The sequence below is a fragment of the Maricaulis sp. genome (genome assembly GCF_034670125.1).
In the GTDB taxonomy this organism is placed as follows: domain Bacteria; phylum Pseudomonadota; class Alphaproteobacteria; order Caulobacterales; family Maricaulaceae; genus Maricaulis.
The window spans coordinates 622,265-677,928 of the sequence record NZ_JAXMOC010000001.1; the positions used below are offsets into that span (position 1 = coordinate 622,265).

Annotated in this window: 58 protein-coding genes (2 of these 58 running past the window's edge); 34 read left to right on the plus strand and 24 right to left on the minus strand. The window is 62.8% G+C overall.

Going from position 1 to position 55,664, the window contains the following annotated elements; genetic code table 11:
- Positions 1-706 carry the 5' portion of an aspartate-semialdehyde dehydrogenase gene (locus VOI18_RS02745; RefSeq protein ID WP_323760875.1) on the minus strand. 320 nt of this gene lie to the left of the window's left edge, so 706 of the gene's 1,026 nt are visible here — the first part of the coding sequence; the start codon lies at positions 704-706; its stop codon lies beyond the left edge, outside the window.
- Between the two features lie 258 nt (positions 707-964).
- Complete coding sequence (locus VOI18_RS02750) at positions 965-1,258, minus strand: hypothetical protein (protein WP_323760876.1); 294 nt, start codon at positions 1,256-1,258, stop codon at positions 965-967.
- A gap of 368 nt (positions 1,259-1,626) precedes the next feature.
- On the opposite strand from VOI18_RS02750, the gene VOI18_RS02755 reads away from it, so the two are divergent.
- Positions 1,627-1,839, plus strand: a complete 213-nt coding sequence (locus tag VOI18_RS02755; RefSeq protein ID WP_011644798.1) for a cold-shock protein — start codon at positions 1,627-1,629, stop codon at positions 1,837-1,839.
- Between the two features lie 101 nt (positions 1,840-1,940).
- Here VOI18_RS02755 and VOI18_RS02760 read toward each other — a convergent pair whose 3' ends face one another.
- Entirely contained in the window at positions 1,941-2,936 is a 996-nt protein-coding gene (locus tag VOI18_RS02760; RefSeq protein WP_323760877.1) for a glycerophosphodiester phosphodiesterase family protein, read from the minus strand.
- A gap of 62 nt (positions 2,937-2,998) precedes the next feature.
- On the opposite strand from VOI18_RS02760, the gene VOI18_RS02765 reads away from it, so the two are divergent.
- Positions 2,999-3,523, plus strand: coding sequence for a hypothetical protein (locus tag VOI18_RS02765; RefSeq protein ID WP_323760878.1), 525 nt, complete (start codon positions 2,999-3,001; stop codon positions 3,521-3,523).
- 7 nt (positions 3,524-3,530) lie between these two features.
- Here the strand turns inward: VOI18_RS02765 and VOI18_RS02770 are convergent, their stop codons facing one another.
- Positions 3,531-4,094 (minus strand): PilZ domain-containing protein, encoded by a 564-nt coding sequence (locus VOI18_RS02770; RefSeq protein ID WP_323760879.1) that lies wholly within the window; start codon positions 4,092-4,094, stop codon positions 3,531-3,533.
- A 121-nt stretch (positions 4,095-4,215) separates the two neighbouring features.
- A complete protein-coding gene (locus tag VOI18_RS02775; protein ID WP_323760880.1) occupies positions 4,216-4,473 on the minus strand; it encodes a hypothetical protein in 258 nt (85 codons plus the stop codon).
- A 65-nt stretch (positions 4,474-4,538) separates the two neighbouring features.
- On the opposite strand from VOI18_RS02775, the gene VOI18_RS02780 reads away from it, so the two are divergent.
- The 3 genes from VOI18_RS02780 (at position 4,539) to VOI18_RS02790 (ending at position 10,394) form a co-directional block, all read left to right on the plus strand.
- Positions 4,539-6,410 (plus strand): sodium:proton antiporter, encoded by a 1,872-nt coding sequence (locus VOI18_RS02780; protein ID WP_323760881.1) that lies wholly within the window; start codon positions 4,539-4,541, stop codon positions 6,408-6,410.
- A 298-nt stretch (positions 6,411-6,708) separates the two neighbouring features.
- Positions 6,709-8,718, plus strand: coding sequence for a PBP1A family penicillin-binding protein (locus tag VOI18_RS02785; protein WP_323760882.1), 2,010 nt, complete (start codon positions 6,709-6,711; stop codon positions 8,716-8,718).
- A gap of 107 nt (positions 8,719-8,825) precedes the next feature.
- Positions 8,826-10,394 carry a hypothetical protein gene (locus VOI18_RS02790; protein WP_323760883.1) on the plus strand — a complete coding sequence of 523 codons (1,569 nt, stop codon included), beginning with the start codon at positions 8,826-8,828 and terminating at the stop codon, positions 10,392-10,394.
- Between the two features lie 73 nt (positions 10,395-10,467).
- Here the strand turns inward: VOI18_RS02790 and VOI18_RS02795 are convergent, their stop codons facing one another.
- Together VOI18_RS02795 and VOI18_RS02800 are read right to left on the minus strand one after the other, a co-directional pair.
- Entirely contained in the window at positions 10,468-11,730 is a 1,263-nt protein-coding gene (locus VOI18_RS02795) for a polyhydroxyalkanoate depolymerase (RefSeq protein WP_323760884.1), read from the minus strand.
- Between the two features lie 46 nt (positions 11,731-11,776).
- A complete protein-coding gene (locus VOI18_RS02800) occupies positions 11,777-12,409 on the minus strand; it encodes an SCO family protein (RefSeq protein ID WP_323760885.1) in 633 nt (210 codons plus the stop codon).
- Positions 12,410-12,557: 148 nt separating this feature from the next.
- Here VOI18_RS02800 and VOI18_RS02805 point away from each other — a divergent pair, with 148 nt between their 5' ends.
- Both VOI18_RS02805 and VOI18_RS02810 read left to right on the plus strand, forming a co-directional pair.
- A complete protein-coding gene (locus VOI18_RS02805) occupies positions 12,558-13,883 on the plus strand; it encodes an ActS/PrrB/RegB family redox-sensitive histidine kinase (protein ID WP_323760886.1) in 1,326 nt (441 codons plus the stop codon).
- Between the two features lie 37 nt (positions 13,884-13,920).
- Positions 13,921-14,472: an ActR/PrrA/RegA family redox response regulator transcription factor gene (locus tag VOI18_RS02810; RefSeq protein WP_323760887.1), complete on the plus strand. Its 552-nt coding sequence runs from the start codon at positions 13,921-13,923 to the stop codon at positions 14,470-14,472.
- On the opposite strand, the gene VOI18_RS02815 is transcribed toward VOI18_RS02810, so the two are convergent.
- Together VOI18_RS02815 and acnA are read right to left on the minus strand one after the other, a co-directional pair.
- Positions 14,469-15,215 carry a DUF1223 domain-containing protein gene (locus VOI18_RS02815; protein WP_323760888.1) on the minus strand — a complete coding sequence of 249 codons (747 nt, stop codon included), beginning with the start codon at positions 15,213-15,215 and terminating at the stop codon, positions 14,469-14,471. The genes VOI18_RS02810 and VOI18_RS02815 overlap by 4 nt on opposite strands.
- Positions 15,216-15,292: 77 nt before the next feature.
- Entirely contained in the window at positions 15,293-17,968 is a 2,676-nt protein-coding gene (gene acnA / locus VOI18_RS02820) for an aconitate hydratase AcnA (protein ID WP_323760889.1), read from the minus strand.
- Positions 17,969-18,129: 161 nt separating this feature from the next.
- On the opposite strand from acnA, the gene ccmA reads away from it, so the two are divergent.
- From ccmA to VOI18_RS02845, 5 genes are read left to right on the plus strand one after another with little or no spacing between them, the layout of a single operon-like run.
- The gene (gene ccmA, locus VOI18_RS02825; RefSeq protein WP_323760890.1) at positions 18,130-18,783 is read left to right on the plus strand and encodes a heme ABC exporter ATP-binding protein CcmA; all 654 of its coding nucleotides are present in this window, start codon (positions 18,130-18,132) and stop codon (positions 18,781-18,783) included.
- Positions 18,780-19,448, plus strand: a complete 669-nt coding sequence (locus VOI18_RS02830; protein ID WP_323760891.1) for a heme exporter protein CcmB — start codon at positions 18,780-18,782, stop codon at positions 19,446-19,448. The genes ccmA and VOI18_RS02830 overlap by 4 nt, the downstream gene beginning before the upstream one ends.
- Positions 19,449-19,501: 53 nt before the next feature.
- Positions 19,502-20,251 carry a heme ABC transporter permease CcmC gene (gene ccmC, locus VOI18_RS02835; RefSeq protein ID WP_323760892.1) on the plus strand — a complete coding sequence of 250 codons (750 nt, stop codon included), beginning with the start codon at positions 19,502-19,504 and terminating at the stop codon, positions 20,249-20,251.
- Positions 20,248-20,403 (plus strand): heme exporter protein CcmD, encoded by a 156-nt coding sequence (gene ccmD, locus VOI18_RS02840; RefSeq protein ID WP_323760893.1) that lies wholly within the window; start codon positions 20,248-20,250, stop codon positions 20,401-20,403. The genes ccmC and ccmD overlap by 4 nt, the downstream gene beginning before the upstream one ends.
- Entirely contained in the window at positions 20,403-20,909 is a 507-nt protein-coding gene (locus VOI18_RS02845) for a redoxin family protein (protein ID WP_323760996.1), read from the plus strand. The genes ccmD and VOI18_RS02845 overlap by 1 nt, the downstream gene beginning before the upstream one ends.
- Here the strand turns inward: VOI18_RS02845 and VOI18_RS02850 are convergent.
- The 8 genes from VOI18_RS02850 to VOI18_RS02885 all read right to left on the minus strand — a co-directional run bounded on the left by VOI18_RS02850 (position 20,906) and on the right by VOI18_RS02885 (position 28,840).
- Positions 20,906-21,523 (minus strand): MarR family winged helix-turn-helix transcriptional regulator, encoded by a 618-nt coding sequence (locus VOI18_RS02850; protein ID WP_323760894.1) that lies wholly within the window; start codon positions 21,521-21,523, stop codon positions 20,906-20,908. The genes VOI18_RS02845 and VOI18_RS02850 overlap by 4 nt on opposite strands.
- Positions 21,524-21,607: 84 nt before the next feature.
- Positions 21,608-22,255 (minus strand): inner membrane-spanning protein YciB, encoded by a 648-nt coding sequence (locus tag VOI18_RS02855; RefSeq protein ID WP_323760895.1) that lies wholly within the window; start codon positions 22,253-22,255, stop codon positions 21,608-21,610.
- Positions 22,256-22,276: 21 nt separating this feature from the next.
- The gene (locus tag VOI18_RS02860) at positions 22,277-23,125 is read right to left on the minus strand and encodes an EamA family transporter (RefSeq protein WP_323760896.1); all 849 of its coding nucleotides are present in this window, start codon (positions 23,123-23,125) and stop codon (positions 22,277-22,279) included.
- 3 nt (positions 23,126-23,128) lie between these two features.
- Positions 23,129-24,058, minus strand: coding sequence for a signal recognition particle-docking protein FtsY (gene ftsY, locus VOI18_RS02865; protein ID WP_323760897.1), 930 nt, complete (start codon positions 24,056-24,058; stop codon positions 23,129-23,131).
- Positions 24,055-25,389: a tRNA (N(6)-L-threonylcarbamoyladenosine(37)-C(2))-methylthiotransferase MtaB gene (mtaB, locus tag VOI18_RS02870; RefSeq protein WP_323760898.1), complete on the minus strand. Its 1,335-nt coding sequence runs from the start codon at positions 25,387-25,389 to the stop codon at positions 24,055-24,057. The genes ftsY and mtaB overlap by 4 nt, the downstream gene beginning before the upstream one ends.
- 52 nt (positions 25,390-25,441) lie before the next feature.
- Positions 25,442-26,053: a hypothetical protein gene (locus tag VOI18_RS02875; protein ID WP_323760899.1), complete on the minus strand. Its 612-nt coding sequence runs from the start codon at positions 26,051-26,053 to the stop codon at positions 25,442-25,444.
- Entirely contained in the window at positions 26,050-27,891 is a 1,842-nt protein-coding gene (locus tag VOI18_RS02880; RefSeq protein ID WP_323760900.1) for a DUF885 domain-containing protein, read from the minus strand. The genes VOI18_RS02875 and VOI18_RS02880 overlap by 4 nt, the downstream gene beginning before the upstream one ends.
- A gap of 79 nt (positions 27,892-27,970) precedes the next feature.
- Positions 27,971-28,840: an SDR family oxidoreductase gene (locus VOI18_RS02885; RefSeq protein ID WP_323760901.1), complete on the minus strand. Its 870-nt coding sequence runs from the start codon at positions 28,838-28,840 to the stop codon at positions 27,971-27,973.
- A 222-nt stretch (positions 28,841-29,062) separates the two neighbouring features.
- Here VOI18_RS02885 and sdhC point away from each other — a divergent pair, with 222 nt between their 5' ends.
- Genes sdhC through VOI18_RS02915 form a run of 6 tightly spaced genes read left to right on the plus strand, consistent with a single transcriptional unit; the run spans position 29,063 to position 33,240 of the window.
- Positions 29,063-29,455, plus strand: coding sequence for a succinate dehydrogenase, cytochrome b556 subunit (gene sdhC / locus VOI18_RS02890; RefSeq protein WP_323760902.1), 393 nt, complete (start codon positions 29,063-29,065; stop codon positions 29,453-29,455).
- A gap of 1 nt (position 29,456) precedes the next feature.
- A complete protein-coding gene (gene sdhD / locus VOI18_RS02895) occupies positions 29,457-29,828 on the plus strand; it encodes a succinate dehydrogenase, hydrophobic membrane anchor protein (protein ID WP_323760903.1) in 372 nt (123 codons plus the stop codon).
- Positions 29,829-29,840: 12 nt separating this feature from the next.
- Positions 29,841-31,628, plus strand: coding sequence for a succinate dehydrogenase flavoprotein subunit (gene sdhA / locus VOI18_RS02900; RefSeq protein WP_323760904.1), 1,788 nt, complete (start codon positions 29,841-29,843; stop codon positions 31,626-31,628).
- Positions 31,629-31,630: 2 nt separating this feature from the next.
- Positions 31,631-32,056, plus strand: coding sequence for a DUF3052 domain-containing protein (locus VOI18_RS02905; protein ID WP_323760905.1), 426 nt, complete (start codon positions 31,631-31,633; stop codon positions 32,054-32,056).
- Positions 32,056-32,433 carry a hypothetical protein gene (locus VOI18_RS02910; RefSeq protein ID WP_323760906.1) on the plus strand — a complete coding sequence of 126 codons (378 nt, stop codon included), beginning with the start codon at positions 32,056-32,058 and terminating at the stop codon, positions 32,431-32,433. The genes VOI18_RS02905 and VOI18_RS02910 overlap by 1 nt, the downstream gene beginning before the upstream one ends.
- A gap of 27 nt (positions 32,434-32,460) precedes the next feature.
- Entirely contained in the window at positions 32,461-33,240 is a 780-nt protein-coding gene (locus VOI18_RS02915) for a succinate dehydrogenase iron-sulfur subunit (protein WP_323760907.1), read from the plus strand.
- 79 nt (positions 33,241-33,319) lie between these two features.
- Here VOI18_RS02915 and VOI18_RS02920 read toward each other — a convergent pair whose 3' ends face one another.
- Positions 33,320-34,165: a 1-acyl-sn-glycerol-3-phosphate acyltransferase gene (locus VOI18_RS02920; RefSeq protein WP_323760908.1), complete on the minus strand. Its 846-nt coding sequence runs from the start codon at positions 34,163-34,165 to the stop codon at positions 33,320-33,322.
- Between the two features lie 145 nt (positions 34,166-34,310).
- On the opposite strand from VOI18_RS02920, the gene VOI18_RS02925 reads away from it, so the two are divergent.
- Positions 34,311-34,961: a hypothetical protein gene (locus VOI18_RS02925; protein ID WP_323760909.1), complete on the plus strand. Its 651-nt coding sequence runs from the start codon at positions 34,311-34,313 to the stop codon at positions 34,959-34,961.
- 47 nt (positions 34,962-35,008) lie between these two features.
- Here the strand turns inward: VOI18_RS02925 and VOI18_RS02930 are convergent, their stop codons facing one another.
- Together VOI18_RS02930 and VOI18_RS02935 are read right to left on the minus strand one after the other, a co-directional pair.
- On the minus strand, positions 35,009-35,713 hold the full coding sequence (locus tag VOI18_RS02930) for a hypothetical protein (protein WP_323760910.1): 705 nt from the start codon (positions 35,711-35,713) through the stop codon (positions 35,009-35,011).
- A gap of 127 nt (positions 35,714-35,840) precedes the next feature.
- Positions 35,841-39,164, minus strand: a complete 3,324-nt coding sequence (locus VOI18_RS02935; RefSeq protein ID WP_323760911.1) for an autotransporter domain-containing protein — start codon at positions 39,162-39,164, stop codon at positions 35,841-35,843.
- 272 nt (positions 39,165-39,436) lie between these two features.
- On the opposite strand from VOI18_RS02935, the gene VOI18_RS02940 reads away from it, so the two are divergent.
- Complete coding sequence (locus VOI18_RS02940; protein WP_323760912.1) at positions 39,437-40,936, plus strand: CoA-acylating methylmalonate-semialdehyde dehydrogenase; 1,500 nt, start codon at positions 39,437-39,439, stop codon at positions 40,934-40,936.
- An 80-nt stretch (positions 40,937-41,016) separates the two neighbouring features.
- On the opposite strand, the gene VOI18_RS02945 is transcribed toward VOI18_RS02940, so the two are convergent.
- Positions 41,017-41,382, minus strand: a complete 366-nt coding sequence (locus VOI18_RS02945; protein ID WP_323760913.1) for a hypothetical protein — start codon at positions 41,380-41,382, stop codon at positions 41,017-41,019.
- A 274-nt stretch (positions 41,383-41,656) separates the two neighbouring features.
- Between VOI18_RS02945 and VOI18_RS02950 the strand changes: the two genes are divergently transcribed.
- Positions 41,657-42,799 carry an iron-containing alcohol dehydrogenase gene (locus VOI18_RS02950; protein ID WP_323760914.1) on the plus strand — a complete coding sequence of 381 codons (1,143 nt, stop codon included), beginning with the start codon at positions 41,657-41,659 and terminating at the stop codon, positions 42,797-42,799.
- Entirely contained in the window at positions 42,796-43,221 is a 426-nt protein-coding gene (locus VOI18_RS02955) for a thioesterase family protein (RefSeq protein WP_323760915.1), read from the plus strand. Before VOI18_RS02950 ends, VOI18_RS02955 begins: the two co-directional genes overlap by 4 nt.
- A 13-nt stretch (positions 43,222-43,234) precedes the next feature.
- Here the strand turns inward: VOI18_RS02955 and VOI18_RS02960 are convergent, their stop codons facing one another.
- The gene (locus tag VOI18_RS02960) at positions 43,235-43,879 is read right to left on the minus strand and encodes a hypothetical protein (protein WP_323760916.1); all 645 of its coding nucleotides are present in this window, start codon (positions 43,877-43,879) and stop codon (positions 43,235-43,237) included.
- A 152-nt stretch (positions 43,880-44,031) separates the two neighbouring features.
- On the opposite strand from VOI18_RS02960, the gene zapE reads away from it, so the two are divergent.
- From zapE to mdh, 3 genes are all read left to right on the plus strand, one after another.
- Complete coding sequence (gene zapE, locus VOI18_RS02965) at positions 44,032-45,168, plus strand: cell division protein ZapE (protein WP_323760917.1); 1,137 nt, start codon at positions 44,032-44,034, stop codon at positions 45,166-45,168.
- 39 nt (positions 45,169-45,207) lie between these two features.
- A complete protein-coding gene (locus VOI18_RS02970) occupies positions 45,208-45,885 on the plus strand; it encodes an O-methyltransferase (protein WP_323760918.1) in 678 nt (225 codons plus the stop codon).
- 254 nt (positions 45,886-46,139) lie between these two features.
- Positions 46,140-47,102 (plus strand): malate dehydrogenase, encoded by a 963-nt coding sequence (gene mdh / locus VOI18_RS02975; protein ID WP_323760919.1) that lies wholly within the window; start codon positions 46,140-46,142, stop codon positions 47,100-47,102.
- A 134-nt stretch (positions 47,103-47,236) separates the two neighbouring features.
- Here the strand turns inward: mdh and VOI18_RS02980 are convergent, their stop codons facing one another.
- Positions 47,237-47,752, minus strand: a complete 516-nt coding sequence (locus VOI18_RS02980; protein ID WP_323760920.1) for a TspO/MBR family protein — start codon at positions 47,750-47,752, stop codon at positions 47,237-47,239.
- A gap of 203 nt (positions 47,753-47,955) precedes the next feature.
- Between VOI18_RS02980 and VOI18_RS02985 the strand changes: the two genes are divergently transcribed.
- Positions 47,956-48,498, plus strand: a complete 543-nt coding sequence (locus VOI18_RS02985; RefSeq protein WP_323760921.1) for a GNAT family N-acetyltransferase — start codon at positions 47,956-47,958, stop codon at positions 48,496-48,498.
- Here VOI18_RS02985 and VOI18_RS02990 read toward each other — a convergent pair.
- Positions 48,495-49,232 (minus strand): LytTR family transcriptional regulator DNA-binding domain-containing protein, encoded by a 738-nt coding sequence (locus VOI18_RS02990; RefSeq protein ID WP_323760922.1) that lies wholly within the window; start codon positions 49,230-49,232, stop codon positions 48,495-48,497. The genes VOI18_RS02985 and VOI18_RS02990 overlap by 4 nt on opposite strands.
- Positions 49,233-49,393: 161 nt before the next feature.
- On the opposite strand from VOI18_RS02990, the gene VOI18_RS02995 reads away from it, so the two are divergent.
- From VOI18_RS02995 to VOI18_RS03030, 8 genes are all read left to right on the plus strand, one after another.
- Positions 49,394-49,822 (plus strand): DUF2141 domain-containing protein, encoded by a 429-nt coding sequence (locus tag VOI18_RS02995; RefSeq protein ID WP_323760923.1) that lies wholly within the window; start codon positions 49,394-49,396, stop codon positions 49,820-49,822.
- 9 nt (positions 49,823-49,831) lie between these two features.
- Positions 49,832-51,346, plus strand: a complete 1,515-nt coding sequence (locus VOI18_RS03000) for a carotenoid oxygenase family protein (RefSeq protein ID WP_323760924.1) — start codon at positions 49,832-49,834, stop codon at positions 51,344-51,346.
- A 99-nt stretch (positions 51,347-51,445) separates the two neighbouring features.
- The gene (locus VOI18_RS03005; RefSeq protein WP_323760925.1) at positions 51,446-52,168 is read left to right on the plus strand and encodes a hypothetical protein; all 723 of its coding nucleotides are present in this window, start codon (positions 51,446-51,448) and stop codon (positions 52,166-52,168) included.
- A gap of 735 nt (positions 52,169-52,903) precedes the next feature.
- The gene (locus VOI18_RS03010; protein WP_323760926.1) at positions 52,904-53,194 is read left to right on the plus strand and encodes a DUF2282 domain-containing protein; all 291 of its coding nucleotides are present in this window, start codon (positions 52,904-52,906) and stop codon (positions 53,192-53,194) included.
- 72 nt (positions 53,195-53,266) lie between these two features.
- Positions 53,267-54,106: a DUF692 domain-containing protein gene (locus tag VOI18_RS03015; RefSeq protein ID WP_416374852.1), complete on the plus strand. Its 840-nt coding sequence runs from the start codon at positions 53,267-53,269 to the stop codon at positions 54,104-54,106.
- Positions 54,099-54,848, plus strand: coding sequence for a DNA-binding domain-containing protein (locus VOI18_RS03020; protein WP_323760928.1), 750 nt, complete (start codon positions 54,099-54,101; stop codon positions 54,846-54,848). Before VOI18_RS03015 ends, VOI18_RS03020 begins: the two co-directional genes overlap by 8 nt.
- Positions 54,845-55,381 (plus strand): DoxX family protein, encoded by a 537-nt coding sequence (locus VOI18_RS03025; protein WP_323760929.1) that lies wholly within the window; start codon positions 54,845-54,847, stop codon positions 55,379-55,381. The genes VOI18_RS03020 and VOI18_RS03025 overlap by 4 nt, the downstream gene beginning before the upstream one ends.
- 85 nt (positions 55,382-55,466) lie before the next feature.
- Positions 55,467-55,664, plus strand: the 5' portion of a protein-coding gene (locus VOI18_RS03030) for a TQO small subunit DoxD (protein WP_323760930.1). The gene runs 231 nt beyond the window's last position; the window shows 198 of its 429 coding nt (coding positions 1-198); its start codon is at positions 55,467-55,469; its stop codon lies beyond the right edge, outside the window.

Below are 55,664 nucleotides of genomic sequence, written 5' to 3' on the forward strand. Positions count from 1 at the left end.
CGCGGGCGCAGGTTGCGAACAGTTTGATCCTGGTGTCGAGAATCTTCTTTGTCTCCACCATCATCTTCCACTCTTCCTTGGTGGAACCGTCTTCCATGAAGTCGTCGATGTGGGGGATCACGTTGAACGCGATCTGCTTGGTGAAGGTCTGAGGCTCAATCGGGTCGTTGACGTAGATACCCTTGGTCTGCGTCCACAGTTCATCCATCGCCGCCTGCCCGCCGCCGGACACCGACTGGTAAGTTGCACAATTGACGCGCTTGATCCCGACGCGGTCATGGATCGGTTTGAGGGCGACCACGAGCTGGATCGTCGAACAATTCGGATTGGCAATGATCCGTTTCTTGCCGACGCCATCTAGCGCATCGAGATTGACCTCGGGAACGACCAGCGGAACGTCCGGGTCCATCCGCCAGGCCGACGAATTGTCGACTACGATGGCGCCCGCCTTGGTGATTTTCGGCGCCCACTCGCGGGACACATCGCCGCCTGCCGACATCAACACCAGATCGACGCTGGAAAAATCGAATGTTTCGGCGTTCTTGCAGCGGAGCGTCCTGTCGCCGTAGGACAGCTCGACGCCCATCGATTTCCGGCTCGCCAGCGCATGCACTTCATCGGCGGGGAACAGGCGCTCCGCCAAAATCGTGAGCATCTCTTTGCCCACCGCACCCGTTGCACCGAAGACTGCGATCTTAACGCCCATTACTCTCGACCTTTCAGTTTGCCCATTGATGGATCCGTGCCGACGAAAGAGGCATTAAACCCGGGGCCGCGCCGTGGCTAGGGAGGATGTCATGGATAGGCGCGCTGATTGGCATTGAATTGTCCCGGAACAGGTATCTGTGCCAATTTTTGGCTCAAGGGTCGTACAGGGACCGCCTCGTTGGAGAAATTGTGCGGCTTGAACGATTTGCCCTGTCTGTCAGCAATCATGCGATCCGGAATGGTCCCAACGGTCCGGTCAAAGCCGCCGCCAGATCCGCCATGCCACAAGCCCAACCAATAGCAAGACGATGATCTCGAGCGCATTCACGCCCAGGAAAACGGGCGTGATCAATCTCTGCATCAAGCCCCACGGTCCGTCATAGATCGTTTCGCCCTGGCGCCAGAAGCCGACATAGACCGCAGCGGCGACCAGCAGGGCGACGCCAAAGAAGGCCAGCCGGATCATGGCCGCCGGGTCGAAGGACCGGCCCGATTCGGCTTGTTTTCGACGATTGCGTCGCGAGCGTTCAAGAAAGCCGCGCCTTGTCATGTTTGATCTCCGGTCAGAGCGTGTGTGACAGGCCGGGCAAGACTGCCGCCAAGGCCTTGGTTGTCTGTGCTCATGGCAACTGCTTCATCCCCCGATTATGGCGCCTCACGCACGCGGTGCCATAGGAGTTTCATTTGCCTTGCACGCGATTTCGTGCGCATAACGGCTTGGACGGGCGGCCGAACTGGCCGGACGGAATACTGATCGCCTACCCGGTGCCCAAGCCATGATTATCATGGCGGAAAGTGACCGGGCCCATAGACTTCAGCCTTCCCCGACTTTCTACGTCCGTAATATCGGTGTCAGGACGCTGGCACTGCACTTATTTTATGCCCGGACGCGGGGCATGCATACCGGGAAGGTTCCCAATGTCTACAGGTGTCGTTAAATTCTTCAACCAGAGCAAGGGCTTTGGCTTTATCACTCCAGATGAGGGCGGCGATGACGTCTTCGTCCACATCTCCGCCGTCCAGGCTTCCGGCCTGCCGGGTCTGAGCGATGGCCAGAAAGTCTCCTTCGAAACCGAGCCGGATCGTCGCGGCAAGGGCCCGAAGGCGGTTGATCTGCAGCTCGCCGACTAAGGCAGACCGGGATCGCAAGATCTGGAGAACGGCGCAGGGCATTCGCTCCGCGCCGTTTTTCTTTGTCCGGATTGGCGTGCCCCGGGGGTCTGTCGTCGGGTCTAGCCGTCCTCAAGTTCTGACCGGACACGGGCGGCGGTCGCAGGAAAGTCGGTAAACACGCCGTCGACGCCCAGGGCGAAAATGCGGCGCAACTCGGTCTCGATATCCACGCTGTCGGTCAGCGGTACATCATCGCGAAATGTCCACGGGTGGACGACCAGGCCGAGCGCGTGAGCGGCGGCGACAAAGCCGGTGTCCAGTCCGTCCTCGGTGATGACAAGGGATTTGGCCGGCCCGACTCCGTCCGCAAACGCGGCGGCATCACGCAGTGAAACCGTCGGCGTCAGTGGATCGGCCTCCGGATCAAGTTCCATCATCGGGAATACCAGCATCAAGAGGGGTGTTTCGACCTCGTTGTTGAGACGGGCCAGGAAGTCTGGCTCGAAACACTGGATCGCGGTGGTGGCGTCGGCCGTGTCGAGGCCACGCTCCCGCAGGACCCGGACCAGCTCAGGCAACGGGTCCAGCCCGATCGCGGCGAAATGCCCGGGAGCCTTTATTTCCGCTTCCGTCCGGGCGCCGTGCTCAGCTGCCAGGTCGAGCACGTCTTCAAAGGTCGGCACCCGATAGCGGTCATTGTGTGATTGATCACGCTGGGGCCAGGGTTGCCGGGCCCGGAGCGTGCGGATTTCGGCGAGCGTGAAGTCTTCGACCCACCAATCGGTTCGTTCGCCCTGAGTCCGACGCCGGTCAGCGAATTCCGGATGGTCGGCAATATCGGTTGTGGTCGACAGGTAATGGTCGTGCCGCACAACCAGGACGCCATCCGCGGTCATGACAAGATCGGGCTCGATGACATCGGCCCCTTGCTCAAGGGCAAGGGTGTAGCCCTCGATGGTGTGCTCGGGGCGGTCCCCACTGGCGCCGCGGTGGGCGATCACGAGTGGCGCGTCACCGTCAAGCGTGTTCCAGACATGGGGCGGGGCTGACTCGTCGACCGCGGAACAGGCCGCCAGCGCGACCAGAATGCCAACACTCATAAAGATTTGTCGCAAGACCCTCTCCCGTTTCCAGCGCAAGCACACTAGCCTGAGCCGCTAGCACGCGGGAGTGACAAATGAGCGACAGGACCCGATTTGACGACCTGGCTGACGCCGCCGAGCGATATGGCGGTTGTTCGCTGGACAATTATGCGGTGATCCGGTCGGTCGCCGAGAATATATCGACTGGGTTCTGTCGCTTTCTCGGTGCCAAGGGCGAGGTGTGTGTCCATCTCGTGCCGCCGCAAGGCGCCTGGACGCCCCGACCTTACCGGTCAGGCGCATTCTCGGTGTCCGGCAAGGGTTTCCTGCCTTTGGGAGCGATCGCGTTCGGGTTGGCCGTGAAGGTCTCTCGTACAGGCGACTGGACACGGCTGGTGCTGACCTGTGCGAAAAAGGGCCAGCATGTCGAAATGGCGATCGCCAACGGACCAGTTTTTGATCTGGACCTGCCACTCGGAGACGCGCCATTGCGGGGCGTCTATGAGCGCCTTCACACCCACTTGATCGCCTGGTTCAGTGATCAGGCCGACCTGTACGAGAATGGTGATTATGGCGGTCGGTCGATCGGTTTCGAGTTGATTCACGCCGAGCAGGAGTAGGCCGTGCCTACATGTGATCCTGCAACAGGAAGCGGACCGCAAACTGGCCACCCCTTGATTTGATGACGGTGCACGGCATGTCGCCGATTTCGACGGATTCACCATCGAGCGGTGCACGGTCGGCCTCGAAGCAGGCGCCGTCCACCGACATGCGAACCAGCCTGGCCGCCAGTGTCGAGCCGTCCCCGCACCGGACCACCGCCTCTGGTTCAGTCGAGGGCGTGCCGTCCACGATTGCCAGCCGGGCCCGGCCGCTCCGCAACGCCAGCGTCTTGGCCAGTTCGCGGGGCTGGCTGCGACCGATAAACTGGATCGCGAACTGACCATCGCGTGACCAAACGGTATTGCCCTGGAATGTGCCGAGCGCCGGGACATTGAGTGAAACCTGGGTTCCGGTCTCGGGGGGGTGCGAGGCGGCGGCCCGGATCCCGCCCGGTGCGATATCAAGGATGAAACAGGCCGTCGCCGAGGCTGATCGGGCTCCGAATGTTCCGGGTAGCCGCATCGCGACCCGGTTGGTTGAACGTCGCTCTTGGGTGGAGGCGTTTTGGTCAAGCGCGCTTTCCGCCATTGGGGTATCCGATCCTGCTGACAGTGTTGTGCCCGTATCAACTGTCCGCCGGAATGGTTACCCGAAGCTGACGAGGTCGGATGTGGCCGTGAATAAAATATGAGCGCACGTTCTGGTTGACCTAGGGGGTCGGTATCGCGGGAAAGCCGAGCCCGGTCGAGGCAAGCTGACCGAGTGCACCGACGCCCAGGGCGCTACCGCCTCCAACCAAGCCGCCGACTGCAAGCGTGGCCAACTTCCGGCGTACGATGAATGCAACCACCCACCGCGAAGCCGCCAAGAATTTGGGCGGACCGAGGAGTGCGAGCGGGCCGGCGATACCGACCGCCGTCAGAAAGGATATGATGGCCAATTGGGCCTCGTGCGGATATGCGTCCATTGGAGCCTCCCAGGGCATGTCGCCTGCGGGGCGACGAGCGGAACGAAACGCGCTAACACCACGCCATGATAGAGACCGGACCTGACCTCACCCTGACCATTGCACTCATTGCCGGTTCAGGTGTCGCTGCCCAATGGCTCGCCTGGCGCCTGCGTTGGCCGTCCATCGTTCTCATGATGGGCGCAGGCTTGATCCTCGGTCCGATTTGGGCCGTCGTGGCGGGGGCACCCCTTGTTCACCCGACGGCGGCATTCGGGGATTATCTTCGGCCGATGATCGCCCTGGCAGTGGCCGTGATCCTGTTTGAGGGTGGCATCACCCTGAATTTCCGCGAACTCCGTGACGCTTCCGGACCGGTCCGACGCATGGTCCTGCTCGGCTTTCCGCTTGGCTGGGCCGGCGCGGTACTCGCCCTGCATTATGTGGCCGGCCTGGCGTGGGATCTGTCCGCCATGATCGGCGCCTTGCTGACGACCACCGGGCCCACCGTCGTCCTGCCGCTGCTGCGGCAGGCAAAACTGCCATCCCGCATCGCCTCGGTCCTCAAGTGGGAAGGCATCGTCAACGACCCGATCGGGGCGCTCTCGGCGGTTCTGGTCTTCGAGGCGATCCGGCAGACCGCGCTTGGCCAGGACTGGGTCCAGGCCGGTATGGCCCTGGCGCTCGGGGCCTTGATTGGTGGCGTGCTCGGCTTCGCATTCGGTGCCGGCCTGTCACGGGCCTTCCGGCGTGGCTGGGTTCCCGAACCCATGAAGGCGCCACTGGTGCTGGCAGCGGTTCTGGTCTGTTTTTCGGTTGCCGATGCCCTCGCAAATGAAACGGGTCTGGTTGCCGTTACCCTGTTCGGCCTCGTGGTCGCCAATTCACGCTTGGCTTCAATCGAGGAAATGCGCCGGTTCAAGGAGGGGATTGCATCGATCCTGGTGGCCAGCGTCTTTGTCGTCCTCGCAGCAGACCTGGCACCGTCTGACCTGCTCGCCCTCAATGGCTGGCATCTGGCCTTTGTCGCGGTCTTTATCCTGCTGGTCAGGCCCGTCACAGTGGCCTTGGCGACCTGGGGCTCCGGGCTGGATCTGAAGGAAACCGTCTTTGTCGGGATTGTCGGTCCGCGCGGCGTTGTGGCGGCAGCCGCCGCCGGGCACCTGGCGGCCAGCCTGATCGAGGTTGGCCGGGATGATGCCGCGATCCTCGCGCCGCTCGTGTTCGCCACCATCTTCATCAGCGTGTTTGGCTGCGGTTTTGCGGTTGCGCCGCTGGCCCGACTGCTGGGGCTGTCACAGACCGGGCCGGAGCGGTTGCTCATTGTTGGCGCAAATCCGTGGAGCCTCGGTTTCGCCGATGCCCTCAAGAAGGCAGAGATACCCGTCACAATTGCCGATACCAGTTGGCGGCGACTTCGCGCGGCACGTCTGGCAGGCCATGAAATCCACTACGGTGAAGTGTTGTCCGAGGCCGCCGACTGGCAACTCGAGATCGCTCGATTTTCGGCATTGCTCGCGGCCTCGCCGAACGATGCCTACAACGCGCTGGTCTGTATCGGATATGGCCCGGAGCTCGGGCGCAGCCGGGTATTCCAGCTGTCAGGTTTTGACGGTCCCGCCGATGCTGAAAAGGTCGAGGATGATCCGCGCGCGATTGCCTACACGGCGCGTGGCCGAACCCTGATCCGGCGTGGCCGCGGTTATGATGGTCTGGCCCGGGATTGGTGGCAGGGCTGGCGATTCCGGAATACCAAGCTCTCTGACACTTATGATCTCGTGACCTATCTTGAAGAAGCCGGGGACGCTCCGGATCTTGTCATGGCCCGCCTGCCCAATGGCACATTCCACCTGTTGGGTGCCGGCCGTGAACCGCCCGCTCAGCCCGGGACAGTCCTGATCCGCTTTGCGCCGCCGGGAACGGCCCGCTTGAATCCGGATATTGATCAGTCGTCGTAAGGCTGGGCGCCGCCCGGAGGGGCCGCTCCGCAATAGGGCCAGTTGTCAGCATTGGGGTCGCCATGCGGACAAACGGAGTCGGTGCCTTCATAGATCGCGATACAGCCTGAAAGACTGGCCGCGCCCAGAAGCACAGCAAGGACTAGAAGTGAACGCTTGACTGACATGATGGTGCCCCTCTTCGGTCATATCGTGCAGCCAGGCTGGCCCGAGCGCAAGCGTTTAGGGACGCGCTTTCATGGGGAATTAACCCTGCCGGGCGCAGATGGACCTCCCGGTTTTGCGACGAGGATCGAGCATGGCCCGCCGGCCCGAAAAATCACAGGCGGCACAGCGCGCCCGGTCGGCGGCTCCGTCGCGCCGCAGCAAGACCCCGATACGGCGCAAGCGGGCGGCCCGCGGCTTCCCATGGTTCCGCACGGCGGTGAGCCTGTTCATCATTGGCTCGCTGGTTGTGGCTGGGTGGCTGGTGTCGATCGCGCGCGATCTGCCGGACACGAGTGGCCTGCAGGCGATCGAACGCACGGCAACGATCACCTTTCTGGATCAGGATGGCGCGCTGATCGCCCGTCGTGGTTCGGCGCATGGTCATGAAGTGACTATCGACAACCTCCCGCCCTATCTGGTCGACGCCGTGCTGGCAGTGGAAGACCGGCGGTTCTACAGCCACCCGGGAATCGACATCATCGGGCTGGGTCGTGCGATGGTCGCCAATCTTCGGGCCGGCCGCGTGGTCCAGGGCGGGTCCACACTGACCCAGCAGCTCGCCAAGAACCTGTTCCTGTCGCCGGAGCGCACCCTGCGCCGAAAGGTGCAGGAAATGATGCTGGCCTTCTGGCTGGAAAGCCGTTTCAGCAAGGACGAAATTCTCGAGCTCTATCTCAACCGGGTCTATTTTGGCGGCGGGGCCTACGGGGTCGAAGCGGCCTCGTTGCGCTATTTTTCGCGGTCGGCGAGTGATCTGGGGCTGGGAGAGGCAGCGTTGCTGGCTGGCCTGTTGAAGGCGCCGTCGCGCTACAGCCCGGTCAATGACGCCCAGCGCGCCGCGGCCCGTGCCACGGTCGTGCTGGACCTGATGACCCAGACGGGCCGGATCACCGAGGCCGAGCGGATCGAGGCCGCCCGTACGCCGATCCGGGTGTCACGCGGCGCGTCCAGTCAGGGCGCGCAGTACTTCATCGACTGGGCCGCCGAGCAGGTTCGCGGGATTGCTGGGCTGGATCATGGCGACCTGGTCGTCCACACAACCCTTGATGTCGACGCCCAACGCGCTGCCGAGGCGGCGGTCAGCGCCGTTCTTGATGATACCGGTCAGGCGTCTGGAGCAGGCGAGGGGGCGCTGGTTTCGCTGGCCTATGACGGCGCTGTGCGGGCCATGGTCGGGGGACGGTCCTATGCGCGTTCCCAGTTCAATCGGGCGATCCTGGCCCGGCGGCAACCGGGCTCGGCTTTCAAACCTTTCGTCTATGCCTCGGCATTTGAAGCCGGGCTGTCGCCGGAAGACAGGCGCAATGATGCCCCCGTACGGATCGGTGACTGGGCACCTCAGAACTATAATGACGAGTATCGCGGCGAAATGAGCCTGCGAGAAGGATTCATCCGGTCATCGAATTCCATTGCGGTCCAGATCGCCGAAGAGACCGGACGGGGATATGTGGCTCGCCTGGCCCGACGGATGGGCATTGAAAGCCCGATGCGGGTCGACCGGTCGCTGGCCTTGGGCGTGTTTGAAGTCACGCCGATCGAGCTGGCTTCGGCGTATGCACCGTTCGCCAATGGCGGCGTGCGGGCCCACGCCTACGGAATCGACCGGATCGAGACCTCGACCGGAGACCTGGTATTCGCGGTTCCGGCGAGCGAGTCAGAACTGGTACTGGACGCGCGAACCGGGGCGCGGATGCGCGACCTCTTCGTCAGCAATGTCCGGCAGGGCACGGGGCGTCGCGCGGCGGTCTCCGGCCTGACTGTCGGCGGCAAGACCGGCACCACCAATGATTTTCGCGACGCCTGGTTCGCCGGGTTTGACGGCCAGCTGGTGACGGTCGTCTGGACCGGAAATGATGACAACTCGCCGACTGACCGGGCGACAGGCGGTGGGCCACCTGCCCGGATATTCCAGGCCTATCTGGCGGCTGCGCCCCGGGACGGGCTAGCGGCGCGGATCGATCCGGTCGCGGCACGCATTGCCCAGCTTCCGCAGGTGGCCTCCGACAGTGCCATTATGCCCGACCCGGTTGCCCCGGAACCGGAACCGACGGCGGAAGATCCGATCGGTGCCTTCCTGTCAGGTCTGGGGGGACGCGACTGACACGGAATCCCCCCAAAAATAGCGGCAGGAATCAGCGACGTGTCGCTTTTGCGGTGTTAAACTCCTCGTTGAGGGAATTGAAAACACCGATCCAAAAGGGGGTCATAATGAGATACAATCTGCTTACTGCTGCGGCTGCCGCCAGCGTTGTCGTTTACATGTTGCCGGCGGGCAGTGTGGAAGCCCAGAGCCGCGCTGCGGCCGAGGCCGCCCTGATCCGGATGGGCCTTGATGGCTCCCATGAGTCGATCAGCTTCGAGAGCGCCGACTACCGCAGCGGCCGCTACACGCTGAATGATGTGACATTCTCGGACGTCAGTGACGGAGATGCCGACTCGGCGGACGAAATGCGTGCGGACCGGATGGTCTTTGAAGCGCTTCGTCTCGATTCCGATGGTGAGGTCCTGTTTGATGGCCTGGCGCTGGAAGGCATTTCCGGGACGGACAGTGAAGACGGAACCTTGTTCCGGCTGGACCGGATCAGTCTCGATGGTCCGAATGCCGCGTTGACCATCGATTTTGGTCGCTCCGTTGCCGGCGAAACTGATGATGATTACGAGCCGGCCTGGAACACCTACGAGTTCGAAGGTTTCAGCATTGACGGGTTGACCGGCAGCGGAGACGCCGAGTCCGGCGCATTCGAATTCAGCCTCGCGCGTCTGGTGATCGAGAACTATACCCGCGTCGAGCTGGGCCGCATGGCCATGCTGGGCTTCGCCTTCTCCGGCTTCGACGACAGTGGCGATGCCATCACGATGAATATGGGTGAAGTGTCCCTGGTCGGATTCCAGACGCAAGCCTATGCCGACATGATGGACGCAGCGGCGGCTGGTGCGGACGATGATGCTGTCGCACAGGCCTACTATCAGAGCGCATTCCTGTCGCCGCTCGACGTTTATGACAGCTTCGCCATCCGCGATATTCTGGTCGAAGCATCGGGTGTCCATTTCTCGATGGACCACTTTACCGCTGCGATGGAACGGTCTGGATCGCGCATCACCAGTACGGCGGAGCTTGGCTCGGCCATGCTGATTCCGGATCCCTCCAAACCGGGCGGCGCGCAGCTCGCGATGGGACTTGGCATGCTCGGCTATGAGCAGCTTGAGCTCCGCATGGCGGCGAACTCGATCTACGACGAGGATACCGGACGCGCCTATTCGACCGGAGAGAACTTTGTCGAGCTGACTGATGGCCTGCGCATTGAAATGGGTCAGGATGTCTCAGGCTATGATGTCTACCTCGAGAGCCTGCCTGATACGATGGCCATGCTGGGTGCAGTGGACGAGTCTGACAGTGAGGCTCAGATGGACGCGATGGTCCGGATGATGGCGCCGCTGATGATCAACAACGTGTCAATGCGTCTGGTTGACTTGTCGATCCTTGACCGGGCTCTCGAGGCCGGCGCGGCGACACAGGGTGTCAGCAAGGAAGAGTTGCGCGTCCAGGCTGGCGCGATGCTCGGAATGGGCCTGATGGCCGCGCCGCCGGAAATTCCGCGCCCGGTCCTGGCTCAATTGTCGACCGCACTGACCAATTTCATCAATCAGGGTGGCAGCCTGACCATTGACATGACCCCGCCCGCTCCCCTGAGCATAGGGGACATGTTGGTCGATATCGAGGCCGGTGCCTTTGACTACAACGCACTCGGTCTGACCATTACATCGGAAGCGCCCTGATCCAGGGCAACGACCAAAAGAATGGCGCCGCCCGGCTCGGGCGGCGCCTTTTTTCTGCGAGATGCCTGCGGGACTAGCGGGTCGCGAGTGCGGCCGTCCCTGTTTCGTCCATGAAGGCCTTCATCCGAGGCGCAATCTCTTCGCGAAAGCGGCGCCCGTTGAACACGCCATAATGGCCAACCGAAGGCTGTACCCAGTCTTGCTGGAGCGCATCGGGAAGGTTGCCACACAAGGTGTGGGCCGCCTGAGTCTGCCCGATCCCGGATATGTCGTCATTCTCACCTTCGACCGTCAGGAGAGCGATGTCGGTGATGGCCGACGGGTCGACAATGCGGTCGCCATGCGTCTGTGTGCCGCGTGCCAGCTTGTGTTCCTGGAAGACGTCCGTGATCGTCTGCAGGTAGAACTCTTCAGACAGGTCCATTACGGCGAGATACTCGTCGTAGAAGGTCCGGTGTTTTTCGGCGCTGTCCCCGTCGCCGTCGACCAGATGGGTATAGAAGTTCCAGTGCGCGTCGACATGACGGTCCAGATTCATGTTCATGAAGCCGGCCAATTGAAGAAATCCCGGATAAACGCGGCGGAAGGCGCCCGGATTGGGGGCCGGCACCGTATGGATCAAATTGCTGGCAAACCAGTCGAACGGTTTCTCTTCGGCCAGCTTGTTCGGAACCGTCGGCGACAGGCGGGTATCGATCGGCGATCCCATGAATGTCATTGAAGCCGGTCTGTTCGGATCGGCATCCTCCGCCATCATCGCGATGGCCGCCAGGGTGGGCGGACCCGGCTGACAGACCGCAACAACGTGCAGGTCAGGCCCGAGAAGGCTGATCATCTCGCGGATATAGCTGGTAAAATCATCAAGGTTGAAGCGGCCGTCCGTGACCGGCACCGAGCGGGCATCCTGCCAGTCCGTGATGTAGACCTCGCTGTCCGGCAAAAAGGCCTCGACCGTCCCGCGCAGCAGGGTGGCATAGTGGCCCGACATCGGCGCGACAAACAGCACCTTCCGGTCGGGCGCATCGCCGCGAGCCGCAATCAGTGCGTCCTGGTCGCGCTCAAAATGGAGCAGCGAGCACCAGGGCTTGGTCCAGATGACTTTTTCGCTGACGCCGACCTGGGCGCCATTGATTTCGATCCGGTCGATCATCCACTCCGGCTTGGCGTAGCGCCGGGTGACAGCCTCGAACAGCTCCGCGGCGGCGGCCATCGTGCGACCGGCCATGGTGTCGGCAACGGGGTTCATCGGCGAGCGCATCATCTGACGCGTGGCGTTGGCCGCGGCCCGCCACGGGGTCATCGCCATGCGGTTGAACTCATAGACGCTGTAAAGCATGTGCTCTCCTCGTGCTGGCGCCAGACGCCAACACTGTTCCGGACAACTATCCGGGGTTTTCCTCAAGGAAGTCTTGCAGGCGGGTCGCGACCTCGACCGGGTCCGCGCCCGGCCGGAAAACATCCACGAACACGCCGTCCCCATCCATCAGGTAGATGAAGGACGAATGATCCATCAGGTAATCGCCGCTGCCGGCGTCTTCAGCGCGCTGGTAGACGACGCGATAGGCACGGGCTGCCGCCGCGATCTGCTCTTCGGTTCCGGTCAGGCCGACCAGGCCGTCCGGAAAGGCGGGTGAGGAGACATAGCGCGCCATTTGCTCGACCGTGTCCCGCTCGGGGTCGAAACTGATCAGGATAGGCTGGATGCGGGCCCGTTCGTCAGCGCTCAGCTGGTCCATTGCGGCGGCCATGATCTGCAGCGAAAACGGGCAGGCGTCCGGGCAATAGGTATAGCCGAAATAGATCAGCATGAGCTTTCCGGAATAGGTCTCGTGGGTGACCGGTGTGCCGGTTTGGTCAATCAGCTCGAACGGTCCGCCAATTTGCGCTTCCCCGCTTGTGCGGACAGCACCACGCCGCACCTGCTGCGAGTCGTCTTCCATCAGGAATTGCGTGAAGAAAGCGATCAACAGAACGGTCGGTGCGGCGATGAGAAGCCAAAGCAGTGGGCGCGGCATTGTCACTCCTGGGAGGTCCGGCGCGATCTATCCGCGCGCGGACGAAGCATGTTAGTCCAAACACATCGGTTTGCTGCGTGTGCGAAGGTAGGGCCAAGACCGCCGCCTGTCCATCGCGGCACGCGGTCACGCTTGCGGGAGGTTCGGCATGGCGATTGAGAATGATTGGGACCCCTATGGTGCCGACGCCCACCTGACCCCGGTTTTTGGCCGCTTGCGGCTGAGGACCTTGGTGATGCTGCGCTGGCTCGCCGTTGGCGGTCAGACCATAACCATACTGGTTGTCCACTTCATAGCCGGGTTCGAGCTGCCGATCGGCCTGTGTCTGGGCGTCATTTTGCTCAGCGCCCTAGTCAATACCTGGCTCAACCTGGCGGTCCCGCCGCAGAAGTTCGCCCGCGACTGGGAAGCGTTCGGGCAGCTGGGATATGATGTCCTGCAAATGTGCGCCCTGCTGATGCTGACGGGCGGATTGCAGAATCCCTTTGTTGTGATGCTGGCGGCACCCATCATCATCGCCGTCGCTGCCCTGCCGCCGCGATGGTCGAGCGGCGTGGCCGCGATTGCTGTTGCCGGAACGGGCGCCATGTGGCTGTGGAGCCTGCCGCTCCCCTGGTTTGACGGGGCCAGCCTGGACTTGCCTGGCATGTATGTTTTCGGTCTGTGGGCGGCGATCTTCATCGCCGTGGCGTTCACCGCGGTCTATTCCTGGCGCGTCAGCCATGAGGGCAAACGGATGGCGACGGCGCTCGCTGCGACCCAGAGCGTGTTGTCACGGGAGCAGAGGCTGTCAGCGCTCGGTGCCCTGTCCGCCGCAGCGGCGCATGAGCTGGGAACGCCGTTGGCGACGATCCAGCTGACCGCCAAGGAAATGCTGCGTGAGATTGACGCCGGCACGCCGCTTGGCGAGGACGCGGAGCTCCTTGTGACCCAGGCCCGCCGTTGCCGCGACATACTGAAGCGTCTCGGGGAGGTGCAGGAGGCGTCGGACGCCCGCCATGACCGGATCGAACTGCTCGCAGCCCTGGAAGAAGCCAGCGCGCCGCTGCGGGGCCTTGGTCCTGTTGTGACCGTTCAGTTGGGAGCCGGGACCGACGATGAACCACCGGTGTTGCGACGCATTCCGGAGCTCCTCTACGGAATTGGCAACTTCATCGAGAATTCGGTCGATTTCGCCGTCTCCCGCGTTGTTGTGGAGGGGCGTTGGGACCTGACCAACATTTATGTCCGTGTCATGGATGACGGGCCCGGTTTCTCCTCCGACATCTTGTCAAAAATCGGAGAGCCCTATGTTACAACCCGATCGGGAACACCCGGCCAAGGTGGGCTTGGCCTGGGGGTTTTCATCGCCAAGACCATGATCGAGAAAACCGGTGGTGTGGTGCACTTCGACAATGCGCCGGCACCGGGCGGCGCGATCGTCTCCATCCGCTGGCCGCGCAAACAGGTGGAGACGCAGCACTCGGTGAGCTAGATAGTGAGTCACCATCGGATTTTGCGAGGACCGACGCGTGAGCGAGACCGAATACGAACTGCCAGACGACAAATCCCTTCTCATCCTGGATGACGATGCTCCGTTTCGCACCCGGCTCGGGCGCGCCATGACCGGTCGCGGGTTTATTGTTTCCGCTGTCGCGAGCGTCGACGAAGCCAAGGAGGTGGCGCGGTCCAACCCGCCAGCCTTCGCTGTGCTGGATCTGCGTCTTCAGGATGGCGACGGTCTCGATGTGGTGAAAGCGCTTCACGCCTCTCGCGCGGATTGCCGGGTCGTGATGCTTACCGGATATGGCAATATCGCCACCGCCGTGGCCGCGGTGAAGGCGGGCGCTGTCGACTACCTGTCCAAACCGGCCGATGCGGACGACATCATCAAGGCGTTGCTGGCTCATCCGGAAGACAAGCCGGAACCGCCGGAAAACCCGATGTCAGCGGACCGGGTCCGCTGGGAGCACATCCAGCGTGTGTTCGAACTTTGTGATCACAATGTCTCGGAAACCGCGCGCCGCCTGAACATGCACCGCCGCACCCTGCAGCGCATTCTCGCGAAGCGCGCGCCGCGCTAGCGGGTTGCAGCCGAGCTGGGTGCCACGCGGGCATAGCCGTAGACAGGGCCGCCATTGGCTCCCTGTACGATCGCGACGGTACCGTAGTGGCGAAAGCTCTCGCCCGTGAATGTGGTCGACCCGCCTGACCAATTCCCCAAATACGTCAGGCTCTTCACCATGTTGTAGTGAAGCATGTCGAGTCCCTCGTTTTCGCCGGAGCGGACGGAAACAGAGGCCCAGCCGGGGGCGTAGGCGATAAGCCAGACATCAAGCACGTCTTCCGGGGCGTTGCCATCAAGCGTGACCTGAAATGACCCGAACGGTCCGTCGGCGATGGTGATCACCGGGCTGCCGGGCATGGCGGTCAGTCGCGCCTCGACCGCATTGGCGACGGCATCCTGCTCCCATCCCGGTGCGTCCGTGACGCCATCGACCACGAAATGGGGGGTGTAGAGACGCGGCACATCGAGCCGTGGCAGGTAGGTGCGCTGGCGCTGGACATATTCCGGACGCGCATAGGTGTCGGTCCAGCCATACATGTCCCAATAGGACACCGCATAGGCGAGGACAAACACATTGTCGCGCTGGTCGAGTTCGCCGAGATAGCGATTGGCTTCCGGACACAAACCGCAGCCCTGGCTGGTGAAAAGCTCAACCAGGACCGGGCGCTCGTCGTCCGAGCCGACTTCATCGCTCGCGTTCGAGGCCGATATTGTGGCCCATCCGAGTGCGGACAGGAAAAGTGCGAACAACCATTTCATGGATCTAGATAAGCATGCCCGCCCGCATCATCCAATCAATTGGACGTGACGCGGGCGGGAGCTTGATGGCCGACGCCTTACGAAGCGGCGAGATTGCGCAGCACGTAGTGCAGGATGCCGCCATGGCGGAAGTATTCCAGCTCGTTCTCGGTATCGATCCGGGCGCGGGCCGGGGCCGTCTTCACGGTGCCGTCCGGGAAGGTGATCGACACGGTCATCACGGCACGCGGCTCGAGCGCCTCGATGCCGAGGATGGTGACGGTCTCGTCCCCGGTCATGCCCAGGGCCTCCCAGCTGGCGCCATCCTCGAACTGAAGTGGCAGAACGCCCATGCCGATCAGGTTGGAGCGGTGGATACGCTCGAAGCTCTCGGCGATCACGGCCTTGACGCCCAGCAGGCGGGTGCCCTTTGCGGCCCAGTCACGCGAGGACCCCGTGCCGTATTCCTTGCCACCGAACACGACCAACGGGGTGCCTTCGGCCTGGTGATCCATGCAGGCCTCGAAGATATCAACCTGCTTGCCGTCCTTGAGCGTGTAACCGCCCTCGACGCCGTCCAGCATCTTGTTCTTGATGCGGATATTGGCGAACGTCCCGCGCATCATCACTTCGTGATTGCCGCGGCGAGAGCCGTAGGAGTTGAACTCCAGAACCGGAACCTGACGGTCCTGCAGGTAGCGACCCGCCGGGCTGTCGGCCTTGATCGAACCGGCCGGAGAAATGTGGTCGGTGGTGATCGAGTCGCCGAACAGGCCCATGATCTTTGCGTTGACGACATCGCCCGGGCTTTCCGGATCCATCGTCATGCCTTCGAAATAGGGCGGGTTCTGCACATAGGTCGAGGTGTGGTCCCAGGCATAGGTCAGGCCGCCAGAGACTTCGATGCCGCCCCAGGCGTCATCGCCCTTGAAGACGTCGGCATAGCGTTTGGCGAACATGTCCGGGGTCACCGAGGTGCGGACGACCTCGGCAATCTCGGCCGAGCTTGGCCAGATATCCTTGAGATAGACATCATTGCCGTCCTGGTCCTGGCCCAGCGGATCGGTGACCAGATTGACCTTCATCGAACCGGCCAGGGCATAGGCGACGACCAGCGGCGGCGACGCCAGATAGTTGGCGCGCACATCCGGCGAGATCCGGCCTTCGAAATTGCGATTGCCCGACAGAACGGACGTCGCCACGAGATCATTCTCGTTGATGGTCTTGGAGATCGCCGGCGGCAGCGGGCCCGAATTGCCGATACAGGTGGTGCACCCATAGCCAACGAGATCGAAGCCGAGGGCATCCAGATCGTCATTGAGGCCGGCACGCAGCAGATAGTCGGTCACAACCTGCGAACCCGGAGCCAGCGAGGTCTTCACCCAGGGCTTGGTCTTGAGGCCCTTGGCCACCGCATTGCGGGCCAGCAGGCCGGCGCCGAGCATGACAGAGGGGTTGGATGTGTTGGTGCACGAGGTGATGGCCGCAATCGCGACATCGCCATTGGTGAAGGCAAAGTCCTCACCTGCGACCGGGGCTGACTTGTCCAGCTCGTCGCCCTTGCCGTACTCGCTCTCCATGATGCGGGAGAAGCCGGCGGCGGCGTTGGACAGTTCGATCCAGTCTTGCGGACGCTTCGGACCGGACACTGCGGGAACCACTTCCGACATGTCGAGGTGCAGCGTGTCGGTAAAGACCGGGTCGGCGTCGTATTCGGGACGGAACATGCCTTGCGCCTTGGAGTAGGCTTCCACGAGGGCGACGCGCTTGTCGTCGCGACCGGTAGCCTTGAGATAGGCCAGCGTCTCGTTGTCGACCGGGAAGAAGCCGCAGGTCGCGCCATATTCCGGGGCCATGTTGGCGATCGTGGCTTCATCTTCCAGCGAAAGATGGTCGAGGCCGGTGCCGTAGAATTCCACGAACTTGCCGACAACGCCCTTTTTACGGAGCATTTCGACCACTTTCAGGACCAGGTCGGTCGCGGTCGCGCCTTCGGGAAGTTTGCCGGTCAGTTCAAAGCCGATGACTTCCGGGATCAGCATCGAGACCGGCTGACCGAGCATGGCGGCCTCGGCCTCGATACCACCAACACCCCAGCCCAGAACGGCGAGGCCGTTGATCATGGTGGTGTGGCTGTCGGTGCCGACACAGGTGTCCGGATAGGCGATGGTTTCGCCGTTCTCGTCCTTGGTCCAGACGGCCTGGGCGAGGTTTTCCAGATTGACCTGGTGGATGATGCCGGTTCCAGGCGGGACAACGCGGAAATTGTCAAACGCCTTGGCGCCCCATTTGAGGAATTTGTAGCGCTCGCCATTGCGCTCGTATTCGCGTTCGACATTCTTGGCGAAGCTGTTGGCCTGACCGAAATTATCGACCATGACCGAGTGGTCGATCACGAGGTCGACCGGAACCTGCGGGTTGATGCGGTCCGGGTCTGCACCGAGCTTGGTCGCGGCGTCGCGCATGGCGGCCAGGTCGACCACAGCCGGCACGCCGGTGAAGTCCTGCATGACCACGCGGGCCGGGCGATAGGCGATCTCATGGGTCGATTTGCGGGTCGTCAGCCATTCGGCCATCGCCTCGATATCGGCCTTGGTGACGGTCTTGCCGTCTTCAAAGCGAAGCAGGTTTTCCAGAAGCACTTTCAGCGAGCCCGGCAGTCGGGACACCCCGGCCAACCCGTTCGCCTCGGCGACCTTCAGGTCATAATAGGCATAGGTCTCACCGGCAGCGGTGAGGGTGCGTTTGCAGGAAAAACTGTCGAGAGAGGCCATATGGGTCGTCCTCATGGGGTCAGGGGTGAAATACCCGGTGGGGAGGTCGGCCGCAGTTTACGGCCACATGTTTTGGCGGGTTTTAGCCGGACATTCGGTTTGCTGCAATGCGGCGTTGCGCGCGTTGACGGATGGGGTGCGGTCAGGCGACATGCAAGGTGATGCTGACCACGACCGCAATATTCCCTGACTTGCCGGCCTTTCGACCCGAGAAAACACGGGTTTCCGGCCTGTCATTGAGCCGTGGCGACCTCACGTTGGTCCGCGATTTCAGCCTTGATCTGGGTCCGGGCGAGGCCGTGCTGATGAGCGGCCCCAATGGGACGGGGAAGACCACGCTCCTGCGGGCGATCGCCGGATTCGTTCGTCCTGATGAGGGCCGGGTCAGTTTCGGCGCAGGTCCTGAGCCGGCCAGTTCCGCTGATTGTGTCGCCTGGTTGGGCCATGCTGACGGCCTCAAATCCGTCGAAACGCCGCGCCAGGCGCTGCGTTTCTGGGCGCAGATGGGCGGTCAGGGCCGCAGCGCGATCCTGCCACTGTTGCGCGCGATGGCCATTGAAAGCCTGATTGACAGGCCGGTCAGTCGTCTGTCGCGCGGCCAACAGCGGCGTTGTGCTCTGGTGCGGGTCGCCCTGGCCAACCGGCCGGTCTGGCTGCTGGACGAACCGGCCGGCCCGCTTGATGGCGGTGGCCGGACGCGCTTGGCTGACCTTGTCGCCTGGCATCGTTCACGCGGCGGCAGTGTGATCGCAGCGACCCATCAGTTATTGGACTGGTCCGACGCCCGACGGATCGATCTGGGAGCCCATCGATGAGCGCCCTTGGTGCCATTCTTGCCCGCGAGGCCCGATTGGCCTGGGCAGGCGGCGGTGGTCCGGCCGGCCCCGCGGCATTCTTTCTTGGCGCGATTACCCTCGCTCCGCTGGCGATCGGGCCGGCCGCAGATTTGCTGGTCGCGGTGGGGCCCGGCATCATGGGGTTTGCTGCCTTGCTGTCCGTCCTGCAGTCGGCGGACCGCCTGTTTGGCGATGATCATGTCGATGGCACCGCCGAGCTCTACCTCCTGAGCGGCGTATCGCTGCCCGGGCTCGTCCTGGCCAAAGTCCTGGGCCAGGCGAGCGCGACGCTGTGGCCCTTGCCGGTTATCGGCCTGTTTGGTGCCTTGATGTATGGCGTCCCCGTGTTGCCGGCGTGTGTGGGAGCCCTGGCCCTGCTGGCGGCCATCCCGGCCCTGTCCTTGATTGCGGGTTTCGCCGGTGCCCTGGCGGCGGGCGTCCGGCGCAGTGGCTTGCTGATTGCGCTGATCGCGACACCGATGATGGTGCCGGTCCTGATATTTGCCGCCGGTGCAGGGCGGTCGGCCCTTGCCGGTGATGAGCGGGCGTTGGCCAACCTGCTCCTGACAATCGCCGTATCGCTCGCGACAGCGGCACTGGCCCCGTTCGGTATTGTCGCGGCGGTGCGAAGCCGGATGGGTTGATGGAAAATCGGTCGCAGTTGCCCGTCGGGCGGCGGCACAGTAAGTGAGCTGACATGCTGTCCTATTTCTCCAACCCGCAACGTTTCGACCGGCTGGCCCGGACCCTGATACCGGTCTTCGGTAGCCTGACGGTGGTCTTGTTGGGGGTCGGGGGCTGGCTGGCCCTGCTCGGGTCGCCGCCCGACTACCAGCAGGGCGAGACGATCCGGATCATGTATGTGCACGTTCCGGCCGCCTATATGGCAATGGCCCTCTATGCCGCACTGGCCGTGGCCAGCTTCGTCTATTTTGTCTGGCGACATGCGTTGGCCGACACCGCGGCAGAGATCATCGCGCCCATCGGTGCCCTGTTCACTGTGCTCGCCCTGTTCACCGGGTCACTCTGGGGCAAGCCGATGTGGGGAACGTGGTGGGAATGGGATGCGCGGATGACGTCGGTGCTCGTTCTTCTGCTTGTCTATCTGGGCTATATGGCGTTGCGGGCCGCACTTGAGGATGCCCAGCAGGCCGCCCGCACCGGCGCTGTGCTGGCGATGGCCGGGATCGTCAATCTGGTGATTGTGAAGTTCTCGGTCGATTGGTGGTCCAGCCTGCACCAGCCAGCCTCGCTCATCCGTCTGGATGGTCCGACCATCCACGCCAGTCAGCTTTGGCCCCTGGTGATCATGATCCTGGCCTATTCCTTCCTGGCCGGTTGGCTGGTGCTTTACCGCTTGCGCAGCCAGGCGCTCCGGCGTCGGGCGCGAGCCCTGCAGCGTCAACGAGACCAGGCGGCCCGGCAGCGCGAAGAGGCCGTGTCATGAGCGATTTTCTTGCCATGGGTGGCTATGCAGCTTTCGTGTGGCCAACCTGGGGCCTGTCCTTTCTCGTTCTGGTCGGGTTGGTGGCTCATGCGCTGGTCGAGCGCCGGGAGGCGCGGGAGGCGTTGCGCCGGCTGGAAGAGGACGAGGCGTGATGCAGGTGGTCCGGATCGCAGCCTGGCTGGCCCTGATCGGTCTGATCGCGGCGCTGGGGTGGCGGTTTTACGATGACCGAAGCGCACCGGCGCCAACGCCCATGCCGGCCCTCTCCCTGACGGTGCTGGAAGGTCGTGACAGTTTTGACCCGGCCTCTGTTGACGGTGTTTGGCTGCTCAATGTGTGGGGCAGCTGGTGCGCGCCCTGTCACGCCGAACACCCGGTTCTGATGGCGTTGCGCAGCGAGGGGCTCGCAATCTACGGACTGAACTGGCGGGACACGCCCGAGGCGGCCAATCAGTTTCTCGACGCGCTGGGTGATCCGTTTGTTGCCGTCATGCAGGATGACAACAACCTGTCCATGCAAGCCTTGGGAATTGGCGGGGCCCCTGAAACGCTGGTCATTGCCAATGGTGAGATCTTGGCCCGGTGGCCAGGCCCGCTCACTGCGGATGCCTTGCGGCAAGTGATCTATCCGGCACTGGACCGGGCGGCGCGGGATTAAGCGCGGCTGGACGCGGCACCGTCGACGGCCGCCTTTTTCGATTTCCGGGCCGCTTTCTTGGCTCGGGCCTTGGATTTCTCCTTGGCCTTTTCCTTGGCCTTCTTCTTGGCCTTCTTCTTTTTTTCCTTGGCCTTCTTCTTGGCCTGCTTGGCTGCTTCCTCGCCCTTCTCCAGGGTTTCGGCAATCCGGCGCAGGGTCTCGAGGAAGCTCGCCCTCTTGTTCTTTGGGAGCGCTGACAGGATCGCCTTGTCGGCGTCCATCGCGCCGCGTGTCGCCGCGTCGAGCAGGTCACGGCCGTCGCTGGTCAGTTTGACGGCATAGGCGCGGGCATCATCGGCGAGCTTTTCGCGTTCGAGGAGCCCGTTCTTGACCATACGGGCGACCAGCTCAGCGAGCGTGGAGCGATCGATTCCGGTCGATTTGACCAGCTGGGTCTGGGTCAGGCCTTCTTCTTCGGCGGTCGCGTGAAGGACAGCGAACTGGCGCTGGGTGAGCTTGGCGCCGGCCATGGCCTTGGTAAAGCGTTCGGCTGCGAACTGCTGCGCCCGGTGAAGCAGGTGGCCGGGCGACTCCGCAAGATGGAATCCCTTGGTGTCGTGCTTGTCGTGCGCCATGACCGCCCCTGGCTGTTCGGGAATTCATCCTAAGGCGGATTTATAACGCGGAAATGACAAATGTCCGAGCACGGAGTGTCGGTGTCAGGCCTCGGGATCCGCAGGGGTTTTCGGCTGGTTCTTGAGGATAAGCGGCATCTGTGATGCGGCAAACAACACCGACAAGACCATCACGCCCAGCTTGGCGTTCGACCAGAAAGACTCGCTGAGTTCCAGAGTCGCGAACCATCGGGCGCTCTCCGGAACAACGCTGTCCGTGATGTGGCGCCACATGACTTCGTTGAGAAAGGCCAGGAACTGGAACCAGAGCGCCCAGCGGATCGCCAGCAGCGTCCAGGCCTGGTCGGTCAGTTCGAAGATGTGCTTGAAAAAGACTTTCCAGATATTATGGCCGAAAGCGAGGCTGACGAGGACCATATAGGACAGGAAGAGATTGATGATGGTCGGCTTGGCGTAGATGAAGATCGGGTCCTGCAGGAAAATCCCCAAGGCACCGAAGAACAGCACGATGATGGTCGTAAAGACGAGCATGGGTGGAATGCGTTTTTCGATGCGGATCGACATCGCCAGCGCAATCGTCGCGGCGATCATGTAGGCGCCCGTCCCGATGTAGATCGCCTGATCGGCAGCAAACATGCGGGCGACATTGTAGACAATGATCCAAACCCCTATCGGGCCGGCATCGATGAGGAGGCGCGAGCTTTGCTCGGACGTTTTCTGGGTCTGGGCCACGGGCGGCTCCTCGGTTGCAGGTTACATGACCTGAAGTAATACGAGCCCCGCAGCGAGGCAGATTGCAAGCATTGTGCGCCGCGCACCGAAAGGTTCCTTCAGCACCAGCGTCGCCAGGATGGCGCCAAGAACGATCGACAGTTCGCGCAGGGCAGCCATGGGAGCGACGGGTGCATTGGCATAGGCGTAAAGCGCCAGCCCGTAGGTGGCGAGGTTGAATCCCATGCACATCAGGGCTGGTCGGGTCTCCTGCCGAGCGATGGCCAGGAATGCACGGCCGCGTCGGAAGACGGCTGTGGGGAGAATGGTCACGCCGGACAGAACAAAGAACCAGCCGAGATAGATGAAGAGCTGCCCGGAGGTCCGAACACCCGCGGCGTCGATCACCGTATAACTGGCTGTCATGCTCGCCGCGGCGAGTGCAAGCAGGATGAGCTTGAGCTTGGGTTTTCCGTCCCGTTCGGGCCAGGCGAAGCCGATCAGGGCGGCGGTTGCCACGCTCAGCCCGGCCACCTGCCCGAGCGAAACCGTCTCGCCAAGGAAGGCAAATGCCGCAATGGCCGCCAGCGCGGGCGCGGCTCCGCGCATGACCGGATAGGCGAGGTTCATCTCGCCCTCATTGAAGGCCGCGACCAGCAGCATGTTGAACGCCCAGATCACGACAGCGCCGGCCAGCAAGAAGCGCCAGACCTCCCAGGGCGGGAACGGCTGGAACAGCAGCCAGGGCAGGATGAGGGCGGCCAGAAACCCCTGCGTCAGACCCCGAAAGACCAGCCGGTCATTCGCCTTTTTGGTCAGCAGGGTCATGATCGCATGCGCCAGCGCCGAGCCCAGCATGGCCAGGGTGGCGAAGGCGAGCGAATTGTCCAAGCGCTAGCTGTCCAGTCCGGCAAGGGCGCGCGAGAAATCGCGGGCCGAGAAGGGTTGCAGGTCCTCCTCGCCTTCGCCAATGCCGATATAGTGGATGGGCAGCTGGAATTTCTCGGCGACCTGCACCAGGGCGCCGCCCTTGGCGGTCCCGTCCAGCTTGGTCATCACCACGCCGGTCACTTCGGAGGCTTCCAGGAAGGCCTGGGCCTGTGACACGGCGTTGGAACCGACTGTGCCGTCGAGAACCAGGACGACATGATGCGGGGCGTCCGGCATGCGCTTCCTGATGACCCGCACGACCTTGCGCAGTTCGTCCATCAGCTCGGCCTTGTTCTGCAGGCGGCCGGCCGTGTCGATCAGGACCACATCATGACCGTCGCGGTCGGCCTGGTCGATGGCGTCGAAGGCGAGGCCCGCTGCGTCGGCTCCGATTTCGCGCTTGATCACCGGCGACTTGGCCCGCTCGCCCCAGACCGAGACCTGCTCGATTGCGGCAGCGCGAAAGGTGTCGCCGGCGGCCAGGATCGGATTGCGACCCTCACGCTTCAGCTTGACGGCGATCTTGCCCAGAGTGGTCGTCTTGCCCGAGCCGTTGACCCCGACAAACAACACGACCTGCGGCCTGGCACCGCTCAGATCCAGCCCTTGCTCCAGCGGGGCCAGCGTTGCCGCAACCACCTCTGCCAACGCTTCGCGGACGTCTTCGTCGGAGACTTCCTTGTCGAAGCGGTCCTTGGCCAGATGCTCGGTGACCCGCATGGCGGCGGCAGCGCCCAGATCGGCGGCGATCAGGACATCTTCAAGTTCCTCCAGCGCCTCGCGATCGAGTTTGCGCTTGGTGAAAATCGCGCTGACACTGTCGCCCAGCTTGGAGGAGGAGCGTTTCAGCCCCTGCGCCAGCCGGGAAAAGAAACCGGGCTTCTTCTCGCTCATCCGGTGATGACCCCTTGCAGTTCCCGCCCGTCATGCCCCGATATGGCGATGTCGACAAGCGCACCGGCCCGCGGGAACTCGGCTTCCTCTATACGGATGCCGGCAAAGTTTCCGGCGCGGGCAAAACCGGGCTTTTCAACCAGTGCGGCCTTCTCCAGTCCGATCATCCCGTCCAGGTGACGGCTCAAGGCCTCGTCAGCCTTGGCCCGGAGCCGGTTGGCGCGATCCTTGATCACCGCGCGCTCAAGCTGGGGCATGCGAGCCGCCGGTGTGCCCGGGCGCGGCGAATAGGGGAAAACGTGCAGATAGGCGAGCTGGCACTCGTCGACCAAGCGGATCGAGTTTTCGAACATCGCTTCGGACTCGGTCGGGAAACCGGCAATCATGTCGGCGCCGAAGGCGATTTCGGGGCGGGCCAGCTTCAATCGTTCACACAACGCGATCGCATCGTCGCGCAGATGACGCCGCTTCATGCGCTTGAGAATCATGTCGTCCCCTGCCTGCAGCGACAGGTGCAGGTAGGGCGCGATGCGGGCCTCGCCGGTAACCGCCTCGAACAGGGCCTCATCGATCTCGATGGCGTCGATCGAGGATAGGCGCAGTCGCGGCAGGTCCGGCACATGTTTCAGGATGGATTGAACCAGTCGCCCCAGTGGCGGGTTGCCCGGCAGGTCCTCGCCCCAGGAGGTCAGGTCGACCCCGGTCAGCACCACTTCGCTGTGGCCGCTATCGACCAGTGTCTTGATCTGGTCGACCACCTCGCCGGCGCCGACCGAGCGCGAATTGCCCCGGCCATAGGGAATGATGCAGAAGGTGCAGCGATGGTCGCAGCCATTCTGGACCTGGACATAGGCGCGGGCCCGTCCCTCCATGCCCTCGACCAGATGACCGGCGGTCTCGGTCACGCTCATGATGTCGTTGACGCGGACCTTCTCCGTGCCGCCCAAAAGGTCGGCGGGCTTGAAGGTTTCGGCCCTGAGCTTTTCGTCATTGCCGATAACCCGGTTCACTTCGGGCATCCTGCCGAACATGTCCGGATCGACCTGGGCGGCGCAGCCGGTGACGATGATCTGCGCGTCCGGATTATCGCGGCGGGCGCGGCGGATGTTCTGGCGGGCCTGGCGGACGGCCTCATTGGTGACAGCACACGTGTTCACGAGAATGGTATTGGTCAGGCCTTGATCGCGGGCATGCTTCCGCATGACCTCGCTCTCCCAGGCGTTCAGCCGGCAGCCGAAGGTCAGGATCTCGAGCCCGGCTTCGGTGTCGACCGGCCGCGTTGGCGGCGTGTCGGGACCCGAAGCGGCCGGATTGTCATCATGCGCGCTCATGGCGAGCGGATAAGTGGTGGAGTGGCGGCTTATCGTCAAGCGGCGCGGGCAATCAGCGCCTCATCAACCGCTTGGTCGCCTCGCCGACCATTACCGCCCAGATGCCGAGGGCCGCATGATAGATGTGCCAATTGGTGATCCCCAGCGTGCTCTCTGTCCGGCTGCCGCCAATCAGCAGCGATACAGCCCCGATCAGGACGAAGCTGGCAAGCCAGACCAGTCCGGCGGGGCGTTGACCGTGCATGACCAGCATGACGCTGGCGGCCACACCAATCACAAGTGCCAGTATCGGCAACAGGTTGATCAGGGCTTCGGTGCCGGGAAAGAACATGAGGAAGGCAACCAGAGCCGGAATGCCGTAGCGGATATAGCGGGTGATACCACTGTCCAGTTTGACCGCTCGGGTCTTGAGCATCAGGCCGGTCGCGATCAGCAGGAGGCCGGCGGCCCCGGCGAAGTCGGTCGCCATGCCATGCAGGCCGGCCAGCTCGCTGACCTGGCCGGAGGCAAAACGCACCACACCGATAAGCGCAGCGAAGGCGATGAAGCCGAGACCGAAGCGGATCATCCGGACCTTGCCGTCGCGGCGATACGGCCACAGCAGATAAATGCCGAGACAGGCCCCGATGACCACCAAGGCGTCAGTAATGGCGAAGGCGATCATTCCGATTGCTCCGCCAGGGTTGCGGCCTGTTCCTCGATCCACGCGACCATCTTGGCTTCCAGGGCCGAAAGCGGCATGGCGCCGTCTGCCAGCAGATGGTCGTGGAAGGCCCGGATGTCGAAATCGGTGCCCAGGCGGTTTTCCGCTCGGGCCCGAAGGTCACGTATCAGCAATTCGCCCGACTTGTAGGCCAGCGCCTGGCCCGGCCAGGAGATGTAGCGTTGAACTTCGGTACGAACATTGTGCGGGGCGAGGGCCGAGTTTTCCAACAGGCAGGCTTCAGCCTGTCCCTGGGTCCAGCCCATGTAGTGAATACCGGTATCGACGACCAGGCGGCAGGCGCGCCACATCTCATAGGTCAGCCGACCGAATTCCTCGTAGGGCGTTGTGTAGAGGCCCATATCGGTCGCGAGAGTCTCGGTATAGAGGCCCCACCCCTCACCGAAAGCGGTGATGTAGCTATCGCGGCGAAAATCCGGGACGTCCTCCAACTCGGCGGCTATCGAGATCTGGTGGTGATGTCCCGGCACGGCCTCGTGCACGGTCAGGGCCGGCAGTGTGTAGAGCGGGCGCTGGGTCAGGTCATAGGTGTTGACCATATAGCCACCGGCCACGCCGTTATCGATATCGCCGGGCCAATAGCGGCCTGTGGTGTAGGTTGGCGCCATGGTGTCGGGAACCGGCCGGACGCCGTAGGGCAGGCGCGGCAGATGGCCGAAGAAGCGCGGCATCGCGTCGTCGGCGCGCTTGGAGATCCAGGCCGCATGCATGAGCAGTTCTTCCGGAGTCTCGGCGTAAAATTGAGGGTCAGTGCGCAGGAAGTTGAGAAATTCCGCAAACGTTCCCTCAAAGCCGGACCGCTCGATGACCTCTCCCATTTCTTCGCGGATGCGGGCCACTTCCGTGAGGCCGCGCTGATGGACTTCCTCAGGTGAGGTATCCAGCGTCGTGTGGTAGCGAACCAGGGTCTGGTAGTACTGACGACCCTCGGGCACTTCAGAGATACCGAGGCTCTCGCGGGTCTGCGGGATATACTCGTCGCGGAAGAAGGCGAGCAGGGTCTCATAGGCCGGGATGGCGGAGTCCCGGATCGCGGCTTCGGCCTCGGAGCGGACACGGGCAAGCTCGTCGGCTGGGAGGTTGTCGGGCATGCCCTCGACCGGGGCGATCAGCAGGCTGTGCAGCGTATCGGGATCGCTCAGTGCCTCCACCTGCGACGCCGCCAGTTCGGCGATCAGGCGGGGCTGCGTGAACCCGTCAGCGAGACCCCGGCGCATCCACTCGATATTGGCATCGAAGAAGCCGGGGATGGCATTGATACGGGTAACCCACGCATCGGCGCGATCGATCGTGCGCAGACGCGTCGAGGCAGACGCGTAGGATGGGGCGGAGAAAAACCCACTGTCGTTGTTGAAGGGTCGACGGGCTTCGTCGAACGGCGCCAGCTCGACGCGGAAGCGCAGGATGTAATCGAGAACGGCATGGGAAATCCGCTCGTTGTCGTCGAGTGCCTCGGCGTCGATGGCGTCAAGGCGCACCAGGAAAGCTGCTTCGGCTTCCGCTTGCGCGTCCAGAGACGCTTCGCTGACATCATGCCATTGCCCGGCCGCTTCCAGATCGCCGTCGCGGGCGCGGGCGCCGGGGTTGTTCTCATGCTCGAAAGCTTCGAAGTCCTCGATCAGGGCGTTGAAAGCGGCGCTGGCGGACGCCTCATCGGCCTGCGCAGAGGTCTTGGCGAGCAAAGGCAGCGGTTCGGCGACGGACGTTGACGGAACAGCAAGGCTCAGCGCGAGCAGCGAAGCACCGGCAAGCAGGCCGGCAGAACGATGAAAAAGCATGGATCTCTCCCCTGTTTGCCAGAGGATGGCCCGGCACGGGACGGCCCGCAAGCCGGGCCGTCATCGCCGTGAGGAGCGGTCAGCGGTGCTTGCGTTCCAGCCCGACGCGCTTGGCGACCAGGTTGTTGACCAGTCGCTCGGGCAGGACTTTTGGCAGCGACCAATTGGTTATCCGATCCGGTACGATGGCATAGCGAAAACGCGGTTTGGCGTCCGTCAGGCCGCGGAAGACCCGATCCGCAATCTTGGAGGGCGGGAAGCCAGCCGGACCATTCCTGGCCATCCAGCCCTGGATCCGCTGCATCGCCTCGAAGAAAGGACTATCCTTGTAGGGCGTGGTGTCGATCTCTTCGGCCTTGGACCAGATCGGTGTCGCCACGGCGCCCGGCCCGATCACAACGACCTCGATGCCATAGAGCATCAGTTCACGACGCAGCGATTTGCTGATCCCCTCAACGGCGTGTTTGGAGGCGGCATAGGGCCCAAGGAAGGGCGCACCCATTTCTCCAGCGACCGACGACATCATGACGATCCGGCCCGGCTCGCCGGTCAGGCTTTCATCAACGCCCAGAAGCGGCCCGAACGCCTGGGTGACCCGGACAACCCCGGTCACATTGACGTCCATCTGGTTCTGGAAATCCTCGAGCGGCAATTCCAGCATTGGCCCTGCCACTGCGATACCGGCATTGTTGACCAGGCCCTTCAGGGTCTGGCCCTCCAGCGCCGTGCGGACCGTGCCCGCTGCGGCGTTGACGCTGACGGTGTCGGTGACATCGATGATGACGGGAACGAGGCTGGCGCCCAGATCACCTTTCAGCCGCTCGCCATCTTCCGGCTTGCGGACGCCGGCGAAGACGCGCCAGCCCTCATCGACAAGACGTTTGGCACAGGCCGCACCGATCCCTGTGGAGGCACCGGTCACGACGGCGGAAGGCTGGACTTGGGTCATGTCGATCTCCTTGATGGACAGCCCTAACCTAGGGCGGGTGGCGCCATTCTCAAACGGGAACGCGGGACGGTTGCGTGAAAAAATGTCGGCATGTTGTCAGCGGTACGCTTCGCCGTGCGTTGACCCTGACAGGTTCAGGCCTATTGTGCTGCACCGACACTGACTTTCTGCGCTGGCGGGGCTGCCGCGCAGGTTCCGGACAAAAGAGCGAAAGGCTGCCGCATGGCTTCCGACTGGTCTGATCCGCGTCCGATGTCGCCACACCTGCAGGTGTGGCGCTGGCACGCGACGATGGCGTCATCCATTCTTCATCGTGCCACTGGGGTGGCCAATTATTTCGGCGCTGTCGCGATCAGCGTCTGGGTCATCCTTCTCGCCTTTGGTGCCGAGGGATCGATCGGTTTCCTGTTTGAGGGCTGGATGGCCTGGGTCACCCGTTTCGGGTTGATCGCGCTGACCTATTCGGTCAGCTACCATTGGCTGAATGGCTTGCGCCACCTGGTGTGGGATGCGGGCAAGGGTTACGATCCCAAGGGCTCCAACCTGCGGTCAATCCTGATCATTTTCGGCGCCGTCATCCCGACAGCGCTGATCTGGCTCGATCTGGGGATTTGAGATGAGTGATTACCGTACACCGACCGCCAAGGTCCGGGGTCTCGGAGCATCCGGTCATGGCGCCAGCCACTGGATCTCGCACCGGATTACCTCGATCGCGCTCTTCTTCCTGGCGCCTGTTTTCGTCTGGATGTTGGCCAAGTCCGGCGCGCCCGCCAGCGCCGCCGAATTCTTTTCCAGCCCGGCCGGCGCCATCATAACCCTGCTCACCCTGACGGCGGGTTTGTCGCACATGCGCCTGGGTATGCAGGTGATCATCGAGGACTATGTCCATAAGCACAGCACCAAGACGGTCTTGATGCTCGGCAACACTTTCCTGACGCTGGGGTTGTGGCTTGTCACCGCCTTCGCCCTGCTCAAACTCGCGCTTTAACGGACGCACCACATGGCCGAATACAAATGGATCGATCACACCTATGACGTGGTCGTCGTCGGCGCCGGGGGCTCGGGCCTTCGCGCGGCACTCGGGGCTTCGCAGGCGGGCTTGAAGACCGCCTGTATCTCGAAAGTCTTCCCGACCCGATCACACACCGTGGCTGCGCAAGGCGGAATCTCCGCCTCGCTGGGCAATATGGGTGAGGATGACTGGCGCTGGCACATGTACGACACCGTTAAGGGGTCGGACTGGCTGGGTGACCAGGATGCGATCGAGTATCTCTGCCGCAATGCGCCGGACGCCGTTTACGAGCTCGAGCACTGGGGCGTGCCTTTCTCGCGCACCGAAGACGGCAAGATCTATCAGCGCGCCTTTGGCGGCATGACGAAGAATTACGGCGAAGGCCCGGTCCAGCGCACCTGTGCCGCCGCCGACCGTACCGGCCACGCCATCCTGCACACGCTCTACGGCCAGTCGGTCCGCAATGAGACCGAATTCTTCATCGAGTATTTTGCGCTCGACCTGATCATGGATGATGACGGTGTCTGCCGTGGCATCACCGCCTGGAAACTCGATGACGGCACGCTGCACCGTTTCCGCGCCCAGACCGTGGTCCTGGCAACGGGCGGCTATGGCCGCGCCTATTTCTCCGCCACCTCGGCCCACACCTGCACTGGTGACGGCAATGCCATGGTGCTGCGCGCCGGACTGCCGCTGCAGGACATGGAATTCGTGCAATTCCACCCGACCGGCATCTATGGTGCCGGCTGCCTGATCACCGAAGGTGCCCGCGGCGAGGGCGGCTATCTGACCAATTCCAACGGCGAACGCTTCATGGAGCGCTATGCCCCGTCCGCGAAAGACCTCGCCTCACGCGATGTGGTTTCTCGCTCGATGACGATGGAAATCCGTGAAGGCCGCGGTGTCGGCGCCAATGGTGACCATATCCACCTCCATCTCGACCATCTCGATCCGGACATTCTGGGCGAGCGCCTGCCGGGTATTTCGGAGAGTGCGCGCGTCTTCGCCGGTGTTGATGTGACCAAGGAGCCGATCCCGGTCCTGCCGACGGTCCACTACAATATGGGCGGCATCCCGACCAATTATCACGGCGAGGTCCTGACCAAGGTCGGCGGCGATGCCGATACGGTCGTGCCGGGCCTGATGGCGGTCGGCGAAGCGGCCTGCGTTTCGGTACATGGCGCCAATCGCCTGGGGTCCAACTCGTTGATCGACCTGGTCGTCTTCGGCCGCGCTGCTGGCCTGCGCCTGGGCGAGACGACCAAGGCCGGCGCCAGCCAGCCAGAGGTCAAGGCGACCGATGGCCAGCTCTCGCTCGATCGCCTGGACAAGTATCGCAATGCTACCGGCGGCACGCCGACCGCCAAGCTGCGGCTCGAAATGCAGCGGTCGATGCAGAACAACTGCGCTGTCTTCCGGACCGGCGAAGTCCTGAATGAGGGCGTCGAAGCGATCAGGCAGGTCTATACGGGCATGGGCGATATCGGCGTGACCGACCGGACCATGGTCTGGAATACCGACCTCATGGAAACGCTCGAGATGGACAACCTTCTCAGCCAGGCAGCGGTGACAGTGAACGGTGCGGCCAATCGCGAAGAAAGCCGCGGCGCCCATGCCCGCGAGGATTTCTCTGACCGTGACGATGAAAACTGGATGAAGCACACCCTCGCCTGGTGCGATGAGGCCGGCAATGTGAAAATCGACTATCGCCCGGTCCACACCTACACGATGTCCAACGACATCGAGTACATCAAACCCAAGGCGCGGGTTTACTAGGCATGATCCAATCCGCCGGATATTCGGGAACGCCCCTGCCAAGGAAGCTCGGTCTCAAGGACGGGCAGGCGGTGGCATTCCTGAACCTGCCCGAGGCGCATGACGATTTGCGCTCGGCGGCGGTGTTTGCGCGCGAGCAGGCGTCGGCTGCTCCCGGAGATGAGCTCGATTTCGTGCATTATTTCACCAAGGTGCGGACCGAGTTCGAAACCGATCTGCCACGGCTGCGCTCATCCATCCGGCAAGACGGCATGATCTGGGTCTCGTGGCCCAAGAAGGCGTCGAAAGTCGAAACCGACATGACCGAGGACGTGATCCGCGACGTCGCCCTGCCCATCGACCTGGTCGACGTGAAAGTATGCGCCGTCGACGAGGTCTGGTCCGGCTTGAAACTGATGATCCCCCGGAACAAGCGGATGGTGAATTGATGCTGGCTTCGGTTTCATTCGCGTTTGTTGCGGCGGCGCTTCTGACGGCTCAGGGCGAGCCCACAGAACTCGACGGCGCCGCGCTGACCGACGTGTTTACCGGTGCCAGCCTGCAGGGGTGCTATCCGGATGGCGCGGAGTGGCACGAGCTGACCCGGGCCGATGGCACCCTGTTTGACCAAACCGTCACGCCGCAGCGCGAGGTGGGTCGTTGGTGGGTTGAGAATGACGAAGTCTGCTACCGGTACAGCGTCCGGAACCCCCAGGCGGGCCCGTCCTGCTGGACAGTGCTCCGGGATGAGCGACATCTCTATTTCGTTACAAGCTACGGCAGCGTCGGTGCCGTGACCAATTGCGATGACGATCCGACCGTCTGACGCAGGAATTCCGAAGAAGGCTCCACAATGGTTCAGCTGACACTCCCCAAAGGTTCCGCACCGAAAAAGGGCAAGACCCATCCGACTCCGGATGGGGCCAAGAATACGCGGACCTTCAAGGTCTATCGCTACAATCCGGAAACCGACCAGAATCCGAGCTGGGACACCTACAAGGTGGACATGGATGATTGCGGGCCGATGGTTCTTGATGCCCTGTTGTGGATCAAGAACAATGTCGACGCCTCGCTTGCCTTCCGTCGCTCCTGCCGCGAAGGCGTTTGCGGGTCCTGCTCGATGAATGTCGGTGGTCGCAATACGATCGCCTGCACGTCCGGTATCGACGAATACAAGGGCGACATCACCATCTCGCCGCTACCGCACCAGCCGGTTGTCCGCGACCTGGTCCCGGACCTGACGCAATTCTACGCCCAGCACGCGGCGGTGAAGCCCTATCTCAAGACCGATACGCCGGCACCCGAGAAAGAGTGGAAGCAGAGTCCCGAGCAGCGCGAGAAGCTGGACGGCCTCTATGAGTGCATCATGTGCGCCTCCTGCTCCACGGCCTGCCCGTCCTATTGGTGGAATGGCGACAAATACATGGGTCCTGCCGCCTTGCTGCAAGCCTATCGCTGGCTGGCCGACAGCCGCGACGAAGCCACGGGCGAGCGCCTCGACGAGCTCAATGACCCATTCAAGCTCTATCGCTGCCACACCATCATGAATTGCGCCCAGGTTTGCCCCAAGGGTCTCAACCCGGCCGAAGCCATCGGTGAGATCAAGCAGATGATGGTCGAACGCGAAGGCTGACCCGCCCCAGATTGCCGACTTGCCAAAGCCCTGCCCGACCCGGCAGGGCTTTTTCTTGCCGGCGGGCCAGGCCGGTTGGCTAGCGGCTCCAGGCCATACGCTCGCAGATGCCCCGGAACATCTCGGTCACGAGAGCGTCGCTGCCGTCTTCCTTGCCGATGGTCATCGGTCGGCCATACCTAAGCTCATACCGTGCCCCCGCCTTTCCCATAAGCCCCTGAAAAATTGTCATATCCTTGAGCTCCTCGTTGATCTGGGCGAGCACGTAATAGAGGAGGGGCATGCGCTGGCGCACGGCGAGCGGGATGACCGGTGCGCCGAACTTGCGGGCGAGGCTGATCGCGGTCGGGTGCCACGGGCGTTCGCGCAGGCCCCAATGTTTCCAGCTCCACTCCGACATCCGGCCGGATGGAAACAGGACGATGCACTGCCCCGCCTTGAAGGCGTCGATGGCGCGTCGCAGGACTTCCCGACTCTGATTGCGGTTGCGGTGCTGGTCCCGCCACTCAACCGGAATGACCCGTTCTTCCAGACCGGGGCACACCTTCAAGGCATCCCGGTTGGCAAAGTACAGCAAGTCGGACCGTCTGGCCTTGAGGCTGTCCCACAGGGCTATGCCGTCCGCGATGCCACCGGGATGGTTGGCGACGATCACGCAGGCACCAGTGGCCGGGACATTGTCCAGGCCCTCACACCGGGTATCCAGACGCAGATAGTCCGATGCCCAGTCGAAGCAGCCGGTCCCGGACAGGTCGGCAATGGCATCGGCCATGGCCACAGCCCGACGATAACCCAGCATGGGGTAGCCGATGGCTTTCACCAGTGGCCAGAGCGGCGTGTTGATAAGGCGGGGTGCGCGATCCTCGATCAGCTCATCGACGATGTGGGGCTTTGCCACCGCGGGCAAGGATGTGGGGTCGGTCATGACCGCAAGAAACTCCTGCTGCCGCGTGGACGCAATGAAAATCCATCCTGTTGCCCAACAGGGTTACCGGAAGATTTACGGTTTGGCCCGCGCTTTGCGACGCAGCAGTCAGACGTTAACGCCTTGTTCACGATTGGAACACGCCATGACGATGACACACACCCTGCCCGCCGGAGTCGTCCGCCGCCTGCCGGTCAAGCGTGCCCGTATCCAGGACGACCTGGTCGCGGACTTTCTTTCGACTGTCGTCAAGGCTGGCCAGCGAACCATTCAGATTGGCGCCGGCGATCTCGGCGCGGTCTGCCTGAAACGCGGAGCGCATCATCAGATCGTCGCCACCATGGGTGCCATCGAGGCCTTGCAGGCGGCTTGCGATCGTCGCGGCATACCGACCGACGCACTCAGCGGCGGTCTGGCGGCCCGCATGGGCCCCGGCGAGCCGGGATTGGACCTGGCGATAGTCGGCTCAGATACCGGGTTTCCAGCCATGGCCGCCAATTGGCGCCATGTGTCAGGCCGACTGCGCGAAAGGGGCCTTCTGGTTTTGCTTGGCGCCGACCACGGAGCCTGCGCCCGTTTGGCCGATGCGTTGGACCAGGATCCAAGCTGGCAGCTTGAAGCCCGTATCGGTGGGGAAGCCGCGGTGTTCCGCAAGACCGGACAGGTCAGTGATGCCACCGCGCTCGCCGGTCTTGCGAAGGTCAGTGACCCGTCCCGCCGTCCCCATGGGGTCCGCTTCAGCTTGGTCAGGCGGCTGATTGACCGCATCTTGCCCCGTCATCGTCAGATTGGATGATGCCCGGGCGTCGCGGGGCCCGACTGCGTCCGTCGTGCGGACGCTGATCAGCCGTCTGTCAAACCGCGATCACCACCGCCGGGCCTGCCACCACCCTGACCACCGCCCCGTCCGCCACTGCCACGTCCGCGTTGCCCCTCTCGTCCTTGAGCCCCGCCGCGTGCGCTCCGGATGAACGGCGCACATTCAGGCGTTATGTTTCCGCGTTCCAATGGGGTCGGTGTGAAGGCGTCGGCGAGCGCGGCCGCATTCTGGCGCCGGGTTTCATCCAGACGCGCGTTGATTTCAGCCTCAACCTGATTGTCCAACCGGTCCAGGCCGTAGGCCCGCTCGCGCGTATTGCGACGGTAGACCGCCGCCCAGTAGGCGGCTTCGTCATGGGCTTGCTCGGTGCCAATCCCGGCATAGGCGGTCGCGAGCTCGGCCTGGGCGGCTGGCCACCCTGCATTGCCGGCCGCCGCCAGCCGCTCAAACCCCTCGATCCGCATGTCGTCACGCAGGATTGCGGGTGTCGTGTCCAGTTCCGACATGGCCATCGCGCTGTGCCCGGCCAGGAATTGGGCAATCTCGAAGCCTTCGCCCTGTACCGCGATACATCGCAGGATCGGCAGGGCTTCAGAATAGCGGCCCTGGTCGACCAATCGGGCGGCGCTTTCAAAGCCGGAAGCCGGGCGATCATCCTGCCCGCGTGGCCCGCTGGCGCAACCGGCCAATACGACCAGGGCCCCAAGGGCGGTCAGGTTTCGGAACATGAAAGTCTCCCGGCTCGGACGATAAAGGGTTCAACGCGACTGGCGTCCCGATCCGTCGGGCCGCCAGCAACAAAAAACACCCGGCCTTTCAGTGCCGGGTGTTTCCTGCCCAAAGATACTGACGGGATCAGAAGGGAAGCGAGAAGGCGATACTGGTGACGGCCTGATTGATGTAGTTGCGGCTCACCTCGCGCTGATGGTTGAACGAGAAGACGGCCCCATTGGAAAGCGTCTTTTCGAATCCGATGGCGGCCTCGAACCACATGTGGTCCAGCGTCAGGCCGCCGGGCGCCGAGAATGCAATCGTCGGTGCGTCGGTGAAACTCGCCGAGTAGAGGCCATCGGCATCGCCCAGGTCCTGGGCGGCACCGATATAGACATGAGGCTCGACCCCGAAGGCATTCCAGCTGCCGGTTGCGCCGGCGCGGGCCAGCAGGCTGCTGACCGAGCGGCCGGCGACGGCAAGGCTGGCAGGGCCACCCGTGCTTGTGGCGCCATCAAAGGTGAAGTCGGTGTACTCGACGCTGGCCGTCGGTTCGATCCGAAGCGGCTGGTCGGTCCACCCCCGGTAAGTCACTTCCAACCCACCGCCTGTCGCGTCGCCGTCCTGCTGCAGGCGGGAGGTGCTGCCGGTTGCCAGGCGGCGCTGGCCGTCGCTTTCGAGCGTCGAATGGCTGACATAACCGGCAAGCGACCAGGTCTCCGTCTGGTACCCGGCGAAGGCGCTGAATTGCGTCGTCGACACATCGGTCGCGACATAACCCACACTGGATGTCGCATCGCCGTCGGATTGGGCCAGGCCGATCGCGGCACCGCCAGACCAGCCACTGTCACTGAAGCCCTCGATCCCCATCAGGGTGAAGCCACCGTCGATATCAAATCGTCCGGCGCCGACGATCAACCCCGCATCGCCCTGGATCAGGCCAATCTGGCCAAACGCACGCCAGCCCGCGCCCGAGCGTGAAGTCGATTCAGCCGCCGGTTGCCGGAAGAGTGACTTGGCGCCGCTCAGATGGACAGAGCTGGCCATCCCGTTCGCGTGCAACTCGGCGCTGGCGAGAACGTCCGACATCGCACCCGCTTGAGTGAACCGGCCTCCGATCTCACCGCGAAGCGCCGCGCTGAGCGCATTGACCTGCGCGCGGGCCGAACGATCAAACATCACCGTTTCGTATGGCGAGAAGCTGTCGAGTGCGGCCGTCAGGTTTCCGTCCTCGAGCAGGTCAATCAGGCCATAGATATCTGCCAGATCGCCATAGGACCCGGCACGTCCGTTATCGAGTGCGTTGGCGAGGTTTCGCTGGAAGAAGTTGCTGAATACGGCCTGGCTCGCGATGGGGTCGGCTTCAATGGAGAAGGAAACAACCCCATTGGCATGGCTGACAGTCGGACGCAGCGCGCCGGGCAGGTCGTGGATATTGGTGAAGCCATCAGCAATCGCACCGGCATTGATGAAGGTGCGGGTGTCGCCAAAGCGTGGCGTGTACCCGTCGGTCGGATTGATCAACAACATGCCGCCGAGCGAGATGGTGCCGGATACGGTAAACTGGTCGTTCGCGGTTGGCGATACATCGATCGCCAGTCCACTCGCCGACGCGAGGACCACATTGCCATTGACGGTCAGGTTGCCGGTCTGGCCGACCCCGCCAGGCGCGATCAGGCCCATGATGTTGGTCAAATATGGCGTATTGATCGTACCCGATCCGGTCAGCATGCCCGACATCAGGAGGTAGTCGCCCCAGCTTGTCAGCGTGCCATCCACATTCATGGTGCCGGACTGGTGCATGATCTCGATCAGGCTGGTGAGGTCGCCACTCGCGGCGATGTTCAGTCCGGCCTGGGAGCCGGCCAGTGTCAGGCGGTCAATCTCGACAGTGCTGGAAAGACGGGTCGTGCCCTCTGAAAGCGTCACGTCGAAATACCGACCGATCGAGGTCGAGGTCGCATTGATATTGTCCGCGACGAAACCGGTGGCACCCGGCAGGCCATTGTCCAGAGTCGCCGGTGGAAGCGCGGAGGCAGGTCCCGGTTCAGCGTCGGAGCCAGCGCCCTCGGCCACCGCGTATTCCGGATTGCCCTCTGAAACCGGAAGGCGCGTTGGAAGGGTTTCTCCATCCAGCGTGACGGTGCCCAGGGAATTCGAGGTCCCGTCGGCGGAAGCCGCGCTGCCGTCGGCTGCACCGCTGCTTGAATAGGGCGAGAGCACGCCTGTTTCGAGCGTCACGCACTGATCGCTCGGCGCAAAGCAGAGTTCGCCCCAGGGGTCGGACGTGTCATTGATGCCTTCGCCCGGATCGGTCGGCAATCCATTGACGATATCGCCATTGGAGTCGATCACGCGGAACGCCGGATCGAGCATTGTGATCCAGTGATTGGGGTCCTCCCAGTCGCCGTCAGCCCCCGAGGTGGACACATAGCGATAGGGGTTGTTCTCCACGATCCAGTCCCAGAACAGATAGAGCGGCTGATAGAATCCATTGGTGCCATAGCTGCTGAACACCTGTGGCCCGAAAAAGCGCGAGCCGCCCGACAGGACGCCAATCACAAGGTCTTCATCAACACCAGCATTGCCGGCCGCGTCGAGAATCAGCGGGCCGCCTGAATCACCGCCGGCTGTCGCGCCTTCATTGGGGGCCGCATCGCCCCGGAAAAGGTCGAAGTCGAACGGGTTGGTCCGCGTCGGATCGTCAAAGTCGATATGATAGAGATTCTGCGGCAAATCACCGAAGGCGTTGCCGAACAGGAAGATGTTGCGCTCATCGATCGAGGCGAGCGCACCGATATAGTTTTCGGCTGCCCGGCGGCGCCAGTCGATGCCGATCGACGCGCCGGTCGTTCCGTCGCCTGTGCGGCCATAGCCGACCAGGTTGACGTGGTAGCCGGACCCGGTCGCCTGGGTATAGCTGGTGGGCGCGGGAAGGGCGGAAAACAGGAGCGCCCAGGTCGGGATATTCCCGGCGGGAGTGTCAAGGACCGACAGCGCCACATCGCCTTCCAGGAATCCGAATCCGTCCGGGCGGGCCAATGATTCCGGATTGTAGAGGATTTGCGCGACATTGAAGACCGACAGGTCCGCATTGGTGCCGTAGCTGTTGTTGATCCAGTCGATAAAGCCCGGCAGGGCATCGGTTCCAAATGACCAGGCCGCCGCGATGCCGGCGTCGCCATAATCGGACGCGGCGCGATCATTGACGCAATGGGCGGCAAAAAGAACGGTTCGCGGGTTGATCAGCGTCCCGGAGCATACAAACCCGTCGCTCCGGAAGAACATGCCGATACCGGTTACATCGGTGGCGGAATCGACCAAATCTTCCGGCGTGACCGAGTCGATAGGAACCAGTGTGGGCTCGTCTTCCTGAGCAAAGGCTGGCGTGGCCGCGGCTATCCCGACGATCGCGGTGCTGGCAATCAGGCAGGATCTGAGCGTGAACTTGGAACGTGCTAGCGACATGGTGATTTCCCCGAGGCTTCCGGCTTCTGCGGCGGCCTGACAGGCTGCTGTCGAAGCATGCAAATGCTGGCGCCAGTTTTTCGTGTTCCGAGAGGCAAGGCAAGGGCAAATCAACTGCAGCTTGTGATTGATATACCTCTGGGTGCAGGCGAGTCCGACCGGTCGCCAGCGCAGCCTCTTCGCTCGACAGGCCGGGCCTGACATACTAAGTCAGCGGCCATAAACCGGTCCCGTTGAGGAGCGGAACCACACGAGATTTCGGGAGCGCTTTGATGACACGTGACATCCATCATTTCCTCAATGGCAAGGCGACCGTGGGGACGTCAGGCCAGTTCGGGGATGTCTACAATCCCAATACCGGAGCGGTTCAGGCCCGCGTCCAGTTCGCGACGACGGACGAAGTCGCGCGGGCTGTCGAGGACGCCAAGGCGGCCCAGGTGAAATGGGCGGCCATGAACCCGCAGCGGCGGGCCCGCATCCTGATGACCTACAAATCGCTCGTGGAAGCCGAACTGGACAGCCTCGCCGAGTTGCTGTCGTCCGAGCATGGCAAGGTCGTCGCCGACTCCAAGGGTGACCTGATCCGTGGCCTTGAAGTGATCGAGTTCGCGTGCGGCGTGCCCCACCTGTTGAAGGGTGAGTATACGGAAAGCGCCGGGACCGGCATCGACGTTTACTCGATGCGGCAGCCCCTCGGTGTCGTGGCCGGCATTTCGCCGTTCAACTTCCCGGCCATGATCCCGATGTGGTTCATGGGCATGGCGCTCGCGACCGGCAATGCAATGATCCTGAAACCGTCGGAAAAGGACCCGTCGGTTCCGGTCCGACTGGCGGAGCTGATGGTCGAGGCAGGTCTGCCGGAAGGCGTCCTGCAAGTCGTCCATGGCGACAAGACAGCGGTCGATGCGCTGCTGCACAATGACGATATCAAAGCGGTCTCCTTCGTCGGCTCGTCAAACATCGCCCACTACATCGCCCAGACCTGTGCCCGCGAGGGCAAGCGTTTCCAGGCGATGGGCGGCGCCAAGAACCACGGCATCATCATGCCCGATGCCGACATGGACCAGGTCGTGACCGATTTCCTCGGCGCGGCTTTCGGATCTGCCGGCGAACGCTGCATGGCGCTGCCGGTCGCTGTTCCGGTTGGCAAGGATACGGCAGATGAGTTTGTTGGCCGTATCGCCGAGGAAGCCGCAAAATTGCGGGTCGGTGTGTCGACGGATGCGGATGCCCACTACGGCCCGGTTGTGTCCTTGGCGCATCGGGCGTCGATCGAGAAGTGGATCCAGACCGGGGTCGACGAAGGGGCGGACCTCCTGTTGGACGGTCGCGGTTTCGAGTTGCAGGGACATGAAGGCGGTTTCTTCATCGGGCCGACGCTGTTCGACAATGTCAAGCCATCCATGACCGCCTACCAGGAAGAGATTTTCGGGCCGGTTCTGCAGGTGGTCCGGGCCGATACTCTTGAGGAGGCAGCGCAGCTTCCGTCCGAACACCAATACGGCAACGGTGTCGCCATCTTCACCCGGAATGGCCTGGCGGCGCGGGAATTTGCGTCGAAGGTCCAGGTCGGCATGGTCGGGATCAATGTCCCGATCCCGGTTCCCGTGGCGTATCATTCCTTCGGCGGCTGGAAGCGCTCGGCCTTTACTGACACCAATCAGTACGGCACGGACGGCATTCGCTTCTTTACCAAGATCAAGACGGTGACCCAGCGCTGGCCGACCGGTGACATCGGTGACCAGGCCTTCGTCATACCGACCATGAAATAACGACAGCCCCGTCCGCATGAAAAAAGGCCTCCCGGATTGTCCGGGAGGCCTATTTGGTTGGGAGTAGGGTTTGTGTGGGGTCAGGCGGACTGGCGCACGGTGAGCCAGGACAGGGCCTCGTCGCGCGTTCTGAAAAAGCGGGTGTGCTCGGGACATTCCACGATTTCGCGCAGGACGGCCGCGAGATAGGGCTCGTCCCAAGCGCCCGGCATGACAAGGGCGCAGGACAGGGGGCGTTCCAGGGCGAACAGGAAATTCTCGATTATCTCCGCCGAAAGTTTCGGTGAATCCTGCTGTTCGGCGTCACTGCAATCGGCAAGGATCGCAATCACGCCCTGCTGCTGGCTCAGCTCGCGAGCCCGCTCTGTTGCCCAGCCGGCCTCGCGACGTGTTGCCTGCCCGCTCGCGCGAATTTCGACGACAGATCCGCCGTCGATAAGGCTCACCCTTACCGTCATACCCAATACCTGCACACGCTAATTCTAGTATCCGGGGCAGGATAGGCCTCACAACGGCGGATCGCCAGTATTGGAAAATGATCAAATGCGTCGTGAAGGCCTTTGTGGACAGGGAATTTCAGGAATTAACCAACGCTTCTCAATCAATTCAACTGCGTAGAAAATGAGCGTCCGGCCGGGCTCATCAGGCCCCTTGCCAGAAACCGGTCGGTAGGACATGAAAAACATACCGTTAACTGTAAGCCGGCGTTGATAACCCGAAATGGCATCATTCCAGTTCCGAACCGTTCCACATGTTCACGCCGGCCGCGGCTCCGCGACCAATCTTGCAACAATCGCGGCGCCGCTCCTGGATGGGGTCGGGCGTATCGTACTGGTGACTGACCGGGGCGTTCGTCAGGCCGGCCTGATCGAGGGTTGCCTCGCTCAACTCGAATTGGCGGGCCTAGCCGTTCTGGTCATCGATGAGGTGGTCGCAGATCCGCCCGAAGCCATGGTGTTGTCGGCGGCCGCCCGCGCGCGTGAATTCGGTGCGCAATTGGTGATTGGTTTTGGTGGAGGATCGTCGCTCGATACCGCCAAGCTCGTCGCGTTGCTGCTTGGCTGTGACCAGCCGCTTGCCGACATGTATGGCGTCAATCAGGTCAAGGGTGAGCGCTTGCCACTTATCCTCGTTCCGACGACCGCCGGAACCGGCTCGGAGGTGACGCCGATCTCGGTGGTCACGGTTGGTGAGGCCACGAAGATGGGGGTGAATGACCCTGTCCTTTTTGGCGATATGGCCGTGCTTGATGCCGAGCTGACCGTCGGGTTGCCGCGCCATGTGACCGCGGCGACCGGTATCGACGCGATGGTGCACGGGATCGAGGCCTACACCTCGGCGATCGAGAAGAACCCGGTTTCCGATGCCCTTGCTCTTGCCGGATTGAAGAAATTGCATGGTGCGATCGAGCGAGCCTGTCTGGACGGATCCGATATCGCAGCCCGCGAGGACATGCTGTTGGGGGCATTGCTGACCGGTCAGGCTTTTGCGAATGCTCCGGTTGGAGCTGTCCACGCTCTGGCCTATCCCCTGGGCGGGATATTCCATGTGCCACACGGACTATCCAATTCTCTGATGCTGCCGCCGGTGTTGCGCTACAATGCGACAAGCGCCGAGCCGCTTTATTCGCAACTCGCGGCGCATCTCGATCTGGCTGGCGCCTCGACCGAAGCGCTGGTGACAGAAATGGAGCGGATCGCCGGCGTCGTGGGAATTGAAACCCGGCTGAATCAGGTCGGCGTCTCGCACAATGACCTGCCGAAACTCGCAGAGGACGCCATGAAGGTGGAGCGCTTGCTGAAGAATAATCCGCGACCCATGACACTCGAGGCCGCGCAAGCCTGTTATGAGGCGGTCCTGTGATTGAGAAGCGCGGCCGCGACGCCTACCCCCGCTTTCGTTCCCTGCCGACACGCTGGGCCGATAACGATATCTACGGCCACATCAACAATGCCGCCTATTACGGCTTTTTCGATACGGTGGTGAATTGCTTCCTGATCGAGGAGGCCGGGCTGGATATACATGCGGGTCGCGTGATCGGCCTCGTGGTCGAAACAGGGTGCAATTATTTCGCGCCACTCGCCTATCCGGAAACGGTCGAGGGCGGGGTGCGCGTGGCGCGGCTTGGCAGGTCCTCGGTCAGTTATGAGATCGGTCTCTTTAAAACCGGTGACGATCAACCCGCGGCGCAGGGGTATTTCGTCCACGTCTATGTTGACCGCGATTCCCGTCGGCCCGTTCCGCTTTCAGACGCGATGCGGCAGGCTCTGGCGCAGATCAATTGATCGAGCAAGCCATCTAGGCTTGGCAGAACGGGATCAGAGAAATGAGCAATGCGAGCGCGAGGCCGCAGGCAGACAAGGCTAACGTATCGCCCCATTTGTTTTCTTCCTGGCTGATGCGCGCCAGGAATTCGGGGATGTGCCGGTCGCCATGGCGCTGGACCCAGCGTCCGAGCCGGGCCAGCGCTGCAGGACTGCCACGATTGGCGGCTCGCCGGATCTTGGCGGCGCCAACAAATGTATGCACTTCGGCCGGGGCCTTCAGCATGAGCACGGTCCCTATCGCCGAGCCGATGATCAGCGCGGCGGCCAGACAGATGAGCATGATGCTGAGTGGCGTTCGGGGGCCGCAAACCGGCTGGAGCCGTTCAAACAAAAGCGCCTGGCCGATCGTGATGCTGGCCAGGTAGGTGAAAAGAAGCGCGATACCGATACCGTGGAAGACCCGGCGAGCCGGAAAGAACCAGGGGTTCACCAGCGGCTGGGCTGCAATATACGCAACAAACTCGCGGGTGAATCCAAGCTGGTATAGTCGCTTGGCACCGTCAGGTCCGAACTCACCGGTCGTCAAAAGGATGCTGCGTTGTGCCGCCGCTTGTCGGTCACGTTGGGCTGTCCGAACCGGCCGCACCGGTTTGTTGGCTCGCGAACGTGGCTGCATCAATCCCGACTCCAACACGGTTGATCGAAACTGTAATGAGGTTCAATCCGGGGCTCAATGGGCACCTCGCTGCAGACGGTTGGGCCGATCTTGCGCCGCCAGCGCCCCTTGCCCATTGACCTGACCACCCGCAGCACCCAAGCCTGTCGCGCATGACGACGCCCCTCTCCGTCCTGCGCCAGCGCGTCGATGCCGGCCTGCTCAGTCCTGATCCTGAACAGGAACGGGCGGCCGAAGTCCTGAGTGATCTGGCTGGACGCCTGTCGGATTGGCGGCCTGATCGCAAACCCCTCTTTGGCCGGCGGGATCCGGTGCCACGTGGCCTCTATCTCTGGGGCGGTGTTGGACGCGGCAAATCCATGCTGATGGACATCTTCGTCGAGCACGCGCCTGTATCACCAAGGCGTCGGGCACATTTTCATGAGTTCATGCAGGATGTGCATGCCCGCATCACCGCCTGGCGCAAACTGACACCGGCCGAACGGCGCAAAAGGCCTGAACATGTGCGGGGCGTCGGCGATGACCCGATCCCGCCGGTCGCCAAGGCAATCGCTGCCAAGGCGCGCCTGCTGGCCTTCGATGAGTTTCAGGTCACCGATATCGCCGATGCATCGATCCTGGGGCGGCTCTTTGAACAGTTTTTTGAGCGCGGCGTGGTGGTGGTTGCAACCTCCAACCGCCACCCGGACGACCTTTACAAGAACGGCCTCAATCGTCAGCGCTTCCTGCCGGTGATTGAAATGCTCAAGCACCGGCTTGATATCCTGGAGCTGGACAGCGGGACCGACTTTCGCCTGCGCCAGCTGGAGGCCGCTCCGGTGTATTATACGCCGCTGTCGGCGGATGCCGAACTGTCCATGAACAAGGCCTGGGAGCGCCTCACCTCCGGAGCGGTGCCGCAACGCTGTGTTCTCGATGTGAAGGGGCGCAGCCTGACCGTGGATCGAGAGGCGGCAGGCGTGGCCCGCTTCACTTTCTCCGAACTTTGCGCCCGCCCCCTGGGCCCGGCCGATTACCTCACCCTGGCTGACCGGTTTCACACCGTTCTGCTTGAATTTGTTCCGCAGCTGTCCCCCGACAAGCGCAACGAAGCCAAGCGCTTTGTGACCCTGATCGACGCGCTCTATGAAGCCCGCACCAAGCTGGTCATGAGCGCCGCTGCCGAGCCGGCTGACCTCTATCCGGACGGCGATGGGGCCTTTGAGTTCGAGCGGACTGCCTCGCGCCTGGTGGAAATGCGAACCCATGACTATCTCGCCGCCCAGCGGCGCGAACAGCCGGACGATTAGCTGTCAAAGCCAATCAGGCCACGCTTTGGAGGATTGACCATGTCGAGATCGATCGGACTGGATGACACTGTGACGGCCTATGTGCGAAGGGCTAACCGGGCCGAACCGGCGGCGTTGAAGCGATGCCGGCTGGAGACGGACGCCATGGGAGATATTGCTCGCATGCAGATATCGCCCGAGCAGGGCGCCTTCCTGCAATTGTGTGCTCGTTTGGTATCCGCGAGGACGGCGGTGGAAGTTGGTGTTTTCACCGGCTATTCCGCGCTGGCGACCGTGTTGGCCATGCGTGAGATGCATGGGTCGGAAGCCCGGCTTTATGGTTGCGATGTCTCGGAACCCTATACAACCAGGGCCCGCGAATACTGGGACGAGGCGGGGGTCGCCAGACAGATCGAGCTGAGATTGGGTGATGCGCGAGACACGCTCGCAGCGCTCGCGGGCGAGATTGGCGGCACCGTCGACATGGTTTTCATCGATGCCGACAAAACCGGGTATGACGACTACTATGAAGCCGCGCTCGAACTGGTCCGGCCAGGCGGTCTGGTCCTGTTCGACAATGTCCTGTGGAGCGGCAGCGTGGCTGACCCGGCCAAGCGGGCCGCCGACGCGGATGCCGAGGCCTTGGCCGAACTGGCCGGCAAGGTGCGTGATGATGACCGGGTCGACATGGCGTTTACAACATTGGGCGACGGTATCCTGATGGCGGTCAAGCGTTGACCCGTCACCGGCCCCTGAACGCCAGGCCGCGGCGTTCTAAGGCCCGCACCAGCATCGGTTCCGACTGATTGTGCGGTTTCCGGCTAGGGCCAGGCAAAGGTGTGATGTCCGAACCTGTTTGCCGCGCGGCCGGAAATCCATGCCCGCAAGCGGGATTGTGGCACCTGCGTCGATATCGCCGCCTTGCCGAAGACGCCGCGCAGCGCTAGACCGCTGGCCAACTGCTTGAATATCCCCACAAGAGGAGCTCCCCCATGGCCCGTAACAAGATTGCGCTCATCGGATCCGGAATGATCGGTGGCACCCTGGCCCACATCGCCGCCCGCGAAGAGCTGGGCGATGTCGTCCTGTTCGACATTGCCGAAGGCGTTGCCAAGGGCAAGGCGCTGGACATTGCCGAAGCCAGCCCGGTTTTCGGCAAGGACTCCAAGCTCGCCGGTGCCGACGACTACGCCGCGATCGCTGGCGCCGATGTCTGCATCGTAACCGCCGGCGTGCCGCGCAAGCCGGGCATGAGCCGCGACGACCTGCTGGGCATCAACCTGAAGGTCATGAAGGCGGTGGGTGAAGGCATTGCCAAACACGCGCCGGACGCGTTCGTGATCTGCATCACCAACCCGCTCGACGCCATGGTCTGGGCGCTGCGTGAATTCTCCGGCCTGCCGCACAACAAGGTCGTCGGCATGGCCGGCGTGCTCGACAGTGCGCGTTTCCGTCACTTCCTCGCCGACGAGTTTGAAGTCTCGGTCGAAGATGTCACCGCCTTCGTGATGGGCGGCCATGGCGACACCATGGTGCCGCTGCTGCGCTATTCCACGATCGCCGGCATTCCGGTGCCGGACATGATCAAGATGGGCTGGTCGACGGACGAGAAGATGGACGCGATCGTCGATCGGACCCGCAAGGGCGGTGGCGAGATCGTTGCGCTGCTGGGTACCGGCTCGGCCTTTTACGCCCCGGCTGAAAGCGCCATCGACATGGCTGTGTCCTACCTGCGTGACAAGAAGCGCATCCTGCCTTGCGCCGCCTATCTCTCCGGCCAGTTCGGCCAGGACGATCTCTATGTCGGCGTTCCGGTCGTGATCGGCGCGGGTGGTGTCGAGAAGATTGTCGAGATCGAGCTCAATGCTGACGAACAGACCATGTTCGACAACTCGGTCGACTCCGTGAAGGGCCTTGTCGCGGCCTGCAAGGGCCTTGAGCCATCTCTGGGTTGATGCGTGAGCTGTCTTTTTAACGTGAAACGCCGACCCGACCGGGTCGGCGTTTTCATGTCCGGATCCGCGTGGCGGAGCGGTTGTCAGATGTCTGCGGAGTTCGGCTGTGGTGCTGGCGTGGGCGGGTCAGTGGTTCAAAGCCCACCCGCGAAGGTGCCGGGCGAGTTCAGGCGCATCAGTTCAAAGCCGAGGACCAACAACATGGTCAGCCAGGCGAAGGGGACCCACAACAGGACGCCGGCGGGCGACGAGGCCCGCCCCACGATACCGGTCGCGAACAGCGCATAGACCCACATCGCCATCGCCGCAAGGAAGCCCAGTGCCGGGTCACGCGACCCGAAAAAAACGCAGATCTGCATGGCCATGCCGGCAACAAGCAGCGCGATCAGGAGCGTACACAACAAACGCATGCCATCGCGGCCGCTCCGCTGGGCGATCCATAATGACACGGCAATGAACTCGGGAACGAGGATCCCGATAATGTTCATCACGGCAAAACTGGGCGCCCAGTTCGGAGCATCCAGCGTTTCGACCCAGTCCATCGCGCCGGTGGCATGAAGCCAGCCTGACAGGCCGCCCGCCAGTGAGGCGGCGCCGATCAGGTATGCCAGCAGCGTGATGATGCCTGGACCGTGCCGATTGTCGGCCATGAACGAATATACCCACTCTGAACAACGTCGACCGCATCCGGTGCAAGAAATGATCCAGTCGGGACTTGCATCCGGGCCACGGTCGGTGAACCAGCATATCCATCGATCCGGCACCGATGTACATGCAGGCGCTCATAAGGAATGTGTGATTGCGTCCCGAGGATTTAACTTGACCCGGGGCGCGCCGGTCCGTGCACTGGGGCATGACCCAAATCACCCTGGAAACCGACCGTCTCATTTTGCGCCAGCCGGATCTGTCCGACTTCGAGCCCTTGTGTGAATTGATGGCGGATGAGGAAACGGCCCGGTTTATCGGCGGCGTTCAGGAGCCGGCTCTGGTCTGGCGCGGCTTGTGTGGAATCGTCGGTCACTGGGCGTTGCGTGGCTATGGGTTTTTCTCGGTGTTCGAGAAATCAAGTGGCGGCTGGGTCGGTCGGGTCGGACCCTGGTTTCCGCATGGCTGGCCGCAACCGGAAATCGGTTGGTCCCTCAATCGTTCGACCTGGCGAAAAGGGTATGCGACGGAAGCCGCTGCCGCGTGCATGAATCACGCGTTCGACACTCTGGGCTGGCCTGATGTCATTCATCTGATCGACGCGGATAACCTGCCCAGCCAGGGCGTCGCCCGCAAGCTCGGCTCGCGCGACCTCGGTACCGATGTCGAGGTAGCAGGCTTCGGCATGATCGTTGATGTGTGGGGACAAAGCGCCGACGAGTGGCGAGTCGCCCGCAAGTCGCTTGGCTAGTACCAGCCTGCCTCACGCAATTTGGGAGCGTAAGTCCGGCTGACCGGTGCGGTCAAGGTCTCCGTCAGGATCAGTCGGGCGCGCCCATCGCCGCGTTCTGCCGACTGGACGGCATCCCTCGCCACCCACCACGACCGGTGTGTTCGCGCGCCGTCGAGCGCCTCCACCGCGCTGACAGCATCGCTCAAACGCATCAGGATGAGTGCGTCACCACGGTCGGTATAGACACGCAGGTAGTGATCCTCCGCCTCGAGCGCCAGCAGGCGTGCCCGTCTCAGGCGTGGCGGCAGCTTGTCAGTCAGCGAGCGGGCGGGCCTGGCATCCGACGCCGGGCCGTCAGACCGGTCTCGCCGGTCAGCCAGGATCGAAATCGTGACCACGCCGGCAGAAATCACCCAGACCAGAAAGAAGATGACCGGGGCGACCGAGATCGGAAAGGGCTGACCGATCAAGGCCTGGATAGTGGCGACACCGACGAAGACCGGCAGGCTGACCAATACGGATATCGCGAGCCCGGTCGCCGGTCGCGGCCAGTCGGGCAGGTACCGGTCGAACAGCCAGGAAAAAAAGCTTCCCGACCCCCAGCCCAACGCCATGAGACCGGTCCAATAGAACCATACCCCGGGCACGCCGAACTGATGAGAGTCATAGGGCCCCAAAATCGAGAGGAAGCTTCCCAGTGCGACGATGGCAGCAAGGCTGGGAAGGAGGGAGCGTAGCCGTTCGAGTATCATCTTCACCGTCATTCACGAAGCGCGAACGCACACCTAACGCAATTCGCGAAGCCTGGCAGCCCGTTTGCGCAAATTGGGTCGCGACGCAATCGGATGCCGGCCATCTATCAATCCGTCACGCCGGAACACCCGGCCCTACCGGAGTATTGAAGATGAGATTGATGACATCCACCCTTGTTGCAGCCGTTCTGGCTTCCATGACCTCCAGCCTCGCTGTCGCCGATGATGGCGTCGCCACATTGACGCTGGAGATCGGCAGCGTGGCGCCGACGGACGGGTTTGTGATGATCGGCGTCTATGACAGCGAGGCGGCCTGGAATGACGGCCCTGCCGTCGCCGGAATCCGTGCTGTGGTCGACGGTGACCAGATCACGGTTGTCATCCCCGACCTGCCAGCCGGCACATATGGCGTGAAAATGTATCACGATGTGGATGCGGACGGTGAGATGGACACCAATCTGATGGGTATCCCCAGCGAGCCCTTCGCGTTTTCAAACAATGCACGTGGCCGGTTCGGTCCGCCCGCCTGGATCGATGCGGCATTCGAACTCGCCGCCGACGGCTCCGTTCATTCTGTCAGTTTCGATTAGGAGGGACGCATGGCGACGACCTCACGCCGAGACGCACTCAAACTGCTGGCCGCTGCCGGAGGCGTCGCCGCGCTGCCGACATCCGCCTGGGCGCGCCAGGCCGATCCGGTCTTCGCGGACTATCAGGCTGCGAGTCAGACCGACCCCTGGACGCTTGTCGTCCGCGACGCACCGGCTGCTGGTTTCGACGGTCGGCCGGAGCTTGTATCCGGCACCGCACCCGACGGCTTGACCGGCACACTGTTTCGCAATGGTCCCGGGCGGTTTTCACGCCAGGACTGGCGCTATCGTCACTGGTTCGACGGGGACGGGTTTTTGCAGGCCTGGAACATCTCGCCTGACGGGCTGCGCCACCAGGGCCGCTTCATCCAGACCGACAAGTGGCAGGCTGAAGAGGCTGCCGGCCGCTTCATCGTGCCGGCATTGGCATCCGTCCCTCCGCAACCGGGAGGCTTGAGCGGTCCGGATGACATGAATGTCGCCAATACATCCGTCCTCCTGCTGGGAGACGAATTGCTCGCGCTGTGGGAAGGCGGGTCGGCTTGGTCCATCAATCCGGACACGCTTGAAAGTCAGGGTGCCCGTCGTTGGGGCAATGGCCTGGACGGGGTCCCGTTCTCGGCTCACCCGAAACGCGAACCGGACAGTGGAATCGTCTGGAACTTCGGACAGGACGCAATCCGGGACCGAATGATCATCTGGAAAATCGGAGCCGACGGTGCCTTGCTGGATGCCGGCCTGGTTGATGATGTCCCCGGTGGCATGGTGCATGACTTTGTCATCACCGAGCACTCGTTGGTTTTCCTGGTTGGAAGCTATCGGTTTCAGCAGATGCGGCTGCCTTTCCTCGACAGCTTCGCCTTCGACCCGGCGGCACCGATGATGGCCATCGCCATCGACAAGAATGACTGGAGCCGTCGTCGCACCTGGGAATTGCCGCCCGGATTCCTGTTCCACTTCGGTGGTGCCTGGGAGGAAGCGGACGGGACTATCCGGCTTGATGCCGCCCTGTCACAGGATGCGCGTTTTGCGATGGCAGGTGCCTACGACATCATGCGGGGCCAAGCTGAAACCCAGACCGACTCGCAAGCGCGACACAGGCAGGTGACGTTGGCGGCGGGCGGGCGCAGCCGGATCGAGTCGCTCGGCGATGGTTTCATTGAATTTCCGCAGATTGATCCGCGCTTCACCGGTCTGCGCCGCCGTGAAACCTGGCATATTGCCTGGGACGCCGACCAGCCGCGCGGTGCCACGCGGATCGAGCGACGCAATCTGCATTCAGGCGAGCATGACCGATTCGACCACGGTGAGGGTGTCTATGTCGAGGAGCCGCTCTTCGTGCCCGCATCGCCAGCCGCTCCGGAGGGCGAGGGATGGATCCTGCACACAGCCTTGAACACCCGAATGCAACAGACAGAGTTGCACGCTTTCAACGCACAGAACTTGTCCGACGGGCCGGTTGCCAGCTGGCGCCTGCCCTACGCCTGCCCGTTCGGGTTTCATGGGTGTTGGCGACCCGGATAAACCCGGCCCTGACCGCGACCGAGTTAATGTGATGGCAAGGCCCGGGACATCTCGCGCGTGAAAGCTTGGGCTCCCGGCTCGGGCGCTGGGAGACTACACATGCATAAGCTTTGCCTGGCTGCGGTTTGCGCAGCGAGTTTCATCACTTTGCCGGCCGAAGGCCAGAGCAGTGACTGGCGGTCCCGAATGGACCGAGACGCCCTGGCGGCGGGAGAGATTTATCTCGAGCTTCAGTTTGAAGGTGAGGCGGACGGGTTCATGCGGCTCGGCTGGCAGGTGGAGGGCGACGAGATCGCCATCTACGACCGCACCATGTGGGCATCGCGCGAGATCTACGAGACGATGGAGGCTCGTATTCGCTTGGCCGACCTGGAGCCTGTGTCGGTTGACATCCGGTTTCATCAGGGCGGGCAGTATTTCGAGACGGCCGGGACGTTCGAACCGGGTCGGGTGACGGGAAGCACCCGTCTTGTGCGACCGGGGCAGCCGGACACCCTCCACGCGATCGATACGGGTCTGGCCGACGGCGCCATCCTGCGCGCGAGTTTCTTCGTGCTGACGGCAGCGCTGCCGATGGAGCTCGGCGAAGAGGTGGCTTTCAGCTGGTATGCGCCGATGGGGAACACGACCGCGGACATCACATTACGGGCGGTCGAGGCGGTGGTCATCGAAACGCCGGCGGGCACGTTCAATACGCATCGGATCGAACAGCGCGGCGGTACACCCGCGAATGACATTTTCGTGGACCGTGACACCGGGCGCATTGTCCGGATCGACATTGGCGGGCAACCCATGCGTTTTGTGGCGTCGGCGACTGATTAAGCGCCCTCTCGGGACTTGGTTGCGATTGACGGGGGCGAAAGATTTGTGGCGTCAAGTCGCACCCCTCGCAGCCGCCCCATGCGCGCCTTTCACCGGCTTGTCACAGTCTTTGCTGCCGGATTCATGACGCTTGCGTCGCTAGGTCAGGCGTCGGCGCGGCGTGATGTGCCGGTCAATGTCTGCAACGAAACCGGTGTCAGTGCGGCCTTTGCGACGGGCTACCGGACGACAGCTGCAGGTGCTCGGACATTGAGACGCTGGTTCCTGGGTTGAGTCCGGTCGATGCCGTTGCCTTTCTGCCCCGGGGTGACGGTTTGTTTGAGCGGGTCTCCGGCCAGACGCCGGGGAATGGCCAATGCGCTGATCTCTATCGCGGTTCCCCCCGGGGCGATCCGGTCCTGGTCGGGGCTGTGGGTCGATCCAATACCGGTACAGACCAGCCATTCTGCCTGCCCGGTGGGTTGTCCCGCGAGCAAAATGGTTCAGGCGGAATCACATGAATTCCGCACGGATGTGTCCCGCTTCACAGTTTTTCTCGAGTAGCTGACGGGACTTGCAAGCCATGCCTCAACCGCACATGACGCCGCGATGAGGCTGTCCTGACGGTCGGTCACGCGATGGTGACGGCCCGCGCTGTGACGTGATTGGTGCCGAACGACAGAGCACGGCAGGTTTCGGGGGTCAGGGCGTCGCATACTTCCCCGCCCGACATCACCCATCTGGAGAATGCACACCATGAACGCACCTACGCGAACCGCGACCCTTGCCGTTTCTGCCCTTGCGCTGTCGCTGTCTGCCGCCGCCGCCCAAGCCAGCACGCTCAGCGCTGATGACGAAATGGAGCAGTGCTATGGCATCGCCCTGGCTGGCGAGAATGATTGCGCGGCCGGTCCGGGCACGACTTGCGCCGGGACATCCACAACAGACTATCAGGGCAATGCGTGGACCTATGTCCCGGAAGGAAGTTGCGAGTCGATCGCGACGCCTTATGGCAATGGGTCCCTGACCCCGGTCGAGCGCCCTTGATTGCTTGAGCCCAGGCGAATCGGGGTCGGGAGACCGACCCCGTGGAGGCCGTCCGGCATGACGCATCCCGATATGTCCCCCTTCGCAGGCGTGAGCCTGAAGCCCGAGCATTTTCGCTCGGCGCTGGATGCCCGTGCGGACGGCCTCTGGCTCGAGGTCCATCCCGAAAACTACATGGTCGAAGGCGGACCTCGTTTGCGGTGGCTCGATGCCATCCGGGCGGAACACCCGCTGAGCCTGCATGGTGTCGGCCTGTCCCTCGGCGGGGCTGATCGGCCCGATCCGGAACACCTCGAGCGATGGGTGCGCCTGATCGAGCGCTACCAGCCGGAACGAATTTCCGAGCACCTCGCCTGGTCCGCCCTGGACGATGTCTGGTTCGCGGACCTTCTGCCGGTGCCGATGACCCGGATGGCCCTCGAACGCTTCTGTCGCAATGTCGATATCATGCAGACCAGGCTGGGCCGTCAGGTGTTGATTGAAAATCCGGCGCGTTATCTGCGATTGGGCGATGAATGCGACGAAGCGGAGTTTCTGGCCGAAACCGTCAACCGAACCGGGTGCGGCTTGCTTCTGGACGTCAACAATCTGTACATCTCAGCTCATAATCTGGACACGGATCCCGCCCATTGGCTGGCCAGAATACCGCAGGACGCGATCGGTGAAATCCACCTCGCCGGACATGAGCCCGATGGGGCGCTCGGCGACAAATTGCTCATCGATACGCATGGAACGGACGTGGACGATTCGGTCTGGGCCCTGTTTGCGCGTGTGATCTCGGAGATCGGGCCCCGCCCCACGCTGATCGAGCGCGACGCCAATCTGCCGACATTCGAACACTTGATGGCCGAACGTTCGCTTGCCCAACGCCATCTCGACAGCGTTTGCCGACCCGAGGCCGCTCATGCCTGACTGTTTCTATTCGGACTTCGCCGTCATGCTGCGCGGCGGAGCGGCCTCTGGAGCCTGGAGCTCTCACCCTGACATTGCCGCTCGGTGCGCCATCTATCGCAACAATGTGGTCAATTCGGCTATCGAGGCCTTGAGAGCGGCGTACCCGACAGTCAACAAGCTGACCGGCGATCGCTTCTTTTCACCGATGGCCAAAGCCCATTGGCAGAACAATCCGCCCCAAACACGCACAATGACGCTTTACGGTGCCGGGTTTGCGGCCCATGTGCGTGACTACGCGCCGGCGTCCACGCTTCCCTATCTGGCGGATATCGCGCGCCTTGATCGCGCCTGGCTGGAAGCGATGCATGCGCCAGATGCGGTGCCATGCTGGGCCCGGACTGTTGCCGCGATGGCTCCACAAGAGCTGCCGAACCTGGCTCCGGGACTACATCCGTCCGTCCGGGTGCTGCATCTTGACTGGCCGGTTCATGCCGTCTGGTCCGCGCACCGTTTCGGGCAGCCTGCTGGCGAGACCCGACTCGCCCCCCAGGCCGAGGCCGTCATTCTGTATCGCCCGCAAACCGACGTGTTTTCGGCGCGACTGACCGCCGCCGACGCGATCTTCCTTGACCGCCTCGGAGCCGGAGCCTCGCTCTCGACGGCGAGTGCCGCCGCTTTGGTCGAGGACCCGTTTTTCGATGCGGCCAAGGCGTTTGGCGACGCCCTGACGGCCGGTTACCTGGCTGGAGACCTGACATGACACCGCTCACTCACGCTCGACGCCTGCATGCCGGCCTGACCGCCTTTGCAGCGCGATGGATTGCTCCGGACGCCCTGCCATTGCTGGCGAGGTTGACCCTTGCCGGCGTTTTCTGGCGGTCACTGCTGACCAAGGTGAGTACGGTAAAACTGTTCACCTACACCGAGCTCATCAATGACTTTGAGGTCGAACGCTCGCGCCTGCGCCTCCCGGAATTGCCGCTCGAGCTGAAAGCGGCGGCGATGCAGCAGTTCCGGGGCGATTTTGCCCTTCCGCTATTGCCGCCGGACCTGGCCGCATGGATGGCCACCCTGGCGGAACTGGTGCTTCCGGTCCTGCTGGTGCTCGGGATACTCACCCGTATCAGCGCCCTGGCCCTGGTTGGTATGACCCTGGTCATTCAGGTGTTTGTCTATCCCGAAGCGTGGTGGGCGACCCACGCCTTGTGGGTGGTGATCGGGTTGTATATCGCGGTCACCGGGCCCGGCCGGATATCGATTGATCATCAGGCTGCGCGATTTTTCGCGCGATAGGTGCGTTTGATTGCCCGCCAACTCCCTGTGCGGCATGGTTGGATCTGAGGCCGGCCGGCCTCGATGGTGCAGCCCGGGGGGGCAAATGGATACAACGGGTCAATCGGCGCGTGCCGAACGCTTTTTGCCGGACTGGATTGTCGGTGGCGCCATCCGGATCGCCCTGGTGCCTGGCTTGTGGGCTTGGGGGCGTGCAAACGCCGGGATCTGGCCGGAGGTCATGCCTGACACAATCGCCGCGGCTGCGATCTGGAATATCCCTTTTTTGTCCGCATCACAGACC

Coding starts and splice junctions, on each gene's coding strand:
- VOI18_RS02990 (WP_323760922.1), bottom strand. CDS start 49,232: ATGATACTCGAACGGCTACGCTCCCTCCTTCCCAGCCTTGCTGCCATC.
- ccmA (WP_323760890.1), top strand. CDS start 18,130: ATGCTGACCACGACCGCAATATTCCCTGACTTGCCGGCCTTTCGACCC.
- VOI18_RS02920 (WP_323760908.1), bottom strand. CDS start 34,165: ATGACCGACCCCACATCCTTGCCCGCGGTGGCAAAGCCCCACATCGTC.
- VOI18_RS02960 (WP_323760916.1), bottom strand. CDS start 43,879: ATGCAGCCACGTTCGCGAGCCAACAAACCGGTGCGGCCGGTTCGGACA.
- VOI18_RS02790 (WP_323760883.1), top strand. CDS start 8,826: ATGAGATACAATCTGCTTACTGCTGCGGCTGCCGCCAGCGTTGTCGTT.
- mtaB (WP_323760898.1), bottom strand. CDS start 25,389: ATGAGCGCGCATGATGACAATCCGGCCGCTTCGGGTCCCGACACGCCG.
- ccmC (WP_323760892.1), top strand. CDS start 19,502: ATGCTGTCCTATTTCTCCAACCCGCAACGTTTCGACCGGCTGGCCCGG.
- VOI18_RS02785 (WP_323760882.1), top strand. CDS start 6,709: ATGGCCCGCCGGCCCGAAAAATCACAGGCGGCACAGCGCGCCCGGTCG.
- acnA (WP_323760889.1), bottom strand. CDS start 17,968: ATGGCCTCTCTCGACAGTTTTTCCTGCAAACGCACCCTCACCGCTGCC.
- sdhD (WP_323760903.1), top strand. CDS start 29,457: ATGAGTGATTACCGTACACCGACCGCCAAGGTCCGGGGTCTCGGAGCA.
- VOI18_RS02755 (WP_011644798.1), top strand. CDS start 1,627: ATGTCTACAGGTGTCGTTAAATTCTTCAACCAGAGCAAGGGCTTTGGC.
- VOI18_RS02940 (WP_323760912.1), top strand. CDS start 39,437: ATGACACGTGACATCCATCATTTCCTCAATGGCAAGGCGACCGTGGGG.
- VOI18_RS03000 (WP_323760924.1), top strand. CDS start 49,832: ATGGCGACGACCTCACGCCGAGACGCACTCAAACTGCTGGCCGCTGCC.
- VOI18_RS02885 (WP_323760901.1), bottom strand. CDS start 28,840: ATGACCCAAGTCCAGCCTTCCGCCGTCGTGACCGGTGCCTCCACAGGG.
- VOI18_RS02770 (WP_323760879.1), bottom strand. CDS start 4,094: ATGGCGGAAAGCGCGCTTGACCAAAACGCCTCCACCCAAGAGCGACGT.
- VOI18_RS02765 (WP_323760878.1), top strand. CDS start 2,999: ATGAGCGACAGGACCCGATTTGACGACCTGGCTGACGCCGCCGAGCGA.
- VOI18_RS02880 (WP_323760900.1), bottom strand. CDS start 27,891: ATGCTTTTTCATCGTTCTGCCGGCCTGCTTGCCGGTGCTTCGCTGCTC.
- VOI18_RS02845 (WP_323760996.1), top strand. CDS start 20,403: ATGCAGGTGGTCCGGATCGCAGCCTGGCTGGCCCTGATCGGTCTGATC.
- VOI18_RS02930 (WP_323760910.1), bottom strand. CDS start 35,713: ATGTTCCGAAACCTGACCGCCCTTGGGGCCCTGGTCGTATTGGCCGGT.
- VOI18_RS02850 (WP_323760894.1), bottom strand. CDS start 21,523: ATGGCGCACGACAAGCACGACACCAAGGGATTCCATCTTGCGGAGTCG.
- VOI18_RS02980 (WP_323760920.1), bottom strand. CDS start 47,752: ATGGCCGACAATCGGCACGGTCCAGGCATCATCACGCTGCTGGCATAC.
- VOI18_RS02805 (WP_323760886.1), top strand. CDS start 12,558: ATGGCGATTGAGAATGATTGGGACCCCTATGGTGCCGACGCCCACCTG.
- VOI18_RS02950 (WP_323760914.1), top strand. CDS start 41,657: ATGGCATCATTCCAGTTCCGAACCGTTCCACATGTTCACGCCGGCCGC.
- VOI18_RS02935 (WP_323760911.1), bottom strand. CDS start 39,164: ATGTCGCTAGCACGTTCCAAGTTCACGCTCAGATCCTGCCTGATTGCC.
- VOI18_RS03025 (WP_323760929.1), top strand. CDS start 54,845: ATGACACCGCTCACTCACGCTCGACGCCTGCATGCCGGCCTGACCGCC.
- VOI18_RS02780 (WP_323760881.1), top strand. CDS start 4,539: ATGATAGAGACCGGACCTGACCTCACCCTGACCATTGCACTCATTGCC.
- VOI18_RS03010 (WP_323760926.1), top strand. CDS start 52,904: ATGAACGCACCTACGCGAACCGCGACCCTTGCCGTTTCTGCCCTTGCG.
- VOI18_RS02800 (WP_323760885.1), bottom strand. CDS start 12,409: ATGCCGCGCCCACTGCTTTGGCTTCTCATCGCCGCACCGACCGTTCTG.
- ccmD (WP_323760893.1), top strand. CDS start 20,248: ATGAGCGATTTTCTTGCCATGGGTGGCTATGCAGCTTTCGTGTGGCCA.
- sdhA (WP_323760904.1), top strand. CDS start 29,841: ATGGCCGAATACAAATGGATCGATCACACCTATGACGTGGTCGTCGTC.
- VOI18_RS02875 (WP_323760899.1), bottom strand. CDS start 26,053: ATGATCGCCTTCGCCATTACTGACGCCTTGGTGGTCATCGGGGCCTGT.
- VOI18_RS02905 (WP_323760905.1), top strand. CDS start 31,631: ATGATCCAATCCGCCGGATATTCGGGAACGCCCCTGCCAAGGAAGCTC.
- VOI18_RS02750 (WP_323760876.1), bottom strand. CDS start 1,258: ATGACAAGGCGCGGCTTTCTTGAACGCTCGCGACGCAATCGTCGAAAA.
- VOI18_RS02795 (WP_323760884.1), bottom strand. CDS start 11,730: ATGCTTTACAGCGTCTATGAGTTCAACCGCATGGCGATGACCCCGTGG.
- ftsY (WP_323760897.1), bottom strand. CDS start 24,058: ATGAGCGAGAAGAAGCCCGGTTTCTTTTCCCGGCTGGCGCAGGGGCTG.
- VOI18_RS02815 (WP_323760888.1), bottom strand. CDS start 15,215: ATGAAATGGTTGTTCGCACTTTTCCTGTCCGCACTCGGATGGGCCACA.
- VOI18_RS02925 (WP_323760909.1), top strand. CDS start 34,311: ATGACGATGACACACACCCTGCCCGCCGGAGTCGTCCGCCGCCTGCCG.
- VOI18_RS02910 (WP_323760906.1), top strand. CDS start 32,056: ATGCTGGCTTCGGTTTCATTCGCGTTTGTTGCGGCGGCGCTTCTGACG.
- VOI18_RS03005 (WP_323760925.1), top strand. CDS start 51,446: ATGCATAAGCTTTGCCTGGCTGCGGTTTGCGCAGCGAGTTTCATCACT.
- VOI18_RS03020 (WP_323760928.1), top strand. CDS start 54,099: ATGCCTGACTGTTTCTATTCGGACTTCGCCGTCATGCTGCGCGGCGGA.
- VOI18_RS02995 (WP_323760923.1), top strand. CDS start 49,394: ATGACATCCACCCTTGTTGCAGCCGTTCTGGCTTCCATGACCTCCAGC.
- zapE (WP_323760917.1), top strand. CDS start 44,032: ATGACGACGCCCCTCTCCGTCCTGCGCCAGCGCGTCGATGCCGGCCTG.
- VOI18_RS02985 (WP_323760921.1), top strand. CDS start 47,956: ATGACCCAAATCACCCTGGAAACCGACCGTCTCATTTTGCGCCAGCCG.
- VOI18_RS02970 (WP_323760918.1), top strand. CDS start 45,208: ATGTCGAGATCGATCGGACTGGATGACACTGTGACGGCCTATGTGCGA.
- VOI18_RS02830 (WP_323760891.1), top strand. CDS start 18,780: ATGAGCGCCCTTGGTGCCATTCTTGCCCGCGAGGCCCGATTGGCCTGG.
- VOI18_RS02775 (WP_323760880.1), bottom strand. CDS start 4,473: ATGGACGCATATCCGCACGAGGCCCAATTGGCCATCATATCCTTTCTG.
- mdh (WP_323760919.1), top strand. CDS start 46,140: ATGGCCCGTAACAAGATTGCGCTCATCGGATCCGGAATGATCGGTGGC.
- sdhC (WP_323760902.1), top strand. CDS start 29,063: ATGGCTTCCGACTGGTCTGATCCGCGTCCGATGTCGCCACACCTGCAG.
- VOI18_RS03015 (WP_416374852.1), top strand. CDS start 53,267: ATGTCCCCCTTCGCAGGCGTGAGCCTGAAGCCCGAGCATTTTCGCTCG.
- VOI18_RS02915 (WP_323760907.1), top strand. CDS start 32,461: ATGGTTCAGCTGACACTCCCCAAAGGTTCCGCACCGAAAAAGGGCAAG.